We start from the raw sequence: 57,671 nt of genomic DNA, 5'->3' as shown, positions 1-57,671 counted from the left end.
CTTTATAGATAGCGGCTTTAACCCTAGTATTTCCTACATCAATTATAAGTTGCATATACAATAGTAAACGCCAAAAATACAAAAGGAAAGCACCCACATTGTTAAGGTAATGGTAAAAATCACCCTAATAACCTGTTACAAAACAAACTTCAAGCATTTTGTATAACTCCGGATGTTTACGTTTAAACAGATCTGGGCGCTCAAAAAAGTACTCTGCCGCCACCGCAAAAAACTCTATTTTACTTGTCCCACCATATTTTCTTATATCTGAGGCATCATTATTTATAGCCTCCATCTCCGTATGCATCATATCAAGCCAGGGTACAATATTTTCTTTACCTAGTAACTGTTCTGGTACGCCATCCACCTCACCATCCATCTTATCAAGTAAATGCACAAACTCGTGTATAGCTGTATTTCCTTTATCTGTCTTGTTATTAAACCCAAAATGAAGCGCCTTGCGAGAGAGTATCATATGGTTTTCAAACTGTCCTGTCCCTACCATACCTCCTATAATACGATCTTCACCCTCTGAGTGATACTCAAGATTTGCATTAAAGTAATCTGGATAAATAAGTACCGTATCTAAGTTATTGTAATGCCAGTCTCCAAAGTTAAAAATAGGGATCACCGCACTAGCTGCCACAAACACCTTATCCTTATCAGACAGGTCAAATCCTACAGCCTCTACATTTACTTCGGTGAGAAAGGCCATCATTCTTTTTTTAAAGAATTCCTTCTTTTTAGGAGTGAGCTCTTTGTAAAAAAGCACTTCATCACTTAATAACGACTCCCAAGTAGATGGGAAAGGATCTGGCGTACGCTTTCGCGAAAGCGTAAAAAGTCCGTAACCCATAAAAATAAATAAGGCTAATCCAGCCAAAAGGAACAGTATAATCATCTAGTGTCTTATTACTTTTATAATATATCTTACATCACCCGCAATGTACGACTGTGAAGCAATTGCAATAACGAAAGTTATACAAAACAAAAAACCCGATCAAAAGATCGGGTTTTAATGTGGTACCTCCAGGAATCGAACCAGGGACACACGGATTTTCAGTCCGTTGCTCTACCAACTGAGCTAAGGTACCTAAAGCTTTTAGGTGGCTTACGTTTGCAATGTGACTCACACTATTTGTTGAGTTGTATGCGATACTTCTCGTAAGCGGATGCAAATATAAAACCTTTCTGAGATCTGGCAACATCTTTTTGAGAAAAATTGCAATATTTTTTTCGAGACCGCATATTTCGCAAATTAGAAACCTTATTCTTTATTTCTACGTAAGTAATTGTAGTTAATTACGATTAAGCATATATTCGTATGCTAACACACTATATAACTATGGCAGATCAATATTACGACCCAAAAGATTTAAGAAAATTCGGAAAAATCACAGAGTGGAGTGAAGAGTTAGGAACTAAGTTTTTTGACTACTACGGTAAAGTTTTTGAAGAAGGAGCACTCACCGCGCGTGAGAAATCGCTCATTGCACTTGCCGTTGCTCACACTGAGCAGTGCCCATATTGCATAGATGCATATACTAAAGACGGCCTACAGAAAGGAATCACTAAGGAAGAGATGATGGAGGCTGTACACGTAGGTGCCGCTATAAAAAGTGGTGCGACGCTGGTACACGGCGTGATGATGATGAATAAAGTAAATAAACTAGACGGGTAGTTTTTACGCTTTCGCGAAAGCGTACTCATACAGATTTCCAACCAATAGAAATCAACACTACAAACGACAAACATTTTTAAATGTCAGCAACAAAATCACTGAAGAAAGAAGGTAGCGAACTCGCACAAGCAAACAAGCAGATAGAAATTTTATCTAATGGTATTTTTAAAGATGAACTACCTACGTTTGCTAAGAAAATAAAGGAGACCAACCAGCTACCGTTACGCCCTAACAAACTAGAAATACTCCAAATAAACGTGGGGTATATGTGTAATCAAGTGTGTGATCACTGCCACGTAGATGCTGGTCCAGATCGCAAGGAGATTATGACTTGGGAGACTATGGAGCAATGTCTAGAAGTGATACGCAATACTGGTGCTCACACGCTAGATCTTACTGGTGGCGCTCCAGAGATGAATCCGCATTTTAGACGTTTTGTAGAAGAAGCAAGCAAGGCAGGGATTAAAGACTTTATCGTGCGTTCTAACCTTACCATTATACGTGCAAATAAAAAGTACTACGATCTCCCAGATTTCTTTAAAAAACACAATGTACACGTCATCTCATCTATGCCACACTGGACACGTGGAAAGACAGATAAGCAACGTGGTGATGGTGTTTTTGACAAGTCTATAAAAGCTTTACAAGAGCTCAACGAGCGTGGCTACGGTATGCCAGGCAGCGACTTAAGACTAGACCTAGTTTACAATCCATCTGGAGCTTTCTTACCGGGAGACCAAGCAAGTATGGAGAAGGATTTTAAAAAGGCACTTATGGAGGATTTTAATATCCAGTTCCACAACCTTTTTGCAATCACAAACTTACCTATAGCACGATTTTTAGATTACCTCATCGCATCAGAAAACTATGAGGATTATATGTATCAACTCGTAGAGGCATATAACCCTGCCGCAGTAGAGAATGTAATGTGTAAAAACACAATTTCAATAAGCTGGGATGGTTATTTATTTGATTGTGATTTTAATCAAATGCTAGAATTACCAGTCGCTAGTTCAGTAAAGCACATTAAAGATTATAATGAAGATTTACTTAATGATCGTAACATTATGATCTCTCAGCACTGTTATGGTTGTACTGCAGGTGCAGGAAGTAGTTGTCAAGGAACCGTTGCTTAATACGTAGAAAATCACGACACCAAAAACCGCCATACTCATATTTGCTCAAACAGCAACTACCGAAGCTTCTCGCAAGAAGCTCGGTCAGTCTGTGGCTTTATTTAAAGAACTCAATAAGCAAACTATTGCTACGACACGCAAGACAGGAATTCCCTACGTTATTTTTTCTGAAAATGAGCAGGTAGGAAACACCTTTGGCGAGCGTTTTACAAATGCGCTTACAGCAGTTTTTGACAGTGGTTATAACCAAGTTATAACCATAGGTAATGACACTCCGCACCTTTCGGCGGGGCATATTCTTTTAGCACAAGAAAAGCTCAAGCAATCTGCGCTTGTTATTGGCCCAAGTACAGATGGCGGTTGTTATCTAATGGGGATTAAAAAGAAACATTTTAAGCCTGAGCAATTTAAAAACCTACCGTGGCAGTCTAGTAAACTAGGTGCTATTATTTCTGATACGCTTTCGCGAAAGCGTACAAACCTTTACCTCCTTGAGACCCTTTCAGATCTTGACACATTTGCAGATTTACAGCAGATGCTCAAAGAGGCTTCCACATTATCAAAAAGAGTATTACAACTTATACAAAACATAGTAAATCAAGGTCTTTCTCTTGATTACCATACTACAAACCGATTCTTTGAGTCGCTCACTAAAAGCCACTTTAACAAAGGATCACCATCATTAGTTCGTATTTAAATCTTGTAAGCTACAACAGCTTACAGTTATTCTTAGATTTTCTTAATTACCAACTAATACACTCAGATGAAATCATTTTATCTTAGTATGCTCTTGCTTTTTACAGCAAGTTTGTATGCTCAAACTACCGTTACCGGAACCGTCACAAGCGCAGAAGATAACACTACAATACCATTTGTAAATGTCCTTGTAGAAGGCACAAACCAAGGCACCATTACAGACGAAAATGGTGTTTACACCATAACCATACCTACGGATGCATCCGTTTTAAAATTCTCTTCGCTCGGTTATAGCTCACAATTAATTACTGTAGCTGGCAGAACGCAAATAGATATTACACTAAGCATCTCCCAGGAGGGACTTGACGAGGTGGTAGTTACCGCGCTGGGCGTAAAACGCAACACAAGAGAACTAGGATACACAGTACAAACCATAAATGCAAAAGATATAGACGAGGTAAAGTCTGTAAACTTTCTGGACAACCTTTCTGGTAAGCTTGCTGGTGTCACCATCACCCAAGGCGCAACAGGGGTAGGCTCTTCATCACGCATAAGCATACGTGGAGAAGCTTCGTTTTCTAATAACAATCCGTTGTTTGTAGTAAACGGTGTACCCATTAACAACAACACTGTTTTTAACTTCACAAATGAAGCAGCCGCAGGTTTTCAAGAAGTAGATTTTGGAAACGGCGCGATGGAAGTAAATCCAGATGACATTGCTTCTGTTTCTGTACTTAAAGGCCCAAGTGCTGCTGCATTATACGGTACGCGTGCATCAAACGGAGTCATTGTTATTGAGACTAAAGATGGTAGCAAGAAAAAAGGATTAGGCATAAGCATTAACTCTTCTATCTTTTTTGACAGTGCTTTCCAACTTCCAGATTTTCAAAACGAGTACGGACAAGGACAAGGCGGAGTTTTTGAATATGTAGATGGTCTTGGAGCAGGAATCTCAGATAACATTACGTATTCTTGGGGACCTAGACTAGATGCCGGAAATCTAATTTCGCAATTTGATAGTCCGGTGACGCTTGCAGATGGGACGATTGTACGTGGTGGAGATACGGCTTTATACAATGGACTTGCCATTACTCCTACTGAATTTAGGTCAAACCCAGATAACCTAAAAGACTTTTATGAAACTGGAGTGACCACCATAAATAATGTTTCTGTCTCTAGCGGATTTGACAAAGGTGATTTCCGTATATCGTTTACAGACCTACGTAGTGAGTCTATTATACCTGGTGTAAACTTAGATAGACAAACCATCGCGACTAAACTCAACTTTAAGCCAACAGACAAAACTAAAATCAAGGCGAGCATTAGTTACGTAAATTCTGGAAGCGACAACCGCCCATCAAACGGATACGGAAGTGAGAATGTAAATTACTCACTCGTTGCCTGGGGACCTCGCTCTCTTAATATAGACAGCCTTCGTGATTACTGGCAGCCAGGTCTAGAAGGCGTGCAGCAGTACTCCTTTAACTACACCTTCTTTGATAATCCGTTTTTTATCTTACAAGAAAACAGAAACTCTTTTAACCGTGATCGCGTTTTTGGAAACATTGCCCTTACACAAACACTCGCCAAAAATCTTGATCTTACCATACGCACAGGGATGGACTACAGTAGTGAGAAACGACAGTTTTTAAGGAACTTTAGTTCTAACCGTTTCCAGAATGGTGGCTATGCAGAGCACGATGTTTTTTATCGTGAGATCAATACAGACTTCTTACTTAACTATGACAATAAGTTTGGCGACTTCTCACTGGACGTAAGTCTTGGAGGAAACCGCCTATCACAGGTAGCTTCTACAAAACAGGTGCAAACTACAAACCTTGCACAACCAGGCATCTTTAACCTTAATAATGCCGCATCACCTATAGAAGCATTCCAATTTGAATCTAAAAAGCGTATCAACTCTTTTTACGGAGTGGCAAAACTGGGCTACAAGAACTTTTTATATCTAGATGTTACTGGACGTAATGACTGGTCAAGTGCACTTGCAACGCCTTTTAGCGCAGATAATACTTCGTTTTTCTATCCTTCGGCTAGTTTGAGTTTTATAGGATCTAATGTGTGGGAACTTCCAGAAGCGATAAGCTACTTACAACTAAGAGCAAGTGTTGCTCAAGTAGGTAATGATACTAATCCTTTCCAAACTTCTGGAGCGTTTATCGCACAAACTCCTTTTGAAGGGCAGCCTACTTTTAGCGCACAAAACTTTATCCCTAATGCAAACCTAAAACCAGAGCAAACTACATCGTACGAGATAGGTACAGACATACGCTTCTTTAAAGACAGGTTTAATGTAGACTTCACGTACTACAACGCGCTTACTAAAGACCAGATTATCTCCTTACCTATTGCTATTTCCTCAGGCTTTAATCAGCAGGTGGTAAATGGTGGTGAGGTACGCACCTCTGGTATCGAGGTGATTGCAGGCATCACTCCTATCGTAAATGAAAACTTTAGATGGAACACCACCTTTAACTTCAGCACCAATAAGTCTGTGGTTGAAAGTTTACCACAATCTGATGGTCGTCTTACGCTTGCCTTTAGCCGTATTTATGACAGCGCAAACCAAACCGTATTCTTTCAAGTAGAAGAGGGAGGGGAAGTTGGCGATATTTATGGAACAGGCTACCTACGTAATGACGATGGTGATTTTATCATTGATAATAACGGGCGCTTTATCGCAGATAACAACCTCAAGAAAATAGGAAACTACACCGCAGATTTTAACCTAGGGTGGAACAATGATTTCCGCTACAAGCAGTGGAGTGCTTCTTTCTTATTTGACTGGCGTCAAGGTGGAGATATTGTCTCAAGAACGCGAGCGCTAGGTAATGTAGGAGGCCAACTAGCAGAAACTGCTTTCCGCCCGGAAGAGGGAATTATTGCGCAAGGAGTTGTAAACACAGGTACTGCGGCAAATCCAAATTTTGTTCCAAACACCACAGCAGTTTCGGCAGAGAGTTACTACCGCCAGTTTTATGACCGTAACCACGAAGAAAACAACATTTATGACGCCTCATTCTTAAAACTTCGTCAGTTTTCTATAGGATATTCTTTCAAGCTTAAGGACGGATTTATCGGTCTTAAAGAAGGTGTAGACGTAGACCTTTCACTTATAGGACGCAATCTTTTTGCCATCACAGAAAACCCACATTTTGACCCTGAGCAACTCGCAGTACAGGGACAAGGATTTGTGAGCGGTGTAGAAGATTTGAGCTATGCTACAACAAGAAGCTTCGGGTTTAAGGCAGGATTTAACTTTTAACGCTTTCGCGAAAGCGTAACATAAAACATTACAAATGAAACATTTTTTATACATCACTTCCCTCCTGCTTTTACTTGGAATGAGCAGTTGCACAGAAGATTTTGAAGAAATAAACACCAACCCAAATGATCCCGTAAGCGTACAGCCTAGCTTGTTATTGCGACAAGTTATTTATGACTACGGAGAGCAAATGAGTTACGAAGGTTTTGTAGCTGGAGATTTATTATCGCAACACAGAACGGCTCTTGACTTTAATCTTTTTGATCGTCACGCCTTAAAATCACCTCAGCTAGGTGGAAATCCTTGGCCTATTTTTTATACGAATTTAAGAGACAACGAGATTATCTTACAGCAGGCGCAAACTAATGTGACTTTTGCCGTGTATGAAGGTCCTGCTCTTATCCTCAAGGCATATATGGCGGCTGGGCTTACAGATCTTTTTGGCGATGTTCCTTACTCAGAAGCGTTTAATGGAATAGATGGAACGGTAACACCAGCTTATGACACGCAGGAGGCTATATATACTGGAGCAGATGGTATTCTAGCAAATCTAGATGCGGGAATTGCTGCTATAGAAGCTTATGAAGATGTGATCCCGCTAGAAGGAGATATTCTTTATGGTGGAGATTTACAAGCTTGGGTACGCTTTGCAAACAGTCTTAAAATCAAACATCTTTTACGTATCTCAGATCGTGTAGATGTAAGTGCAGATTTACAAGCGCTGGTTAATGAGGATAACTTTATAACTAGTAATAGTGATAATGCTGTTTTTAACTTTAGCAATACGGAGCCTAACAGTTTTAGACTTGCACAGTTACGTGTGGGTGACTTTAACAACTTCGTACTTTCTGAAACAATGGAAACCATTCTTGTAGACCTTGAAGACACGAGGCTTAATACGTTTTTTAGACCAGCATCAAATACTGACGAATTTAAAGGACTTATAAATGGAATAGATGCAACCTCAACGGCTGCCGTGCTTGGAGATTTATCACTTGCAGGCACTGCTTTTAGAGAAGATACTTCAGTGCTAGACGCAAACTTTATGACGGCTTGGGAAACTTCGCTAGCTCTAGCCGAAGCTGCCCAGCGCGGACTTATCACCGCAGATGCGCAGGCACTTTATGAAAACGGCGTGACACTCGCTTTTGAATACTGGCAAACACCTTTACCAGCAGATTATCTAACTGGTAATGCTGCTTTTAATAACGCAGATAGTTCGCCGCTAGAGCAAATACTTACTCAAAAGTGGATAGCAAACATCATAAACGGCTATGAGGGTTGGATAGAATATAGACGTACCGGTTTTCCTGCATTTATGGATGTGCAAGCAAGTCTTAATGACGGTTTAATTCCCGTGCGTATGCCTTACCCATCTGAAGAAGAAGCGCTCAATGCAGATAATTACCAGACAGCATTTGATGCCACAGACGGCAATAGCCTTAATGTGCGCGTGTGGTGGGATGTAGATTAAGGAATTGTGGGCGGGTACTGCAGACATCTCCCCTAGCCCTCTTCAAAGAGGGGAACTTTTATGAAATACACTTTCCTGACGGAAAGTGATAAATATTAGAATAAGAAACCAATATATGAATGTAGAAATCTGGCAATGGGGATTAATTATAGCATCGAGTGTGTTGATGTTTGTGCTGTCTCCGCTTGCCAAAAGTCCTGATGAGTTTTTTAAGGCTATACATCGTAAGAAGTCTCCTAATGTGTGGATGCTTACGGGTAGTCTTATTATCTCGTGGATTTTTGCAAAGAGTATAACCAATGCTGCCAACTTAGGCCTGAGTTTTGGGATTGTGGGTGGTGTGGCTTATGCGGGTTATTACCTCTCCTTTGCGGTGGCCGGTGTGATTATCTACCAGATGCGTTTGCACGGTGGGTTTACAAGTATACATCAGTTTCTGACTTCTCGATTTGGAAAAGGAGCGATGCGCTTATTTTCTGTGCTCATTGCCATTAGGCTTTTTAATGAGGTGTGGAGTAACACGATGGTGATAGGCTCTTATTTTGGAGAAATGGGAAGCACTCCTTATTATTGGGCGATTCTTGTATTTACCATACTCACTCTGGCTTATGCGCTCAAGGGTGGATTGAGCAGTTCCATATTTACAGATGTGATACAGATGGGATTATTTTCCATACTGCTATGTGTGATTTTATGGAGTATATTTTCGGTAGATGATTTTAGTGTGAAGGAGGTTGCGACTTCTGGAACGTGGAGTTTTGATCTTGGTCTTAATTTACTTTTTGCAGCCTTGTTACAGTCATTTTCCTATCCCTTTCACGATCCTGTACTGACAGATAGAGCTTTTTTAAGTTCGCCAAAGGTTACTTTACGCAGCTTTCTAATCGCCTCGGTATTGGGAGCAGCTTGTATTATCTTATTTAGTGTAATAGGTGTGTATGCACAGTCACAAGGAATGGCAGGCCAAGCCGCGGTAGAAGTGGGCAAAGCTTTTGGTGTAGTCATATTGTTAGTCATCAACTTTATTATGATTACCTCGGCGGCATCTACGCTGGATAGTACATTCTCCTCATTTTCAAAATTACTTTCAGTCGATTTAAATTTGGGTAAAAATCTTTCGTTTGGGAGATTATCTATGGCTGTAATTGCCATATTGGGAACCATTCCCGTATTTCTTAATGCAGAGATTTTAAGCGCCACGACCATATCTGGGACGATGGTCATTGGACTAACGCCAGTATTTTTATTTTGGCGAAAGCCAGCCCCAAAAATTAGTTATTACTTGAGTGTAGTGACTGGTATCATTTTTGGCTTCATATTAGTTTTTGATGCCTTACCACTATCATTACAATTTACAACAGGATCTTATGCTGCGTTACTCTGGACAAACGTCTGGGGCATCACAGCCTGTACGATATTATACCTCATACCACGATGGATAAAAAGATAAAAAACATAGGTAAGCTCACTGGCAAAGTACTCCTTTATGGCGGTGTGTATAGCAATCTACAAGCGCTAGAGAAACTAAAATCTATTGCAGAGCAGCAAGGGATTGCTCCAGAAAATTGCATCTGCACAGGAGACATCGTGGGATATTGTGCACAGCCAGAAGAAACCCTACAACTCTATAAAATATGGGGAACGCACGGTATTGCAGGTAATGTAGAAAAACAACTGAGTGAGGGTGCAGAAGATTGCGGGTGTGACTTTAGAGAAGGATCGCGTTGTGATGGTTTTAGCCAGCTGTGGTATCCTTATGCACAAAGCAAACTCTCTAAGAATTCGCTAGACACCATCGAGGCGCTTCCAGACCATATTACATTTACCTACGCGGGTAAAAAGGTAACGGTTGTACACGGCTCATATAATCATATTTCTGAATTTATATTTAAATCTACGCCTTGGGATATAAAAGGTTCAAATTTTGATACAACACAAAGTGATGTGATTATTGCGGGACATTGCGGCTTGCCTTTTCATACGGAGCAAGAAGATAAACTCTGGCTTAACCCTGGCGTAATTGGGATGCCAGCAAATGATGGCTCTACCGAAGTCTGGTATGCTATTCTAGATGACACTTCTGGCAATCTTAGCTATGAACATCATACCTTTGCATATAATTACAAGCTCACGAGCCAGTTAATGCAAAACGGCTTACTGCCAGAAGAGTATGCGCGTACCATCGTAACTGGCATCTGGGACAATACAGAAATACTGCCACCTGTAGAGAGTGGCTTACAAGGATTTGGCATCAAATTATAAAGACCTATTATCAAAAAAATCACATACATACTCATCTTTCTCATAAGTGCTATAAGTGTTGGGCAATCAGATATGGACTTGTTATTAAAACAGTATAACACACGCTCTGTTCCTTATATTTCTGTGCAAGAACTCAAGATGGAAATGAGTGACTACTTAATTTTAGACACTCGTAAAAAGGAAGAATTTGAGGTAAGCCATATCCCTGGAGCGGTGTGGGTTTCTGAGAAGGTGAATGATAGTATGTACGCTTTCGCGAAAGCAAAAAAAGATCAACCCATCGTCGTTTATTGCTCTGTAGGGATACGCTCTGAAGACTTTGGCGAGCGACTGAAGAAGAAAGGATTTACAAACGTCAAAAATCTATACGGAAGCATATTTGCGTGGAAAGATGAAGGCTACGAAATTCAAAATAAGAACAAACAACCAACCGACTCTGTTCACGTATTTTCCAAAGTTTGGGGGAAGTATTTAAAAACAGGGCATAAAGTGTACTAGATGAATAAATATATACCACTCATTTTTATAGGACTCACCATAGGAGGATTTGCTTTACTGGCTTATCATCTTACTAACGAGACATCCACCTGGAAAGACTATCTCTCTAGTAGTCTCATTATTATTGCAAATATTGGGATGTTTATAGCCATTAAAAAAAGTGACCAGTGGACAAAAAAAGATGATGAGTAATGACTAGAAAGAAAATCATTCTCATATTTATCATACTCCTTATCCTATTACTCGTACTTACTGTAAGCAAGCTAAATTTTGAGAACCTAAGTTGGTCTATTAACGCGAGTATATACCAGCAGCTCATCACGATGGCGCTTATGTTTTTATACCTAGTATATAATTATAGAAAGCAATAATGAAAAAAAACATAGTACTCATATTCACCAGAAATCCAGAACTAGGTAAAGTAAAAAGCAGACTAGCCAAAGGTGTAGGTCAAGAAAATGCTCTTGAAATTTACAAGAAGCTCTTATCACATACTAAGGACGTAGTAAGCACTTTAAATTGCACTAAACGCGTGGGCTACTCTGTGAAGGTGCGCGATAATGATATGTGGGATAATGCTATTTTTGAAAAATTCCAGCAAGAAGGTGAAGATCTAGGAGTGCGTATGTATAATGCATTTAAAAAAGCCTTTACAGATGGGTATGACAATGTACTCATTGTAGGTAGTGACCTTTATGACTTGCGTGCTTCTCACATAAATGAGGCTTTTGACGCGCTGCATACTAATGACGCAGTAATAGGCCCAGCGCAAGACGGTGGTTATTATTTATTGGGTATGAACAAGCTTGTAAAAGAAGTATTTCACAATAAAGAATGGGGTGGCGATACGGTCTTTGCAAGTACTATGGATGATCTAGCAACAGCAAAAGTTCATCAACTTGAAACCCTTAACGACATTGACTTTGCAGAGGACTTAAAACCATATGCTGAGTTTGCTCAATATTTACAATAACAAAAAAAATTAATACGTTTAAAAACATATTATGGAAAAATATATCACAGAAACAGCAGATTACTTGAAAAGCAAAGGCTTTGAAAATCCTGAAGTAGGTATCATTTTAGGTACTGGTCTTGGGCAACTCATTGATCGTGTTGAGATAGAACACACCGCGAGCTATAATCATATTCCTAATTTTCCAACGGCAACGGTAGAGTTCCACACAGGTAAATTAATTTACGGTACGCTAGAAGGTAAAAAGGTTATTATTATGCAAGGCCGTTTTCACGTGTATGAAGGCTACTCACTTACAGATGTAACCTACCCAGTACGTGTGATGCACGCTTTAGGCATCAAGCACCTATTAGTATCTAATGCTTCTGGAGCGATTAACCTTGATTTCAAAAAAGGAGAATTAATGCTCATAGATGATCACATTAACCTTCAAGGAGGTTCACCGCTAGCTTTTAAAGGAGTAGAAAAAATGGGAGAGCGCTTTGTAGATATGAGCGAACCTTATGATGCTGCTATGAATAATACGCTACGCACTATTGCAAAAGACAATGGCATAAACTTACACGAGGGAGTATATGCATCTGTAGTAGGGCCACAGCTAGAAACCCGCGCAGAGTATCGCTACTTAAGAACTATAGGAGCAGATGCTGTAGGGATGAGTACCGTACCAGAAATTATTGTGGCAAATCACTTAAAACTTCCTGTGGTGGCAGTATCTGTTCTTACAGATGAGTGTGACCCAGACAACCTTAAGCCGGTAGATATTTCAGAAATAATTGCAATGGCTGGTAAGGCAGAGCCAGAGATGATCAAGCTCTTTACAGAATTAATTAAAACATTATAGTCAGATTAGAATGTGGTGTAAGTACGCTTTCGCGAAAGCGGAATCTAAATCTAAAAAATCACCTTAATACACTAACTACTACCTATTAAAAAAACGAATTATGAGTTACCTTAATGCTACAAATGATCTTTATAAAGAAGCAGCACTTACACCAGATGTAGGACTGTGCTGTACTACAAATCCTATATGGGAATTACCTGGATTAAAGATCCCAAAGATTATGCAGGAAATGAATTATGGTTGCGGAAGCACTGTAAATGCTCGTGATCTTACTAATGAGCCTAAAATGCTCTATGTAGGTGTAGGTGGTGGTATGGAGCTATTACAGTTTGCATACTTTAATCGTAATAAGGGTGGCGTAGTAGGTGTAGACGTGGTAGATGAAATGCTAGAGGCGTCTCGCAAAAACTTTATAGAAGCAGAGAAGTTAAACCCTTGGTTTAAAAGCGAATTTGTAGATCTTCAAAAAGGAGATGCCCTTAACCTTAATGTGGCAGATAACTCTATAGACGTAGCTGCACAAAACTGCCTCTTTAACATCTTTAAAGCCGAAGATTTAAAACGCGCCATCGCAGAGATGTATCGCGTGCTAAAACCTCAGGGTAAACTTGTAATGAGTGACCCTACTTGTGAGCAGGAAATGAATGAGGAGTTGCGCAATGATGATCGTTTACGTGCGCTTTGTCTTTCTGGAAGTCTACCCATAGCCGAATATGTAAAAGCACTTACAGATGCTGGTTTTGGGACTATTGAGATAAGAGCTCGTAAACCATATAGAATACTTAATCCTGGGGCGTATCCTACAGATGAGCTCATATATATTGAGTCTATTGAAGTAGCAGCAATCAAAGACCCTATGCCAGCAGACGGACCTTGTATTTTTACAGGTAAAGCTGCCATTTATTATGGAGAAGAAGACTTTTTTGATGACAAGCTAGGGCACATCCTTCTTAAAAATCAGCCGCTGGCTATTTGTGATAAAACAGCAGGAGCACTTGCTGCTTTAGGTCGTAATGACATCTTTATAAGCGAGTCTACTTATCACTATGATGGTGGTGGATGTTGCTAGGCTACTGTTAGTTTTTTATAATATATACGACTCTATACGTATGAGTCACACAAAAAGCGTTTCTTTATAAGAGGCGCTTTTTTATGAAACCAACATCTATGAAAACCTTTCTTTACATTGCTTTACTCGGTTTTGCTTGTGCTTGTAGCACAACTAAGGCTATAACTGCACCACCTGAAGTCACAACTGCAGAAACACCTGTTGTCATAAAGAAAGATAGTGTCCCTATAGAAATTGCTCCCATCATAACTGTTACTGAAGATACAACCACAGTAAATGCTCAAGCAGAGGAGATGATTACAGAATCAGAAGAAGTTGAAGTTGAAGTTGAAGTTGAAGTTGAAGTTGAAGTTTTTAATACTGCAATTACAGAAACTGTTAATCACGATAGTTTTAATGACTTACTTAAGGCATATGTATCTCCAGCTGGTAATGTAGATTACAATGGTTTTAAATCAAACTGGGGGAAACTACGCAACTACATTAAATTACTTGGAGAACAAACACCTACAGACGCGTGGTCTCAAGAAGAAAAGCTCGCCTACTGGATGAACGCATATAATGCAATGACTATAGATCTTATCTTACGTCACTATCCGCTAGAAAGCATAAAGGATATTAAAAACCCGTGGGATCAACGATTCTGGAAACTTGAAGATAGCTGGTATAACCTCAACCAGATAGAGCACGATATTTTAAGAAAAATGGGCGATGCAAGAATCCACTTTGGGATAAACTGCGCTTCATTTTCTTGCCCGCCATTGCTTAATGAGGCTTTTACAGCGGCAAGTGTAGACGACCAGCTTGACAAGCTAGCTCGTAAATTTATAAATGACAGCTCTCGTAACACGATTACAGCGGAAAGAGTTGAGGTGTCTAAAATTTTTAGCTGGTTTGCAAAAGATTTTAAAACAGAGGGTAGCCTCATAGATTATCTAAATACGTATGCTTCAACTCCTATTTCACCTTCGGCGAAAGTAAGATATAAAGCATATGACTGGACGCTCAATAAGTAGTAAAGTTTTCTTAATTACTCGCTTATCTATTTTGAAAAAGCGATATTATGTTTTCACGAAAGTGTAAAACAATAAAATAATAGTTATGAAAATATACACACGCATTTTATTAATAATATCCATAACCATCTCTTTACAAAGCTGCGCGTTGCTCTCTGCTGGAGGGATTACAAGTCAAGGGCAACCTACTAAGGAAGTTACACAACCACTTACATCTACTACGGCAAACTCTGCTGTAAATGTAGATCACTCGCAGTGGGACTCATTGCTCAAAAAGTATGTAAACGAAGAGGGGCTCGTAGACTATGATGGATTCCAAAAAGACAGACCGCTACTTAACGGCTACTTAAATCAACTAGCAAATCTTGACCCATCAAACAAGTGGAGTGCACAAGAGTTACTTGCTTATTATATTAATCTTTATAACGCAGTCACTGTAGAGCTCATACTTGATAACCCAGAGGTAAGTAGTATAAAAGACATAGACGCCCCGTGGACTAAAGGACGTGCAAGGGTAGATGGGCGCTTGCTCTCTCTAGGTGGCATTGAAAATGGCGTGCTACGCAAGATGAATGAGCCTAGAATACATTTTGCCATAAACTGTGCATCTATCTCTTGCCCACCACTACTGCGTGAGGCATACACTGCTGGTAAAATCAATGAGCAACTTGACAAAGCAACTAAGCAGTTTATTAATAGTTCAAAAAATGATATTAGTGCAAATACGGCAGCACTTTCTTCTATTTTTAAATTTTATACAGAAGACTTTTATAGAGGATCTAATAAAAGCTTACTACCCTATATAAATAAATATACAAATACTCAGGTTGCGCCTGGTACACCTGTAACATTTAAAGAATATGATTGGGGCTTAAATAAGCAATAAAGTAAAACTGATTGAGGTGTTTTTGCGTACATTTAGAATAAGATACATCTTTAATGAATTCTATATCTGTAGTCATCCCTGTTCTTAATGAGACTGAGACCATATGTGCATTGCTCACTCACCTAGAAAACAAGGCGTCTTCTCAAAATTATATACACGAAATCATCGTTGTAGATGGTGGCAGTATTGATGATACTATTACTCAAGTCACGCAATATGCAGCGCTTAGTAAAACGGTATCTATTATTACATCTCAAAAAGGTCGAGCACGACAGATGAATACGGGAGCCATACAAGCTACAGGCAACATACTTTACTTTTTACACGCAGACTCTTACCCACCTCAAAACTATGATGCCCTCATTGTAAAAGAGGTCACACAGGGTAATCCTGCAGGATGTTTTAAAATGAAATTTGATTCTAATCACTGGTGGCTGCGACTAGCTGGCTGGCTCACAAAGTTTAAGTGGCGAGCGTGCCGTGGTGGTGACCAAAGCCAGTTTATTACCAAAGCTCTTTTTGAAGAACTGGGCCGCTTTGATGAGCGATATATTATTTATGAGGATAATGACCTGATAAATAAGTTATATGCGCGACGTAAATTTGTCGTTATTCAAAAATGGCTCACAACCTCTGCACGTCGTTATGAGGAAAATGGTATCTGGAAATTACAGTTTCACTTCTGGAGTATTTATGTGCGCAAATGGCTAGGCGCTAGTGCAGAAGATTTGCACAAATATTATCTCAACAAGATATCATAACAGGTTTATACCTCATCTGCTTTGCGACCCCACTCTGCAATTGCGTTTATAAGTGGTATAAGTGACTTTCCTAAATCTGTAAGCATATACTCAACTTTAAGTGGTGGCTTTGTAGTATAAACCTTTCTATCTATTATACCATCACTCTCTAGTGTTTTGAGCTGTAGGCTAAGGGTGCGCTCTGTCACAGAAGGCATTTGCTTGCGTAACTCACTATATCGTAAGGGACCTTCTATAAGATGGTAAATGATTACGGTTTTCCACTTACCTCCTATCACTCCCATCGTAAGACTTGTACAGCAAGGGTATTCTTTTCCTTTAAAAGTGTGCATCTCGATGTGTTAAATTAAACCTATACTTTTTGACCGTTCTTGCAAAGGTATATAACTATACATACTTTTGCTACTATACTTAATATAGTAAAAAATAAATGTTATGAGTTTTATAAATGCAATGCAAGAGCGCTACACCACAAAGGTGTATGACGAGACAAAAAAGATAGATCCTAAGCACATAGAGGAGCTTAAAGAAAGTTTACGACTAAGTCCTTCTTCTATAAATAGCCAGCCTTGGAAATTTACTTTTGTTTCTGATCAAGACACAAAGGAGAAGCTCTCTAAAGTATCTTGGATAAATACTGAGAAAGTAACAAAGAGTGATACTGTAGTTGTTTTTAGTAGAGTAGATGATTTATCACTTTTTGAAGAGCAAATCAAGAGAGAATTACCACAAGGAATGGTAGATTATTATAATGAGAACTTAAAACCGCTACCTAAAGAACAGATTACTGCTTGGTTTGATAAGCAAGTATACCTCTCTGTAGGTGTATTACTAAGTGCTTGTGCGGTTATGGGCATAGATGCTACCCCTATGGAAGGAATAGAGCCTGCAAACTATGACAAGATTATAGGAAACGATGGCTATGCAACCCTAGTTGCCGTTGCTATAGGATATAGAGATGAAGAGGATTTTAACCAACCTAGTAAAAATCCAAAATCAAGAATCGCATTAGATAAAGTAGTAGAAACTATATAGTCTATACTACTTCGATTTTATTATAAAAAGCGCTCCATACTGGGGCGCTTTTTTTTCGCTTTAAGCGAAAGAATTATTCATCAATAATAACTTCACCCGTAAAGAAGCTTTCTACCTCAACAACTGGTGGTGTGTTTTTTAAAATCAAATTACCCGTACTACGCAACTCTCCCACGATAGATAATTGTGGTGCTAGTATCACATCATTAGTCCCCCTGTGGAAGATGGATACATTTTGAACATCAAGATCTTCTAAGGGTAATCTACTATCACCATCTAGCAAGTTTATGGTAAGATTTGTCACACTTCCGTTTATGAAGAAATTAGACAATCCGTTGCTTTGTAATAGCACATTTTCTGCATCTAGCGAGAGATTAAAGTCTCCATCTTTATGATAAAAGTCTTCTTCTATAAGGTCATCACTTACTAACCTGAGTGAGTTCCAGGTCAAGATACCCTCTGCCTCTACCGTTTGCCCACTACTATTGCGTATCTGTTTTAAATCGGGATGACTCACATACACCTTTGAAGTATCATAATCACGTATAATATTACAAGAAGCTGTGTTGCTGATTTTGAGTGTATTGTCCTCTATAAGAATTTCAAAATCTTCAAGTAAGTTTTCTCCAGTTTCTAACCTTACAGAGATATCTGGATCGTCTGTTACTATGAGTTGGGCACGCTCAAAGATGGTAATACTATCAAAATCTGCTAGATCATACTCTTGTGTTACAATCTCGCCTGTGGTTTTTAGACACGTAAGTGTATCTTCTGTATCACAAGAAATGATGCTTACAATGATTACTATTATACTAGCTATATAAATGGAGTGTCTCATCTTATTAAAATCTATATCCTATACCAAACTCTACTGCCTCTGCTTTTGCACCGTGTGCCTTTACGACCATACTCCCTGCAAGGTGTTTCCCGAAGGTTCTTTTTAAACCTAACCTATTGTAAAATCTTCCTTCAAAATCATACGGGTAGTACACATAATATCCCAATTGGGATACAAAAGAAAGCTCATTAAAGTGCAGCTCGTGACCTACAAAAATCCCAAAACGTTTCCAGTCTTCCTCACCCGTGACATCACCATCTGGATATGCAATAGACTCATAACGTATGAGCTCTTTTAAAAAATTTGCAAAAAATGCGTCAACTCCCGCCGTAAAACTAGATTTGTGATTAATACGCTTATCTACAAAGGCAGTAATAGTAACAAAACCATAGCGTGGTGAGTTGTTTATATCGCTCTGGTTTGCTCCACCGCGCAGTGTCAAGTTAAAATGTATAGGTTCTTTATAAGGTGTTTTTTCTCCCATAGGTATATACTCGGGAAACTCGGCCGCTTTTGGGAAGTAATTTAATCCTGCAGTAAACGCCCACGTATTTGTAGAATTATTTGGCGCCTTGAGATTTGCATTACTATAGTGTATAATAGTCACCCCTGCTTGAAAGCCTATATTTTTAAAAATATTATTTTTCTTATAACTTAACTTAAGCATCGTGCTGCTCAAGACTGTAGTACCGTATGCATTATTTATAAAATTAGTCTCCCTATCATAAGGTTTTGTAGCAATCGCGAGCCCCTGCCCTATTCTAAACTGCAAGCGCTTCTTCCAGTAATAAAAGTTATAATGCGCATACGCACTATATAACTCTCCCAGATACTCATTTTTCATATCTTGGAACACAAAGGTGTACCCCACATCTGGAAAGTTGTAACGACGCTCCCAGGGTTCAAAACCGTAAGTCTTTCGGTTATATGCCAGCATCACTCCCGTAGGATGTTCTGTAATAAGGTGAGAAATATCTGGATTATGTTCTAAAATCGTTCCGCCAAAAAGGTCTGCTTCTACATCAAAGGGTCTTACTTTATCTTCTTGTGCAGTAGCGCAAATGCCATAGAGTAATACAAATACAATAGTAATAATGCGCATAGATGAAGGTTATAATGATTTTTTAAACCTACGAAAAAATGTCTGCTCTAGTTTGTCTAAAATCTACTATTTTTAAAAGGTTTTTTTACGCTTTCGCGAAAGCGTACCTATATCTATTAAACTCCTACAAGTCTTTATAAAATAAAAAAGCCCGCTACTTATGTAGCGGGCTCTTGTAATATATGTGTTGCTCTTATTTATTGTTTACGTAAAAGGCGTGAATCACTCCGGGAAGCCAGCCTAATAGTGTAAGTAAGATGTTTATGAGAAGATCTTTTCCGGCTCCTTTTTCTAACGCAACTGCTAGTGGCGGAAATAGAATGCTGAGTATAATTGTAATTAATGACATTGGTTACTTTTTTTTGGTTATTGTTTGTACAAAGCTACAGATGAGACCATTTGTAAATTGCTAATTTTAAATTAATTGTATTGATTTTAACAAAAATCATAGCAATTTTTTAAAAATTTACAGTGTTTTAAAATTAACTAACCAATTAATCTTTTAGTACTATGAATATTTTTGAAGCAATTAGAAACGACCACGATATCCAGCGAGACTTATGCGATAGACTTACCTCAACCTCTGGTAATAGCAGTGACAGAAAACAGCTCTGGAAAGCACTAAAAGAAGAATTAGAAATACACGCAGACGCAGAGGAAAGACATTTTTACAGCCCGCTTATACATAATGATATGATGCAGGAGCACGCTAGACACGGTATAGCAGAGCATCACGAGATGGATGAACTTATAGAAAAAATAGATGATACGGATATGGATTCTCCTGCCTGGCTTACTTATGCAAAACAGTTGTGTGAAAAAGTCGAACATCATCTCGAAGACGAGGAGCATACCTTTTTTCAGCTAGCAGGTAAAGTACTCTCAGAAAATCAAAAGACAGATCTTGCTACTGCGTACCAAGATGCAATGAAAGAACGTAGATAATCAAAAATACTGGCCTATACCAAAGACAATTCCGCTGGTGGCATCTTGTGTTATACCATATCCATAGTCTACCCTAAAGGTTGCATTAAATATCTTTTTATGAATAAACCTAAGGCCTAGACCTGGATAAACTCGCAAATTTTGATCATCACCAAAATCGCCAAAATCTCCCCCGGGATTGCGCCAAGAGCCAGCATCTACAAAACCCACTCCTTGTATTGTAAACCAGTCTCGATCTGCTAGCGTTTGTCTATACTCTGCATTGAGTACTACCACACCGGTGCCTCTATCTATGGTATTACCTACACCCCGTATATTAAGATTATTATCTACAGAAAATGGGGCAAAGGGTGAATCTGCATTTGTAGCAAGGCCTAGACGCAATCGCGTTGCGATGTTTCCATCATAAACACCATCCTTATCTCGTATTCTAGCAAAATATCTAAAATCATTCCACCAGATGGTAAAATCTGGTAATGTCACCGCATTAGCCTGTACATATTGTACATTAAAAGTACTTTTAAAACCACTTACATACTGAAAGTCATACTTAAGAGCATCATACTCATAAATACCTTTAAGAAGAATTTTATCTACATTAAAGGCTTGTGGCACGCTCACATCTGTAGCTCCATTGAGGTATAAATAATCTTCATTAAAGAAGTTAACACCTAACTCAACACGATGCTTAAAGTTAAAAGCATATAGGCCTAAAATCTCTATGGAGGTATTGTTATACTTATAGTCTGCAGTACCATTATCTAAGAACACAGGTTCTTGAGTAGTAAGACTCTGAAAGTTTATCGCAAGTCCTACATTGTTATTAAATAAAAAAGGCGCTCTAAAATTTATACCATACGAGCTAAAAATATCTTTCTGATAAAACCCTCCAAAACCTATATTTCTTCCTAATAAATTATATTCATAAAGGCCTAGCCTGTATGCAAACTCATCATCATTAGTCGTGTAAAGATTTACTTGTGGATTTATGGTAATATTTTCTTCTACGTTATAAAAAACATTATAGAAGTTATCGTGTGACTTAAAAACCTGAAAATAAGCGTGAGCAACTGCTGGAAGTCTTTTAAGGCGTATTATATCTTGATTTATCACTGCAGAGTCTAATGTAACTCCTGGTTTTATATCACTTATGAGTTTTATAAAACTAGGTTTAAGCCTTTTTGAGCCTTGTACTTTGAGGTCTAGCACTTTACCCTCTTGTCCAGCAAGCTGTACAGCGGTAATGCAACATACCATTAAAATCAATACTCTCTGTAACACTTTACATCATTATAAAAGAATCTCTACCTATTAAAAATACTGTCCTATCCCAAAGACAAGACCACTGTTTTGTGACGCTCCTAGGCCTACGCCATAGTCTAGTCGTATAACTGCATTAAATATACGTTTATGTATAAAACGCACCCCTGCTCCAGAGTATACCTCAAGAGCATCACCACTTACAAGGTTATCTAGCGGTTGCCTTGCCTCTCTTAAGGTTCCCCCATCTACAAAGGCATTACCCTGTAGTACAAACCAGCCTCTCTCTAGCAGCGTGTGACGGTACTCTGTATTTATAAATATAAAACTCGTACCCCTCGCTATATCATTACCAGCCCCGCGTAAGTTAAATTGATTATCTACAGTAAATGGCGCAAAATCAGACTCATTAAAAGAAGCAAATCCTAATTGTAATCTACTTGCCCAGTTACCTTTACTTCCTATTCTTTTAAAATATTCGGTTGTATTAACTCCTATAAAAGAGTCGTCAAGTAAGCCCTCACCTCCATTAATATATCTTGCATCAAGTAAGTTTCTAAAACCAGAAACATACTGATAATCTATGTCTAAAAAATTTGTCTCATACTCTGCTCGCACAGCAATTTTTGAAGCCTCTAGATTGTTTGGAAAAGTAGCATCTATCTCAGTCTCGTTTGCAACATACTGCTCTTTAAAAATATTAATTCCTAGCTCTGCTTTATTATGAAAGTCAATTTCGTAAAGTCCGTAAATCTCAGCTCCAGCTCTATCTTTTTTATAATTGAGAGTAGTTGTATCAAAGTAAATGGGCTCAAAGGTGACATCTTTAATATAATTTACACCTAGCCCTAACTTGTTTGTAAATAAAAATGGGGCTTCCCAGTAAGCACCGTAAGAATTAAAAACATCACGCTGGTAAAAGCCACCCACAATCTGGCTCTGGCCTAAGAAGTTAAATTCAAATACACTTAGTCTAAAGGCAAAACTTCCATCATTTGCCTCAGAGATACGTATACCCGGTATAATTGTAAAATTTTCTACAATATCATAAGTGACTTCTATAGCACCATTATCTACCTCAGCTATACTAGCGGTAGCTTTTGCAATGGCAGGAAGTCTATTAAATCGCTCTACATCTGTAGCTACTTTAAGCGAGTCGTAAGGAGATGCTACTTCTGTTTTTATTAGTCTTCTCAACAGTGACTCATCTACTTTTTTTAACCCTTTAAAAGTGATTCTATCTACTTGCTGTTTTTGAGCATAAACAAGGCAAGGCAGCAAGAACAGACATAGATATATAATTTGTTTCATAGGCTTTTATACGATACTATGAGTCTGTCGGTTCTTAATCGTAAACATTGCAGTAGCTATCGTATTTAATTTCTACCGTAGTATTCTTTTACAATATCTTGAGCTGGTTTGTTTTGAGGTGTAAACTGGCTATTTTCTGGTCCTCCTACACGGTCGTGATGTATAAACCATTTCCATAAAAAGCCTCCTGCCATCCACTCTTCATCCCAGATGGCTTCATAAAGTGCTTTTGTAACATTTGCCTGTGCATCCAGATTTACTTGGGTCATACTTCGGTCAGAGCGCCAGGGTTCTTTACCTGTATAGTCTACAGAGCGATAACCATACTCTGTAAATAATACTTTGCGTTGTTGCGCTTTCGCGAAAGCGGAAATCTCCTCTTTCCATTTTATCCAGCCTTCTATAGCACACTCCACCGTAGGTGTTTGATCATCACATACTGGAAAGTAGGCATCTATCCCAATGTAATCCAGCTGTTGCCAGAAAGGGGTTCGTTTATACTCATCCCAGTTTGCAGCATACGTAAGCTTACCTTTGTATACTTTTTTGATATCTTTTATGAGCTGTTGCCAGAAAGCTGGTCTATTTACTACAAATTGCTCCAGCTCTGTACCTATGCAAAATATTGCTACATTTTCCTCTTGAGCAAGTGTCGCATAATCCATTATAAAATCGCGATACGATTGCTCAAGTGCCAGCCACTCCTCTTCTGTCTCCATCTTAAGGTAACCTGTAAACTCACCCCGACGTATCCATATCTGGGGTTTGAGCATTACATCTATACCTTTATCGTGAAGTTGTGCTACATAATTACGACCGCCTTCTCTAGTCTCACCATACCACTGTCTATCTGTATTGTATACAATTTGCGCTTTATCTAGTGCCGGCACAAACCCAAAGGGCATAACCGCAGCATAGTTTGCGTTTATATCAAGAACGGGTGCCACGTGACTGCTGTCTACTGGAGAGCGATTTGCTACAAAGCTTACTCCATTAATTTTTCCATCTGGTGGAAGCTGGGCACTACAACCTTCTAGAAGTAAAACAAGCACAAGGCATTGTAATAGTATTTTCATAACAAATGTGATTCTATAAAATAAAGATAGCTTTCTATATCACAAACCAAAAAAACCTGACCACTTTTATAAGTAGTCAGGTCTAGCGATCTCTAGATTATAAAGTATACATCAAATCTAGTAGATGCTTATATTAAAAAACAACTCGTAGTCCCAAGTTAAAAGTCTCACCTAGTCCCGTATTATTACCTCTTACAAAGTTGGTATACAAAGCCTCGAGGTTGAGCTCGTCTGTGAGTTGATATTTTGCGCCTCCACCTACTGCGGTAAAGTCTTGCTCAAAATCATTACCTAGATCTATGCGCTGTGAGTGCTGTACTAAGCCTAGAACGGTAAACTTAGCACTGGGGAAGTAACTTAAAAACACCCCTGGCGTAAGATTTAAACTATTATTTGCAAAGCTGCCGTTTACGGTGTCAAAGTTTTCATCTTGCTCTGCCTCTTTTCCAAAATTAAACTCAGAGTTAAGCTCTGCAAATACTTGCCAGTCACCACCTGCAAAGGTGTGATCAAAAAAGAAACGGTTTTGCCACGTAAATCCTTTTTGGTCAAGAAAAACCCCTTGCTCTGTCTCTTGATCTATAAGTGGTATAGATAGCGAACTTTGAATCGAAAAGTTATTTACAGATGCAAATGGAACAAACTTTACCACAGGAGCGATAGAAGTAAGACCACTACGAGCGGTGCCACGCTCTCCGTCAAAACTAAAGACATCTAGCGCATCTCTACCGCCTATTACATTAGATCGCACTTCTAAAATTACACCTACATTGAGTCTTCTATTTTCTGACACTCCAGTAAAAGCTTCTAGTGATGATGTCAAAAATGATTGCCTAGGCTCATCACCATCTGTAAATGTACTTTCTGTTTGCGTGTACAAATTATTAAACCACTTGATATCATATTGTCCTTTTGCAATAAGCTTAGATGGTGTAAGCGTCTGTATGACAGAGCCGCCGATCTCGTTATCATCATTATCTTGTGCGTAAATTGTAGTAGCGATTAGGCATAGTGCGCCTATTAAAAAATGTTTCATTTTTTTAAATATTAGGTTGGAAATTTATAATTGTACTTTCTTAATTCAGCTACCGTGGAGTGAGAAAAGAAGTTGTAAAAGTTTTATGCATTAATGAAAGAACTGAGCCTGGTAGGGGTAACTGCTTTATAAACCCTTTGTATTATGAAAACTTCACATAAAGCAGCGCAGGCTCAGTATATACTCATTATTTTATATCATTAAGTGTCCAGTCATATGGATAGTATGAAAGTTTTGCAGTCTCGTCTATTTTGCTATCTCTATATTTATTGATAAACTCTAGCACACTCCCACTTCTCGTAAAGTCACCGTTATACCACTCAAAAATTTGCGAGATCTGTACCTTTTTACCTTTTACTCGTATAAACGATGGATTATTGAGCGCTAGTTTAGTTTGTCGTTCTAACTGAGCTTCAAGCTTACTAGGTGTGTATGCTTCATTTATAATAGGAGGACAGCCCAACCCTGCACATACAAGTACAAAGTGAAAACGAGCCTCATCTGGAAAAACAGCACGTAGCTTCTTGTTTTCTATATCATTAAGGGTGATTGAGCTACCTCCTACAGCGTGTTTTTGTTTGTCAAAAAAGCCTTTTATACTGAGCGGTTGCTTTACGGGATACTTAGCCACAATCCCTTTTATTACAGAAAGATTGTAAGCATTGATCCAGAAAGCTTGATACGTTTTTGCATCTGTCTTGCTCACTTTAATGGTTTTTGCAGCCTCAAGAAGTTTATCTAAAGACTCCGGATTACTTTGTACAGCAGCATAATCTACTCTTCCATTTTTTATATATTCTTTAAAAAAAACATCTGCATCTGTAAAAAATGCATCTGTACTCTGTGCACTCATCGTGTTAATAACAAGTAGTGTAAAAAGGAAAGTAACGATTTTCATAATTGCTGTTTTATGTGCACTTGGGTCGGGTAAAAAACAATCGTCTTACACTTTTTCTTAAAATAAATTGATTTTAATCACCAGATAGCTTGCTGTCCTTAATGTATTTATAGCATTAATCTACAATTCATTTAGATATATTCTAAATAAGACTAGGTGCTGTTAAGTTTACTATCTTTAGTTCGACACAACCCTAGTAACTTGTGAAGAAAAAAGGTTTTACACACGCTTTCGCGAAAGCGTAATCACATACCACATTACTACAACCTCTTTTCAACTTACTTAAAAACACCAACCACTATGCAAGAACATATCGTCATTATAGGCAACGGGATCTCTGGCGTTACAACCGCCCGTCACATTCGCAAAGCTTCTGACAAAAAGATCACCATCATCTCTGCCGAAACAGATTACTTCTTTTCTCGCACAGCGCTTATGTATATCTATATGGGACATATGAAATATGAGCACACAAAACCGTATGAAGATTACTTCTGGAAAAAAAACCGTATTGATCTTAAACGTGCTTTTGTAGAGACGGTAGATCACGAGAATAAGCAATTATTACTCTCTGGTGGTGAAAAAATGAGTTATGATAAACTCGTGCTTGCGGTAGGGTCAAAACCTAATAAATTTGGCTGGCCAGGGCAAGATCTAGACGGTGTACAAGGGTTGTACTCAAAACAAGATCTAGATATGCTAGAGGCAAATGCTCCAGATAAAGAAACCTGTAAACGTGCTGTGGTAGTAGGTGGCGGTCTTATAGGTATTGAAATGGTAGAGATGCTGCTCACGCGTGATATACCGGTCACATTTTTAGTAAGAGAAAACAGTTTCTGGAATGGCGTTTTACCACAAGGAGAAAGCGAGATGATTAACAGACACATTAAATCTCACCACGTAGATTTACGTTTAGGCTATAATCTAGATAGTATTCTAGCAGATGATAATGGTAAAGTGCGCGCTGTAACTATAAAAGAGACAGGAGAAGAAATAGCCTGCAACGTAGTAGGACTTACCGCTGGTGTGTCTCCTAATGTGGCTTTCTTAAAAGAAAGTGGTATTGAGTTAGGCCGAGGTATCAAGGTGAACCCTATGCTGGAGACTAATATAAAAGATATTTATGCCATAGGTGATTGTGCAGAACAACACGAGGGTATAAACGGTCGTAGACCAATTGAAGCTGTCTGGTATACGGGCAGAATGATGGGAGAAGCACTCGCACAGACATTAACTGGAAATCCTACTGCCTATAACCCTGGTCACTGGTTTAACAGTGCAAAATTTATGGATATAGAGTACCAGACGTATGGATGGGTGTTCTCAAAGCCTAAAGACGGCAATACACACTTTCACTGGATGCATAAGGATGATAACAAGTGTATCACTATAGAGATGCAAGAGGATAGTCGCAAGTTTGTGGGTATAAATAACTTTGGTATCAGGCTACGTCACGAGCTATTTGACCGCTGGCTTACTGAGGGACGCACAACAGATTATGTGCTAGAGCATCTTAAAGATGCAAACTTTGATCCTGAGTTTTATAGCCATTATGAGAAGGATATTCTCGATGCTTATAATGCTGCATACGGGACATCACTTAGTCCTAAAAAGAAAAGCTGGAAAAGAATTTTTGCATAACCAACCTAATGACTTACACTTATGAAAATTATTAAAAACCTAGGCTTGGTGATCTTTATTACTGGGCTTGCCATCTGGACAGCTTCCATCTTTATGGGAGACTTCACCTTAAAACAAGAACAACTTGACTCCTTTATTTCTGAAAAAGGAATTAAAAGCGAACTCGTCGCTCAAAAAATCTCAGATAACGTAGTGGGTAAAAAACTAGGCACATTTGCTTTTACAGGTGCCGTAAGAGATGCCCTTGCTCAAAATAATGACTATTATGATGCACAAATTGCAAAATATGATGCGGCAAAGGAGTGGGATAAAAAAGGAGAACAATATCAGTACAGAATAAATGATAAAGACTTTCAAGCCTTTAGCTTCTCACTAGCCAAAAAAGCCGGAACAGGATTTATAGTAGAAAACAAAGGGCTTATGTGGTTCTTAACCTTTGGGCTAGGGATACTAGGAGCTCTTATGTTCATTTTTCCTAATCTCGTGTTGCTAGGCAAACCAGGCATCAAAAATGACCACGTATATCACGAGGCAGCAACCAATAGAGGATGGATTGCCTGGCTGGTACTTGTGTACCTCGTACTATTTTATCTCGTGCTTTATTTTAATGCAGACTATGTGGTAAACTGGACATTTATACTCGACCCTATAAGTAATGCGCTTAATGGTGGAGATGCCAGCCAGTGGTTTGTTTATGGCTTTTTATACTGTGTGATTATGGTAACGATGGCGGTGCGTATGTATATAAAATACCGTCACAATAAATACCAGATTGTACGTACTACCTCTGTACTATTCTTTCAGATTGTATTTGCCTTTCTTATCCCGGAGATTATGGCAAGTTTAGGAAAGCCTGGTTATGATTTTAAAAACGCATTCCCGCTAGATTATGATTTCTTCTTTGAGTGGAATCTCGACACACTTACTCAGAGTGGTGGTTTAGGTATCTTCATCCTCGTATGGGGTGTTGTGCTTACATTAGTGATTGTGCCAGTAATGGTTTACTTTTTTGGAAAAAGATGGTACTGTAGTTGGGTTTGTGGTTGTGGTGGCCTTGCCGAAACTCTTGGTGATCCCTACCGCCAGCATTCTAATAAATCTATGAAAGCCTGGAAACTTGAGCGCTGGCTCATACACTCGGTACTCGTATTTTCACTAGTGATGACACTCGTCACATTATACTGTTACTTTACCGGTGCAGAAGCTTTTTTAGGAATCAACTCGCAATGGATAAAAGACACCTATAGCTTCCTGATAGGAGCTTGGTTTGCAGGAGTAATTGGGACAGGTTTCTACCCTATTTTTGGTAACCGTGTATGGTGCCGTTTTGGATGCCCACTAGCAGCTTACTTAGGGTTTGTACAACGTTTTAAATCTCGTTTTAGAATCACTACAAACGGAGGGCAATGTATCTCTTGTGGTAACTGTTCTACCTACTGTGAGCAAGGAATTGATGTCCGTGCATATGCTCAGAAAGGAGAAAACATCGTGCGTTCTAGTTGTGTAGGTTGCGGTATATGTAGCGCTGTATGTCCTCGTGGCGTACTTAAGTTAGAAAACGGACCAGAAGCAGGTCGTATCAACCCTACGCAAGTATTACTAGGTAATGATGTAGACCTTATGGATTATGTAAATAACAAAGAGGCAAGCTAGAAGATTTTTTACGCTTTCGCGAAAGCGGAATACTAATTTATATAGCTCTTTGCATAGCATATCGCTAAAGCAAATTAAAAAACAACCACCTTAGTCATCTAGGGTGGTTTTTTAATACGCTAAGTAATCGTTAAGACACATAAATCTCCCCTGTTTCTGTATACTTTCTCATAACTTTGCGACACATATAAAGCCTCACAGATTATGAGGTGATACCATAAAAACACAGCGCAATGCTAGCATATATAAAAGAAGTATTACAAGAAATGCCCCAAGACTGGTTACGTCTTACCACACATAGACTAGATATTTATGATGAGTCTCAAGCCAAAAGCCAGTTTCTTGATGAGTTTGAAAAACTATATAACAATAATGTTTCAGATCAAGAATCACTGAGCCAGTTACCTACAGCTTACGATTATATTAGACTGGGACACCCACTATCAAGTATTTTAGAATGGGCAATAGCAAAAACATATGACCTAAAGACAGAAAGCGTTATAAGCTTTCAGTCTAAGACTGTACCTGTACTTGCCGTGCTTCGTAAAAATTTATTAGAAAATAAGAGCACACGCATTTTATATACTGGAGTGCTCTCTTCTCGTTTTGACACAACAGCCTTAAAAGAAGTGTACGGCTATAACTTTGAGCTTCAAAAGCTAGAAAGTGTTGATGATATCACACCTTTTAATGGAAGCACAGTACTGCTATCTGAACAGCAAAAAATCGCTACTACAGCCTTACATAAAGAAGTAGACTTTTATGTAAATACGTATGGAGATCTAGGTAGTATTCTCATTATTAATGGAGAAAATAACAACCACTACGTAGCAGATATACAACACGTGCGCAGAAGGGAGACGGTGGCAATGACACCAGAAAATACACTTGTAGCACTAGAGTCTCTCGTAAACACAACCGATTTTACCGCTAAAAAAAGTACCAAAGAAGCAGATAAAGTAAAGGTTCTAAGTACCATAAAAGAAATAACACAAGCAAACTCAAAAGCGCTTGTAGGTTCAAGTGGACTATCTATACAATATGCGATAATGATGGGTCTTGTGGCAGAAGCTCAAGAACAACACCCTGGCAAAGCAATCAAGTTTGTAGTACCACCTAACTGTTATGGAGGGACAAATGACCAAGCAAGACGCGTAGCTGCCTGTCTTGATAATGTAGAGGTTGTAGACCTACCGGTAGATGGTGATAATGATATGGTACAAAGTGTAGACCGTGTACTTACTACACTCGCAGAGCAAGATGCTATACCATACATCATTGCAGAGATCCCTACAAATCCAAGGGTAGAGGTGCCAGATCTTGTAAAACTTAAAGAAGTGTTGAGCACTACTCGTAAAACGCCTAGTGGAGACACAGCAATAGATCCAGTATTTATTCTAGATCAAACGTTTTGCCCTAATGTACACTTCTTAGGTGATAATGATTATCTATCTACTGTGAGAGCAATCTCATACGCCAGCGGATCAAAATTTCCGAGTGGTGGTAAAGTGACTGCTGGCTACTGTGTGGCAAACACAAAAGCAACTCCGCTCATCGCAAATATCGAGAAGCACTTAACCATATGCGATAATGAGGCTACAGCTTTGCAATATGAGTTACTTGCTCAACAACTGCCTTCTATGAACCAGCGCATTGCAGATGCTTATGTCAACACACGTAAGTTTGTAACTTTTATAAGCGAAGTGCTGCCAGATGCAAAAATCAATTTTGTATCAGAAGAGCTTGCTCAAGAAGGATTTACACCGTCTGTGTTTTCGCTAGACTTACCTACTAAAGGTGATACTCCAGCACAGCGTGAGACCTATAAAAGAGCACTCAACCACAAACTTATAAACTTAATGATTACAAAAATCCCTGAAGAGAGCAAGTACTGTGTGAGTTATGGGCAACTTAAGGGTGTGTACTGGACTATACCTGCAACCTCTACCCAAGGAACAACTAAGGAGGGTGATAAAGATTACATCGCTCGTGTGTCACTCTCACCAAATATGGATTTAGAACGTCACAAAGAGATTTTTAGAGAATTTGTAAGTGAGATGTAACCAGAATTTGTTGCAAAATTTAGAGACGCTTGTAGAATCTGTTTTAGGTTTTGCAAGCGTTTTTTAGTTATGAGCATTATGGATTTTATTACGCTTTCGCGAAAGCGTAACATCGCGTTTTAAAATTTATGTAGAAACATTATCTTGTAATTAAAATAACGTAATGACCACTTCTCAACATCTTGCAAAGCACCTCAGAGAGTTCATATCTGGACCTAACACGACGGGTTCTCATCTTAAAGAACATCTAGATGATATAACACTAGAAGAGGCAAATCAGGCTGTTTACGGCCTTAATAACATTGCAAAGCTTGTGTACCACATAAATTACTATATAGAAGCCGTAAGCGGCGTACTAGACGGTGAGCCACTTACTGCAAAAGATATATATAGCTACGATGCACCTATATTAAAGAGCCAAGAGGCTTGGAAGTTAAGACTCGACAGATTGTATACAAATCTAGATAGATGTGCATCTCAGGCATCTAGGCTTACAGACCAAGAGCTAAAGAGTAATTTTGTATTAGAAAAGTACGGTACTTATGAGCGTAATCTAATGGGACTGCTAGAGCACTCGCATTATCATTTTGGGCAAATTGTAGTTCTCAAAAAAATAATTAGACAACAGCCTGTACAGTAAGATTTACCTTAAAATAAAAAACTCCCGATATTGCTATCGGGAGTTTTTAGTTATTTAGTCTTCTAGAAGCTTCATCTCAAAGTCTTCCATAAACTTAGTGGTATAGTTACCAGCTATATAGTCTGGGTGGTCCATAAGTTGCCTGTGGAAAGGTATGGTAGTCTTTATACCTTCTATTACAAACTCATCAAGAGCACGTTTCATTTTGTTAATCGCCTCTTCTCTAGTCTGTGCTGTCGTAATTAACTTAGCAATCATAGAGTCATAGTTAGGCGGTATCATATACCCACTATATACGTGTGTATCTATACGTACACCGTGTCCTCCTGGAGCGTGTAAATTTGTAATACGTCCTGGTGATGGTCTAAAATCGTTAAAAGGATCCTCAGCATTGATACGACACTCTATAGAGTGTAGTTGTGGGTAGTAGTTTTTACCAGATACTGGTACACCTGCTGCCACGAGTATTTGCTCACGTATAAGATCATAGTCTACCACCTGCTCAGTAATAGGGTGCTCTACTTGTATACGTGTATTCATCTCCATAAAGTAGAAGTTGCGGTGCTTGTCTACAAGAAACTCAACCGTTCCTGCTCCTTCATAATTAATAAACTCTGCTGCTTTTACTGCTGCTTCACCCATACGCTCACGTAAGTCATCTGTCATAAATGGCGATGGTGTCTCTTCGGTAAGTTTTTGGTGCCGTCTTTGTACAGAACAATCTCTTTCAGACAGGTGACAGGCTTTACCTGTGCTATCTCCTACAATTTGGATTTCAATATGGCGTGGCTCTTCTATGAGCTTTTCCATATACATACCGTCGTTTCCAAAGGCTGCAGCACTTTCTTGACGTGCACCTTCCCAAGCTTTAAGTAGGTCTTCTTCTTTCCATACGGCACGCATACCTTTACCTCCACCACCAGCGGTAGCTTTAAGCATTACAGGGTAACCCGTCTCTATGGCAAGTTTTTGACACTCTTCAAAATCTTTTATGATACCGTCAGATCCTGGTACACAAGGTACGCCTGCGGCTTTCATAGTTTCTTTTGCAGTAGCTTTATCTCCCATTTTTGAAATCATCTCTGCAGATGCTCCAATAAATTTTATGTCGTGCTCCTCACATATTTTTGAAAACTTTGCGTTTTCAGAAAGGAATCCATATCCCGGGTGTATAGCGTCTGCATTTGTAATCTCTGCTGCTGCAATAACGTTAGACATCTTAAGGTAAGACTCGTTACTTGCTGCTGGGCCTATGCATACTGCCTCGTCTGCAAATTTTACGTGAAGACTCTCACGGTCTGCTGTAGAGTATACAGCTACCGTTTTAATCCCCATCTCTTTACACGTACGTATTACCCTAAGGGCAATCTCACCACGGTTTGCTATAAGTATCTTCTTAAACATACTGTTTATTTTTTATTGTGATTACTGCGTGTTTTTGTTTAGGTCTCGCTTTCGCGAAAGCGTAAAAAACCACAGTCTCCTCAATGATTAAAATACCCGCAAGGGATTATGATGGATCTACCAAGAATAATGGCTGATCAAACTCTACTGGAGAAGAATCGTCTACTAGTACTTTTACAATCGTACCTGATACTTCACTTTCGATCTCGTTAAAAAGTTTCATCGCTTCAATAACACAAAGCACGTCACCTTCACCTATCGTTTTTCCTACTTCTACAAACATAGGCTTGTCTGGAGCCGGTTTTCTATAGAAGGTTCCGATTATAGGAGACTTAATAGTTATGTATTTTGAATTATCTTCTGCTGGGGCCGCTGGTGCTGCAGGTGCTGCTACCTCTGCAACTGGTGCTGCCGGAGCCGCTGGTGCTGCAGGAGCCATTTGCATTGCTGGCATTTGCTGTAAGAAAGTAGTTGGTCCTTTCTCATCGTCTGCACCAGTTCTGATAGTGATTTTTACGTCATCCATCTCAAGTTTTACTTCGCTAGCGCCTGACTTTGCAACAAATTTAATCAGATTTTGAATTTCTTTTAAATCCATAAGTGTTTGAATTTAGTCTGTTTAGGTTTAATTAGAGTTATATGCCCATTTGAGGTAGATCGAACCCCAAGTGAATCCACCACCAAAAGCGGCAAATATGATATTATCTCCTTTTTTTAGTTTATTCTCATAGTCGCTCATCAACAGTGGTAAAGTGGCTGATGTGGTGTTACCATATTTATGGATATTAATGAGTACTTTATCCTCATCTAGCTCCATCCTTTTGGCAGTAGCGTCTATAATACGTTTGTTAGCTTGATGTGCGATTAAAAAGTTAACGTCGTCACCACTAAGGTTATTACGCTTCATAATTTTATCACTTACATCTGCCATATTTGAAACAGCAAATTTAAATACGGTTTTTCCGTCTTGAAAAACTGTGTGCTGTTTATTATCTAAAGTTTCTTGTGAAGTGGGTAGTATACTCCCTCCTGCATCTATCTTAAGGTATTCTCTTCCTATTCCGTCAGATCTAAGATACTCATCTTGGAGTCCCATTCCTTCTTCATTAGGTTCAAATAGTACTGCACCTCCACCATCTCCAAAGATGATGCACGTAGCTCTATCTGTATAGTCTATAATAGATGACATTTTATCTGCGCCTATAAGCAGTACTTTCTTATACCTACCAGACTCAATATAACTAGCTGCTGTAGACATCCCGTAAAGAAAGCTAGAGCAAGCTGCTGTGAGATCAAATGCAAATGCATTAGTCGCACCTATTTGAGAGGCTGTATAAACTGCGGTCGAGGCTACTGGCATATCTGGTGTAGCAGTGGCTACGATTACCATATCTAACTCTTTGGGATCGAGTTGCTTTTTTTCAAGAAGATCTTGTGCTGCTTTGATGGCAAGAAACGAGGTTCCTTTGCCTTCTTCTTTAAGAATTCTACGCTCTTTAATACCTGTGCGAGTGGTAATCCACTCATCATTGGTATCAACCATAGTTGCTAAAATATCGTTAGTCAACACATAGTCTGGAACATAAGCTCCTACAGCTGTAATTGCCGCTGAGATTTTACTCATTTGTTTCAGTTAGATTTTTCGTTTTTATTCAGTTAAGAACAAAACGATGAGAAAAATACTAAAAATTGATCAAAAATGGCCTACAATTAACTTTTTTTGACAATCCTACGCATAAAAAAACTCTCACAATGTGAGAGTTCTATGTCTAGAAAATAGAAGCTTATGCCTCTACTTCTTCAGTCTTATCAATAACTACCTGACCTCTATAGTATAATTTACCTTCAAACCAGTGTGCTCTGTGGTAAAGGTGCGCTTCTCCTGTTGTAGGGTCTACAGCTATTTGAGGTATAGCAGCTTTGTAATGCGTTCTTCTTTTATCTCTTCTTGTTTTTGAGATTTTTCTTTTAGGATGTGCCATTACGTACTCTTATTTATCTGTTAATAGTTTTTTTAACGAATCCCATCTAGGATCTGTCTCTTCTTTCTCTTCTTTTGCTCTTTGGTCTGGAATACTTAATTCTTCCAGCTTTTCTAAAATATCTGACTTTAATGTTCCATCTGCTATACCAGGGTGAACCCTTTTATTAGGCATAGACAGCACAATAAGTTCATAAATATACTGAGCGACATTTACTTCATACTCTCCAAATGGGAGTATAAGAACATCTTCAATATCATCATTAAACTCTTGACCAAACTTAACTACAAGCTCATAGCTCCCACTTATAGGTTGATCATAAGGCTCATTTGTCACATCACAATTTATATTGATTGTTCCTGAGATATTAAAATCAAACTCCATAAAGGTAGACTTCTTTGTTAAGAGAAGTGTAGCCTCAACGCTTGCATCGTTAAAGTCATCATAGTTAAAAAGATCAAAGAACGATTTTGTAATCGTGTACTCAAACGTATGCTCTCCTTCTTTTAAACCTACGTACTGTATAGTGTATAGTTTTAATTCTTTCATTACATCATCCGTTTGGAGCGTGCAAAGATACATAATTTTTTAAATCACAATAGCTAAGAATTAAAAAAAATAATCTAACAGCTATATGATTAATGCATTGCACAACTATATTACACTTACTTTCTTGCTGGGCCTCTACCTGCACGCTCTCTTCCTGCGCGTTTTGGCGACACCTTAAGCACATCTTTTGTTATTTCTTGGTATTCTTTTCTTTTATTATAAATATTGATAGCCGCATACACTGCTTCTCTAAAAGAACCAGGATCTGCCTCACCCTTACCAGCTATCTCATAAGCCGTACCGTGATCTGGAGATGTTCTCACCTTATCTAGCCCAGCTGTATAATTTACACCCTTACCAAAAGACAAGGTCTTAAATGGTATCAAACCTTGATCGTGATATGCAGCGAGAATAGCATCAAAATTTTTATAGTTACCAGAACCAAAAAAACTATCTGCCGCATAAGGACCATACACAAGCTGTCCTCCAGCTCTCATTTTTTCTAAGGTAGGGATAAGCACTTTATCATCATCATCACCTATCACTCCATTATCTCCCACGTGAGGGTTAATACCCAGCAGTGCTATTTTAGGCCTATCTACTCCAAAATCTTGCTGCAAGCATTTATAGAGTGTATTCACCTTCTTTTTTATTACATCTGGTGTGATATTACTTGCCACATCTTTTACAGCTACGTGATCAGTAAGAAGGCCCACTTTTAAAGTATCTGTTACCATAAGCATCATAGCATTACCCGTAAGCTCTTGAGCAAGATAATCTGTATGACCAGGAAAAGCAAAATCCTCTTTCTGGATATTTGCTTTGTTTATAGGTGCCGTTACTAGCACATCTATATCACCATCTTTAAGCGCCTTTGTTGCTGCTGTAAATGACTTGAGTGCATAATCACCCGCAATACCTGTAGCCTCTCCCCACGATATACTTACAGGCTCTTTCCACAGGTTAAAGACATTAATCTTATTATCTAACGCTTTCGCGAAAGCGTCTATCCCATAAAACTCTGCTTGAAGCCCCAGTTCTTTCTTTATATATGAAAGCGTCTTTGCCGAAGCAAAAATTACAGGCGTACAAAAATCTAACATCATTGCCTCAGAAAACGTCTTGATCACAATCTCTGCGCCTATACCATTTAAATCTCCTATAGAAATCCCTACACGTACTTTTTGCTGTTTATTCATTTGATGCCTTTCGGGTTTTGTATTTTTGTAACACAAAAGTAACCAAATAAAAACCATTTATGTTTACAGGTATTATTGAAGATCTAGCCTCTATTGTATCAATCACTAAGGATCAAGAAAATATACACTACAGAGTAAAAAGTGCGATCACAAATGAGCTCAAAATAGATCAAAGTGTAGCACACAACGGCGTATGCCTTACAGTTGTAAGTATAGATGGAGACACTTATACGGTTACAGCCATACAAGAAACGCTAGATAAAACTAACCTCAACGATCTCGCTGTAAACGATATTGTAAATCTAGAACGCGCGATGAAACTAGGCGCAAGACTAGACGGCCACATTGTACAAGGTCACGTAGACCAGGTAGGAACTTGCACAGCTATAAGCGAAGAAGATGGAAGCTGGAGATTCACCTTTGACTACGACACCTCACTAGGAAATGTTACCATAGAAAAAGGCTCTATTACTGTAAATGGCACTAGCCTCACTGTTGTAGACTCAAAAGAAGGAGCTTTTAGCGTAGCTATAATTCCTTACACTTATGAACACACAGGCTTTAAAAACTTTAAAGTAGGTACTCGTGTAAACCTTGAGTTTGATGTTATAGGCAAGTATGTAAAAAGACTTACTGAGGGCTACTAGCCTTTTTCATTTTAATTTTATACATATAATACGCACCTAGTAGTAGACCTCCTATAAGTAATAACGGGAGGTGATCATCTATGGGCGCAATAAGCCCAGGTAGTGGGGTTCTACCTGGCGGAGGCGGTGCTTCTTTACCAGCAAACGCACTTATCCCCATTAATAAAAGGGGGGCTGTTGTAATGAAATTTCTGAGTTTGGGGCTCATAGTAATTCAAATATAAAATGTTTTAAACTAGGTCAATAAGAGCTAATTTAAAGAGGGTTAAGTAGGTTAATTTTGTGTATTACATCGGCAATAATACGTATTTTATCGATAAAACGAGTAATTACGTTAAAAAAAGTATAAATATTTAGAATTTTTTACCTCCTACAATATCAAAACCAACATAAATTTTAGTTAAAAAATTTTACAAAACACTGCAAATCAGTTAAATAAACCATAATATCTTAAATACTTAAGACAGATAATACATTTTAAGGTGTTAGGATAAAAAATGAGAATTTGTGCTTTTCATCGGGTATACACATACTTTAATCTAGATAAATTACCCAAAAATACGTTTTACAGAGATTAGAACATCTCTCATTATAAAGCATAAAAAAACCTCGCAAACTTATGTTTGCGAGGTTTACTAAGTGGTCCCACTTGGGCTCGAACCAAGGACCCTCTGATTATGAGTCAGATGCTCTAACCAACTGAGCTATGGGACCGTTGTTTTCTATGTTTTCTATGTTTTCTAATCTAATAGAAGTTGAAAACGGGTGCAAATTTATAATAAATCTTTACCCTAACAAAGCTTTTCTTTGCTAATTATTAATTTCTTGACATAACTCAATAAGAACACCACCTGCTGTTTTGGGATGTATAAACGCAACTAGCTTATTATCTGCACCTTTCTTAGGTTTTTCATTAAGAATAATAAACCCTTCTTTTTTTAATCTTTCCATCTCCTCTACAATATTTTCTACCGCAAAGGCTATGTGATGTATCCCTTCTCCCTTTTTTTCTATAAACTTAGCGATTGCACTATCATCGTTTGTCGCCTCTAGAAGCTCTATTTTATTAGGACCTGTTTTAAAGAAAGATGTACGCACCCCTTCAGAGGCAACTTCCTCAATCTTATAATGTGATACGCCTAGTAACTTTTCATAAAGCGAGTTGCCCGCCTCAAGATTTTTAACAGCTATACCTATGTGTTCTATCTTATTCATATCTTATTTTCTGTATTATAAATGTTTGAATTACGCTTTCGCGAAAGCGTAAAAACCATAATACAACGTTAAATACCGCATATCAAGGCTTGACAAAAGTAATACATATCAAAAAAACGTATTTTTGCAGTCTATGGAATCAAACAGACAGAAAAAAGTAGCAGGTGTTCTTCAAAAAGATCTTGCAGAAGTGCTTCAAAACGCACTTAGAGACAGCGGTCAAGGAGGCATTATTGTGTCTGTAACTAAGGTTAAGGTACCTACAGACTTATCTATTGCAAAAGTATACTTGAGCATTTTCCCTAATGATAAGGCTACTGAGATACTCAAAGAGGTTAACCAAGTAAAACCTATCATACGTCATAACATATCACAGCGCACACGTCACCAACTGCGACGTATGCCAGAACTTCAATTCTATATAGATGACACGCTAGAGTACCTAGATGGTATAGAGCGCTCTCTTAAAGGTGGTGACAACCCACTAGAAGATCCAAGTTTACTCGCTCGTAGAAAGAAAATATAAATGCAGTTTGCTCGCTATATAGCGCAACGTTACCTTGTATCAAAAAGTGGTACAAATGCTGTAAACATAATTACCTACATATCTATAGGGAGTATCATTTTAGGCACGATGGTTCTTTTTATAGTGCTCTCTGCTTTTTCTGGACTTAAGGAGTTTAATCTCTCTATTACGTCTATTATAGACCCAGACATTAAAGTACTACCCGCTACTGGCAAAACAATCACCCTCACTCCTACTCAAGAAAAGGAGCTCGCCTCATTTACAGAGATACAAGCATACTCAAAAGTAATAGAAGAACGTGCATACCTCGAGCACGAGGGTAAAACCTCACTGGGCTTTATAAAAGGAGTAGATGAAAATTACCTCAACGTTACTCAAATAGATAGTACCATCTTTGCCGGAAACTGGCCTACTCTAGGTGAGCCAGCAGTGGCTATGGGTTATCTTGTAAGAAGAAGACTCTCTATTAACCTCACAGACTATAGCAGCCTACTCTCTGTAATGACACCAAAACCTGGTACGGGACAAATCACAGATCCTACACAAGCTTTTAACTCATCAAAGGCAGTGGTGAGTGGAGTTTTTCAAGCCGGCGAGACACTTGACAATGATCATATTTTTGCAAATATTGACTTTGTAGGCGCACTATTGGGTTACCCAGAAGATAAGATAAGTACACTTGAGATTAAATTATCTCCAGAAGCAGACGAAGACCGCTTACGCGAAAAAATAAGCTCGCTACTCAATAACCACGTGATCATAAAAAACAGAATAGAGCTTAATGACGCCCTCTACAAGATGCTCAATACTGAAAACCTCGCACTCTACTTTATATGTACGCTCGTACTTATAATAGCTCTTTTTAGCTTTATAGGGAGTCTTATTATGATTATAGTAGATAAGCGCAAGCACATTAAAACACTAAGCGATCTAGGCGCATCTCTAGCATCTATACGTATGATTATATTTACGCAAGGCGCCTTAATGATTCTTCTAGGTGGCGCTGTAGGGATTATACTAGGTGCAATTCTTATTGTAATACAACAGCAGTTTGGCTTTATACCAATTACAGAGAGTTTACCCTACCCCGTAAAATTTGAGCTAGTAAATATCGTAATCGTATATGCAACAATAGTGATACTAGGCTTTTTAAGCGCTAGACTTGCGGCCTCAAGGATAAATAAGAAATTTATAAGCTCAGACTAGACAAACTCGTAACCTGCAAATTTCTCTTCAATAAGGTTTAATGCAGCAAAGACATCTTCACTTTTATCTGAAGTTACTAGCTTCATACGGTATTCCTTAAAATGCGGAATCCCTCTAAAGTAGTTTGTATAATGCCTTCTTGTTTCAAACACGCCAAGTATCTCTCCTTTCCAGGCTATAGACATCTCTAGGTGACGTCGTGCAGCTTCTACGCGCTCTACTAGGGTAGGTGGCTTTTTATGCTCTCCTGTTTTCATAAAGTGCTTTACTTCATTAAAAAACCACGGGTAGCCTATACTTGCACGACCTATCATCGCTCCATCAAGGCCATACTCATCACGCATCTCCACAGCGCGCTCTGGAGAGTTTACATCTCCGTTGCCAAACACTGGGATGTGCATTCTTTGATTATTCTTTACTGCAGCAATAGGCTTCCAGTCTGCATCACCTTTATACATTTGTGCACGTGTACGACCGTGTATAGATATTGCAGCACAACCTACGTCTTGTAAACGCTCTGCAACCTCAACAATCTTAATACTATCGTGATCCCAACCTAAGCGGGTTTTTACAGTAACAGGCAGCTTAGTATGCTCTACCATAGACTTGGTTAACTTAACCATAAGGTCTATATCTTTTAAGATACCGGCACCAGCTCCTTTTGACACTACTTTCTTGACTGGACACCCAAAGTTAATATCAATAATATCTGGCCCACTTGCCTCTACAATCTCCACACTACGCAACATAGACTCCTCTACTGCTCCAAAAATCTGAATACCTACAGGACGTTCTTTTTCATAAATATCCAGTTTCATCACACTCTTTGCAGCGTCACGTATCAACCCTTCACTAGATATAAACTCTGTATATACAACATCTGCCCCCTGTTCTTTACATAACGCTCTAAATGGCGGATCACTTACATCCTCCATAGGTGCTAGTAATAGCGGAAAATCTCCTACATCTATATCTCCTATTTTTGCCATACTTAATTTCCTTGCCTTATTCTCTTGATACGTATCACGCACAAAAGAACTCAAATAATTTAATCTGGCACAAAGGTAACTTCTTTTTAGTGTTTATACCTACTCGTTATAAAATGCTTGTCGCGTAGGTCTGTCATAGGTTTTTCATAAAGACGATACCACAACCCTGCTATTAGAAATAAAAGTATAAAGTATATGGCTGCATAACCCACTCTCTCATTAAAACTTAACAACTCTATAGGCCACAACCATCGCATACCCTGCAACAATAACCCATAATGCAAGAGGTAAACCGCATATGAGGTTATACTTACATAACGTATGGGCACAGCTATAAATCGAGGCGCTTGACGCCAAGAAGAAAGAACTGGCAAGGTAAGAGCGATGGCAATCGAAGTAAGTGGCAAATAGATTACATCCCAAATAAATGATGCAGCCACAGGATCTAAACTGTATTTTCCTAAAACAAACTGAAACCCAAAAAACAATATTACTCCTAAAGCAAATAATAACTGTTTGTGTTTAAGCCAGTGATTTGGATATTTATGAGATAGATATGCTGCTAGTACACCATAATAAATTGCATCTATTCTATAGATGACTACTGCCTTTAGATTTATGTTCCACTGCTGCGCATTAAGTGTTGGTGTGGTAAAATGGTAGAGTAATTTAGTTATAAGAAATACGATTATGACTGCTATTGTGCTGCCCAGGAATAAGGTTTCTTTTTTTGCTTTCGCGAAAGCGTAAACCACAACATATAATAACAATGGCCCTATAATATATGCCACCTCCTCTACTGGCAAGCTCCACGACTCTGTAAAAAACACCTCCATCCCCGAAGAGAAATTCTGAAGGAAAAGAAAGTAGTATGGTATATTTTTTGGAAGCTGTCTACCTATCGCAATAACTAGCAAAATATTGAGAACTAAAGCGAGGTAATAGCTAGGCAACGTACGGAACCACCTGCGTACTAAAAAATACTTAACATCGCGCATCCCAAAATCTTCTTTTACAAATAGCCTAAGCAATATAGACCCTATTAAATAGCCGCTCAGGACAAAAAAGATCTCTACACCCATCACTCCCCCTAGTTGTAGTAGCGGGATGACACCTCCATATTGCTCGGGGAAAATATATAAAATGTGCGATCCTAAAACAGCAAGAATCGCGATTGCTCGCATTAAGTCAAGCCCAAAAACACGCTGCCTAGATGAAGAGCTGCTAGTCAAAAGATGATTATTCTTTAAGTCGTTCTAACTCATCAATCTCAAGAGCTCTATTATTATCTTGTAATTTAAAATTACCAAACTTATAGGTAAAGCCTACTTGCAAGTTTTGTGTCTCCGGAACAGCGAAATAAGCATTGTCTTGGTTAAGATATTGAGAGGTAAGCAAAGCATTTGCCTCCCCTAGTATGTCATTTACAGTTACTTTAAGTATAGCTCTGTTTTTCCAAAACTTCTTTTGTACACCGGCATTTAATGTAATCACCCGGTCTTGAATATAGCTTGCAGCTAGAAATTTAGAAATATACTCTGCGCTCACCTCTGCTGTCCAACTTCTATCTTTACTAAGTGTGAGGTAATTACCAATGTATGCATACACTCCATCTACCTTATTATCTTGAGCAACATTGCCACTCTCTTGCGCAAGGAAAGTAACCTCCTCGTGAAAGGCACTTAGGTAAGTGTATAAATAATACCAGTTTGAAACACTTCTACCGTGTGTGAAGTCGAGACCCCAAGATTTACTACCTAATGCATTTTGATTTGAGGTGCGTAATACTTGTGCATCGTTATTTTGGAAAGGAAGCCTTAATATCTCATTTCCATTATCACGATAATAGAGATCAAAAGAGTAAGCACTTTTTAAAGTATAATTAAAATTAAATCGATGACTAAAAGCTGGAATTAACTGTGCATTACCTTGATCAAAATTATTTTCATTTAAGAAGTAGGCAAATGGGTTTAAATCTTGATACCTAGGCCTATCTACTCTTCTTGAGTAGTCCAAGCTAAAACTATGATTCTCAACAGGAGCATACTGCACATATGCAGTTGGAAAAAATTCTAGATAATCCAAATCGTTAATCTCGTTAAGCGCAAGCGAAGTTCCCTTTGAGTTAGTTTGCTCTGCGCGCAACCCAGCTTTTAAACTCCATTTATCCCAATCTTTTGCCACAGAAACATAACCCGCAACAATATCTTCATCATATAGAAAATCATCATCTTGCGCTTCTTGCAAACCTGACACACCACTATCTACAATAGTTGGAAATTTAATCACAGATCTAGAATCTATAATAGACGTTCTTGCACCCAGTTCTAAAGCAACAGTCCCTAAGGTCGTTGCATAGTCTATTTGCCCTGTATAAATCTCAATGTCTTGAAAAGAGTCACTCGTAAAACGCACATTTCTAAACTGCTCCCCAGTAGCATCTATATATCGAGAATTTAAAGATTGATCACGCTTTCGCGAAAAATTAGTATGATGCACATTCATACTCAATGATCCATTGTTAAGCGTCTTGGTATACTTTGCATCTAGCGCAATATTAGTGCGCTCTCCATTTAATCCGCTAGAGGTTCTAATCGTGTACGGGTCTTCTATAGATGAAATAACATCTGTTATAGATCTTGAGTAATCATAAATACCTGGTGAATATAAACCCACAGCAGAAAAACTTAACTGCGAAGTCTCATTAAGCTTATAATCCATAATAAGATTTGCGTTATGAGCATTTGACCAGTTTTTACGTTCAAAATCTTGAAGCCAGTTTATATGTTCATCTGCAGTTCTATAGTTTATAAAATTGTCACTCATAAAAGAGGACTTCTGCGGGTTGAAACTATAATTAAAAAATAGATTCAATTTTTCATTTTTATAATACTGTGACGTCCCAAAAGAATGTTTTGGAAAAATGCCGTAAGTTCCTCTTGCAAAAACAGTTCCTTTATAGCCTAAAGACACCACCTTTGAAGTAATAATATTAAGTACGGGACCTCCCTCTGCCTCATATCTAGCTGGTGGATTTGCAATCACCTCTACAGATTGTATAGCATCACCAGAGAGACTACTTAAAAGATCTTGAATTTCTTCTGCGCTCAATTGCACTCTCTTATCATTGAGATACACAGTAACTCCTTCATTTCTAATTGTAATCTCTTCTTGATTTACAACTACTCCCGGAGTTCTTTTTAAAATATCCATCGTATTACCCGATGATAGTATGGTATTTTCTACATTAAAAACAAGTCTATCTGCTTTGCGTACAACAGTTGGTTTTTTTGAAGTAAGCACGACTTCATCTAGACTTTCTTGACTTGCGTTAAGCACTATGGGTCTTAAAGTTGTGTCTTTTTCTAGTAGAATACTTTCAATTTTTTGGTCGTCATAACCTACAAAACTAACTGTAAGGTGGTATGTGCCTGTTTTGAGATTTTCTAGACTAAAGGAACCGTCCTCTTCTGTGATAGTACCTTTTACCAGCTTTTGCTCCTCGTCAAGTAGTACAACGTTTGCAAAGGCAATGGGACTGTTTTGAGAAGTGTTTACAACTCCTTGAATACGTATGTTTTGGGCGATGATTGATGAGATGCTAAAAAACATCAACAGTATGATAACAGGTCGGATAATGCTAATTTTTAGAGCTTTAAAAGTAACACCTCTTTCAAAAACATTTCACATAATTTTAAGAATTTTCGACCAAATACACAAAATCTATTTTACTGAGAAATAAATAGCTCTTAATAGCCGTATATTTGCACCCTATTTGCTATGACTATGAAGAATATTAGAAATTTTTGCATTATTGCGCACATTGACCACGGTAAGAGTACACTAGCAGACCGTCTCCTTGATGAGACCGCTACAGTTACAAAACGTGAAGCTCAGGCGCAATTACTAGATAGTATGGATTTGGAACGTGAGCGCGGTATTACCATTAAGTCCCACGCTATCCAGATGGAGTATAAATACAAAGGCGAAGATTACATTCTAAATCTCATAGATACACCCGGTCACGTAGATTTCTCATATGAAGTATCGCGTAGTATAGCCGCTTGTGAAGGAGCGCTTCTAGTAGTAGATGCAGCACAAAGTATACAGGCACAAACTATCTCAAACCTTTATCTAGCACTAGAGAATGATCTAGAGATCATACCGGTACTTAATAAAGTTGATTTACCTAGTGCAAATCCAGAAGAGGTAACAGATGATATTGTAGACCTACTAGGTTGTGATGCAGAAGAAGTAATTCCAGCATCTGCAAAAACAGGTATAGGTATTGAAGAAATTCTTGCCGCAGTAATAGAGCGCATACCTGCTCCAAAGGGTAATTCAGATGAACCACTACAAGCGCTTATTTTTGATAGTGTTTACAACCCTTTTAGAGGAGTAGAAACGTACTTTAGAGTAATAAATGGCTCTATTAGAAAAAACCAACAAATAAAATTTGTAGCTACTGGAAACACGTATGGTGCAGATGAGGTAGGAACATTAAAACTTACACAAGCACCTAAGCAAGAAATAAAAGCGGGTGACGTAGGATACCTTATTACAGGTATAAAAGATGCCCGTGAGGTAAAAGTAGGTGATACTATTACAGACGCTAAGAACCCTACACAAAACGCCATTGCAGGTTTTGAAGACGTAAAGCCTATGGTATTTGCAGGTATTTATCCTGTAGACACGGAGGACTATGAGGAGCTACGCAACTCGATGGAAAAACTACAGCTTAATGATGCGTCTCTAGTATTTGAGCCAGAAAGTTCGGCGGCATTAGGTTTTGGATTTAGATGTGGGTTCTTAGGAATGTTACACCTCGAGATTATACAAGAAAGATTAGAACGTGAGTTTGATATGACTGTTATCACAACAGTACCTAACGTATCTTATCACGCGTTTACAAATAAACATCCAGATGATATTATTTTAGTAAATAATCCATCAGATCTTCCAGATCCATCTAGTATGAATCGTGTGGAAGAACCCTTTATTAAAGCAACCATTATTACAAAGTCTGACTTTGTAGGACCTGTAATGTCATTATGTATAGAAAAGAGAGGTCAAATAGCTAGCCAGACATACTTAACAACAGAGCGTGTTGAACTTACTTTTGATATGCCACTTGCAGAGATTGTTTTTGATTTTTATGATCGTCTTAAAACAGTTTCAAAGGGGTATGCGAGTTTTGACTACTCTCCTATAGGTATGAGAGCTTCAAAACTGGTTAAGGTAGATGTACTTCTCAACGGGCAACCAGTAGATGCACTATCTGCGCTCTTACACCAAGACAATGCTTATGATATAGGTAAGCGTATGTGTGAGAAATTAAGAGAACTTATCCCACGCCAGCAGTTTGATATTCCTATACAGGCTGCAATAGGTGCAAAGATCATCTCTCGTGAGACGGTAAAAGCACTACGTAAGGATGTAACGGCTAAGTGTTACGGTGGTGATATTTCGCGAAAGCGTAAACTTCTAGAAAAGCAGAAAAAAGGTAAGAAACGTATGCGTGCTGTGGGTAATGTAGAGATACCACAAGAAGCGTTTATGGCGGTTCTTAAACTTAACGATTAAGCATATATAAAGTATAAACAAGCTGCAAATATAATATTTGCAGCTTTTTTACTTTTACAGCAACTCGTTTGTAAAAATGGTATTGGCATCTATGGGTTTTGTCTCAAGACCTTTGTTATATAACCACTCTAAAAAAGTGGTTATAACTCCCTGATCCATTCTCCCCCAAGAATCTCCTGTACCAAATGCTTTTAAAGACATCTGTAATGCCTTTTTAAGATCTATCTCTTTATCCTTTTCGGGTACAAGTGATGCGAGTATAGCAATAGCCTCCTCAGGTCGCTCTTTACAATATAGATAGCCTCGAGCAGTAGCTTTAAGGAAAGCCTGGTAAGCTTCCTTACGTGCCACTATTTTATTTTCATCTACAACTATTACTGGTGAGTATGAGTATGGCACCTTGTAATCTGCCATTTTAAAATAGGTGAAGTCATCACCCCTCTCTTGCACCTGCACGCCTTCCCAATTTAAAAACACCCAGGTAGCATCATAAGTTCCTGCAATGAGCGCATCCCAAATACCCAGCTTATATGGATACTCAAGTTCTAGTACTCCCTCACCACCATCATTACGTATCATTTGTTTTACGATTTCATCTTCATATCGTGCTTTGTAAGATGCATAAGTTTTATGATCTAAAGAACTAGGAGATGCGATACCACTATCACGTTTAACCACAATAGCACTAACATCTTCTTGCAAGATAGCAGCAACCGCCTTAAGCGGGAAAGGGCTTGACTTTGTGCGGTAACTAAGCAAGCTCTCCGTAGGGCACAATGCCATATCTACTAGACCGAGCTCTACCTTCTTTGCTGGGGTGAGTTCATAATTATCTGAGGCGGGATTTCCTATAGCTACTTCTAGCCCTTCTTCTTTGTAAAAGCCCTGTGCTTGAGCCACAAAAAAACCTATATGATTTATATTAGGCGTCCAGTCTAGTGCTAGTTTAATGTGATTTGATTTCATTTTTTGATGAGTTTGATGAGTTGTTTTATAGTTTGTTGACTTGTATGTGTTTCTTTCTTTATGCGTTTTTGAGGTGAAGAGTTTTCTATTACGCTTTCGCGAAAGCTGCCGTGCACTTCTTTAAAACCAGCATCTAAAAATTTTTCAACATTTGTAATTGAAACTCCGCCTCCTGGCAGAATAACAATGCGCTCCTTAGCTTGCTCGCGTAGTGATTTCAAAACATCAAACCCCTCAATAACATCTGGTTTTTGACCAGAAGTAAGAACGCGATCTACGCCTAGCTCTATAAGCTCCTCTAGACCTTGTACAGGATCAAGCACTTGATCAAACGCACGATGAAAAGTAAAAGACATTCCCTCACTAGCCTTTACAAGCTGTGATGTTCTTTTAATGTCTATTATATGATCACTGAGCAGTACGCCAGACACTATACCTTGCACACCCATAGACTTTGCAAAAGCAATATCACGCAACATCGTTTTAAACTCACTATTTGAGTATATAAAATCACCAGCGCGTGGTCGTATAAGCACAAAAGATGTTATTGATAGATCTTGCATCACCTTCTTAATAAGTGCGTGACTAGGTGTTACACCTCCTACGTCAAGCTGCTCGCATAACTCAATACGATGTGCACCTCCATTTTGCGCTGCTAGGGCACTCTCAAATGAATTTGCACAGACCTCAATTTTCATATACTAAAGGTACTAAACCTAAAACCACTGTCAAATTTTGCGAGAGCTATCTCGTATAGCTTTAGGGCTTTTATTATCTTAGACACAAACCAATCCTTGCAAATGCGTCACCTACTTACCTTATTAATTGCAGCAATATTTATTACCTCGTGTAAACACGTTACTGAGACCACTCCTGCACAAAAGGACCAAGCGCTTATAAATTATGTAAATCCATTTATAGGCACCGGCGGTCACGGCCATACTTACCCCGGTGCGACAATGCCCTTTGGGATGATGCAGTTAAGTCCAGATACAAGACTAGATGGCTGGGATGGCTGCTCCGGTTATCACTATGATGATGAGTACATCTATGGTTTTAGCCATACACACTTAAGTGGGACTGGCGTTTCAGACTATGGTGATATTTTACTTATGCCGTCTAACACCATACTTTTTAATAACGGCGCAAATGGTAAAAAAGGATATCGTGATCACTTCTCTCACGATAATGAAATTGCCCAACCGGGATATTATAAAGTACACCTAGATAGTACAAATATAGACGTAGAGCTTACGGTTTCTCAACGTAGTGGTGTTCATAAATACGCTTTCGCGAAAGCGGACTCCCTCAACAACTACCTCATCATAGATCTTGATCACAGAGACGAAGTGCTAAGCGCCTCTTGGGAAGTCATTAAAGAAGATGACGACCAGAAACTATTTACCGAAATGCAAGGCCATCGTCACAGTAAAGCTTGGGCATCAAAACAATTACTTTATTACTATCTCAAAACCTCACACCCTTTTAAATACATTAAAGACCCACAGTCTAAAAGCAACAAGGTGGCTCTTAAGTTTGAGAATCCCAGCAATGAGCCTGTGATCATAAAAATAGGAATCTCTGCAGTAGATGAGAAGGGTGCAAAACAAAACTTAGAAACAGAGATAGGCGACAAAACCTTTGAGCAAGTAAAAGCAACTGTTCAAAGTACCTGGGAGAAACAACTAGAAAAAATTATCGTTGAGTCAGACAACACAACATATAAAACTAACTTTTACACCTCGCTCTATCACACGATGCTTGCGCCTAATATTTATCAAGATATAGACGGTCGCTACCGAGGTATGGATCTAGAAATTCATCAAACTACAGATTTTGATTACTATAGTGTTTTCTCACTTTGGGATACATATCGCGCGGCACACCCGCTATACACCATTATAGAAGAGCAGCGCACAAATGATTTTATAAACACCTTTATTGCAAAATATGACGAGGGTGGCATAATGCCTATATGGGATCTTTCTGGTAATTACACAGGCTGTATGATAGGCTATCACGCCGTTCCAGTTATAGCAGATGCGTATATTAAAGGCATAAGAGACTACGATACAGATCGTGCCTTTGAGGCGATGCTACATAGCGCATCACAAGATAAACTAGGTCTAGACTCCTATAAAAAATATGGATTTATACCCACAGAAATGGAAGCAGAGTCTGTTTCAAAAACATTAGAATATGCCTATGATGACTGGACTATAGCCATAATGGCTCAAGAAAGAGGTGACGAAGAAAGCTATAAATCGTTTATCCAAAGAGCACAAAACTATAAAAATGTATATGACCCAAAATCAGGGTTTATGCGAGGTAGAATGCGTAATAGCTGGTTCTCGCCATTTGACCCCTACGAAGTAAACTTTAATTACACAGAGGCAAACTCTTGGCAATACAGCTTTTATGTGCCTCAAGACGTGAGTGGGTTTATAGATCTTGTGGGTGACAAAAAAGCGATGGATAAAAAGCTAGATGCACTTTTTACAGCCCAGCAAGAAACTTCTGGAAGGCACCAGCAAGACATCACAGGTTTAATAGGACAGTATGCACACGGTAATGAGCCTAGTCATCATATGGCGTATCTATATAACTTTATTCATAAACCGTGGAAAACTCAAAAGCGTGTGCACGAGATTCTTACGACTATGTACAAAGACACTCCAGACGGTATCTCTGGTAATGAAGATTGTGGCCAGATGAGTGCTTGGTATGTACTCAGCTCGCTTGGGTTTTACCCTGTGACACCAGGAAGCAACACCTATGCTATAGGGACACCTCTTTTTGACAAAGCCACGATTTACCTAGAAAATGGCAATAATTTTACCATAGAAGCCAGCAATGTATCTGACAGTAATATCCATATAAAAAATGCTTCTATTAATGGTAAGGCACACCCCTACTCTTACATAAACCATAAAGATATTATGGCTGGTGGTCTCTTGCAATTTGATATGTCTAGCACTCCTGGTAGATGGGGTAAACATCCAGCGCACAGCCCAAAAACTGCCATAACAGAGCATCTCATTGTAGCTGCACCGTTTATCGCAAGTGGCGATATTACTTTTACAGAAAATACAACCGTCGCGTTACAGTCTACAGATAAAGATGCAGAGATATACTTTGCGCTAAAAGAAGACGGCGAGACCTTTAAGCGATATAGAAAACCCATTACCATAACATCAGATACAGAGTTACGTACTTATGCCATTTCAAGACATGGCAAAAGTGCTACAATCTCCACCCCTTTTCATAAAATAAATGATGCTTATAAAGTGACTCTCGAGACTACTTATGCAAATGAATACAGTGCAGGTGGAGAGAATGCCTTAATAGATGGCATAAGAGGTTCAAAAGAATACAGATCTGGCACCTGGCAAGGATATAATAATAAAGATGTAGTTGCTACACTAGATCTAGGAGAAGTAAAAAAAATAAACGCAATTGCCACCTCATTTTTACAAGACCAACGCAGCTGGATTTTTTACCCTACTGAGGTTAGCTTTTTTACCTCTATAGATGGCACCACTTTTACACCCTACTATAGCCAAGATATAGATGCAACTATAGAAAGTGAAGAGACTTTAATTAAAACGGTAGCAGCATCTCAAGATGAGCAAGCAGCGAGATACATAAAAGTTATAGCAAAGACGGTAGGAGATTTACCTAGCTGGCATTTAGGTCACACGTATGACGGCAAAAGCTGGATATTTATAGATGAACTTATAGTTAAGTAGTAATGACAACACCCTTAGTAACCATACATTGGCTCAAAGAGCATAGAGAAGACAAAAACCTTATACTACTAGACGCAAGTCAAGAGTATGATGAGAACAACACCATAAAAGGAGCAGTTCATTTTGATATCAAAAATACCTTTAGCAATACTAAAAGTCCATATCCCAACACATTCCCTAGTGAAAAGCAGTTTGAAGAGGAGTGTAGAAAACTTGGTATTACCAGAGATTCACAAATCGTTGTTTTTGACAGCAAAGGAATATTCACTAGCACAAGAGTGTGGTGGATGTTTACCGTAATGGATCATAAGACTGTAGCCGTACTTGATGGCGGTCTACCAGCCTGGAATGGAGCAGGATTTGAATCCTTAGAAATTCATAAACCTAAAGACACGTCTACTTCCTTTAAAGCACATAAAAATGAAGCAGTCATATACCATTATGATCAAATAGTAGATAATTGTAATACACAAGAGTACCAGCTTATAGATGCAAGATCACAAGGGCGTTTTAATGGTACAGCTCCAGAGCCACGAGCTCACTTACAAAGCGGTCATATAAAAAACGCACTTAACCTCCCCTACACTCAAGTGTTATCTAATGGTTATTACAAGCCAAAAGAAGAACTAGAAAAACTATTTAAGGATCTACATATAGACAAACGTCCTATCATTTTTAGTTGTGGCTCTGGCATAACGGCTTGCATTATTCTACTCGCCTTTACCCTAGTTTCAGATCAAGAGTCTTACGTTTATGATGGTTCTTGGACAGAGTGGGCAGAGCGCAATAAACTCTATACACAAGTATAACAACACTACTTTTTAAGATGTAAGATGCACCTATTATGAATAGAAGAAAATTTATAAATCGTTCGGCGGTAGCTGGGGCGGGTATTGCTACTGGAGCAAGTATACTAAGCTGTGATGATAATGTCAAAAACAGCAAGGATAATAATTCCGCTTTCGCGAAAGCGCAACAAAAACCAGCACCCATCGCTATCTGTACTTGGGGGTTTTCTGGCGCTACAGAAAAAGCTGGGGAATTACTCACAACTGGTTCTTCTGCTCTAGATGCAATCATTGCCGGTGTTGCCGTAGAAGAAGAAAACATAGAAAACACCACTGTAGGTATAGGTGCAACTCCAGACAGAGAGGGCAATGTGACTCTAGATGCCTGTGTTATGAATCCTCAAGGTGACTGTGGCGCCGTGCTCGCCGTAGAAAATATTGTAAACGTAGCCGCCCTCGCCCGCAAAGTGATGGAAGACACGCCACACGTAATACTTGCAGGTAAAGGCGCAGAGGAGTTTGCATACCAGCAGGGATTCAAAAAAGAAAATCTACTCACAGAAGAGCGTAAAAATGCCTGGCAAGAATGGCTCAAAACTAGTGACTATAAACCAGAAATTAATATAGAAAACCACGATACTATAGGAATGCTCGCTATAGACAAAGACGGTGATATTGCTGGTGTATGTACAACCTCAGGCTTAGGCTATAAGATGAAAGGTCGCGTGGGAGATTCTCCTATTATAGGCTCTGGATTATTTATAGATAACGAGGTGGGCGGTGCCGTGGCTACAGGTATGGGTGAAGAGGTTTTAAAAACGGTAGGAAGCTTCTTGATAGTTGAGTTGATGCGCGGTGGGATGAGCCCCCAAAAAGCCTGCGAAGAAGCCATTACAAGAATTACAAAAAAGGGACCTAGATATAAAGATTTTCAAATAGCCTACATCGCCATAAATAAATCTGGTGAGGTAGGAAGCCACTGTATACATAAAGGTTTTACAATGATGAAATATCAAAATGGTGAGAATAAAAATATAACTTCTAGCTACTACAATAGTGACAAAAGCTGAATCTACAACCAAAATTATCTTAATAAATAGACGTGAAGCGTATTTTTGACGACCAACTACTCAATTAAAGGTTTATGGATTTTTAACAATGTAGCCACTATAAAAATCTACTATCTTTAACCCTTGAAATTCAACTATATAATTAACATTCTTGTTAATCCTTTTAAAAAGTAACAATAAACAAATCAAAGAATTGTTATATATTTGTATAAGCCTTAGGGCGAAAAATATTTAAGACTGTTGTAATTGACTTTTAATAATCAATTATGATTTGGGGTGAAAGCCAAGCATTTTTGCTTGGCTTTCTTTATTCCCAAATGTTAGGTTTTTTCTACTTCGTTTTAATGGCCCTAGTTCATTTTATTTTAAAAATGATTTTTTTCTTACCCTCGTATAATTTATTAACAGTGCCCGCTATTCCGAATGCATCTTCTTACATTTGAGTTTATCGCACTACGCTTTCGCGAAAGCGTTATAAAACCCATCTCAAGTGACTAATACTGCCGAAAATACTCAGAAACGACTTTTTTTACTAGATGCATACGCATTGATTTTTAGAGGATATTATGCTCTTATTAAAAACCCGCGTATCACAAGTTCTGGTATGGATGTAAGTGCTATAATGGGGTTTACAAATAGCCTTTTTGATGTTATAAAACGAGAGCGACCAGACCACCTAGCTGTTGCTTTTGACAAGGGCGGAAGCTCTGCTCGTGTTGAAGCTTATGCAGATTATAAAGCAAATCGTGACGAAACTCCAGAAGCGATACGCATAGCGGTACCTCATATACAAGAAATACTTAAGGCTATGCACATTCCCATTATTGAACGTGAAGGTGTAGAGGCAGATGATCTTATAGGTACCCTTGCAAAACAAGCCGAAAAGGAAGACTTTAAAGTCTTTATGGTTACACCAGATAAGGATTATGCACAACTAGTCTCAGAAAACATATTTATGTATAAGCCTGCTCGTATGGGTAATGGTATAGAGATATGGGGAATCCCAGAAGTGCAAAAGCGTTTTGAAGTAGAGCGTCCAGAGCAAGTTATAGATTATCTAGGGATGATGGGTGATGCGTCAGACAACATACCGGGACTTCCAGGTGTAGGTGATAAAACGGCAAAGAAATTTATCGCAGCATACGGCTCTATGGAAGGGCTTCTTGAAAATACAGATAAGCTCAAGGGCAAGATGAAAGAAAAGGTTATTGCAAATGCAGAGCTGGGGCTTCTTTCTAAACAACTCGCAACTATAATGCTAGATTGTGACGTGCAGTTTGACGCAAAAGATTATGAACTCTCAGAACCAAATGCAGAGGCGGTTACAAAGAAGTTTGACGAGCTGGAGTTTAGACGTATGAAAGACCAGTTTGTAAAAATCTTTTCTGGTGAGGCAGAGCAAGGCACGCAGGTATCTTCTACCCCATCTGCAAAGAAGCAAGCAGCTACTGCAGCAGGTGCTGGACAGTTTTCACTTTTTGGTGGAGATGGTGGCGCTACTGCAGCAACCGTAGCAGATGCCTCTACACGTAAAACTATAAAAGATACACAGCACTTTTACCAGACAATAGATAGCCCGCTTGCGCGAAAACTATTTATACAAAATCTACTCAAACAAACTTCTGTATGCTTTGACACAGAAACTACAGGGCTCGACCCGCTTGTGGCAGAGCTTGTAGGAGTCGCTTTTTCTTGGGAAGCTGGTAAGGGATATTACATACCGTTTCCAGAAAGTAAAGATGAAGCACAAGCACTTATAGAAGAATTAAGGCCATTTTTTGAGCATACTGGGATTGAAAAAATAGGTCAAAACCTCAAATACGACATTAAGGTCCTTGCAAAGTATGATGTAAAAGTTAAGGGTAAACTTTTTGACACAATGCTTGCACACTATCTCATTAACCCAGATATGCGTCATAATATGGACGTACTGGCAGAGACCTACCTTAACTACACGCCTGTATCTATAACAGAGCTGATAGGTAAAAAAGGGAAAAACCAAAAGTCAATGCGCGACGTGCCACTAGACCAGCAAACAGAGTATGCCGTAGAAGATGCAGATATTACCCTCCAACTCAAACAGCACTTTGAGAAGGAGCTTGATGAAGCGGGCACGCGTAAATTATTCAATGACATTGAGATTCCACTACTTAGAGTGCTTGCAGCAATGGAAGTAGAAGGAATCAACCTAGACGTAAACTTCTTAGAAAGCTTATCTGGTGATCTTAATGCAGATATAGAACGTCTTACTTCTGAGATTTATGAAGAAGCTGGAGAAGAGTTTAAAATATCTTCACCTAAGCAACTAGGCGAAATTCTTTTTGACAAAATGAAGCTTGTAGACAAGCCTAAAAAGACAAAAACAGGACAATACTCAACTGCAGAAGATGTACTATCATACCTTGCAAAAGATCACGATATCATCCAGAAAGTACTAGACTACCGCGGGCTATCTAAGTTAAAGTCTACATATGTAGATGCATTGCCAGAGCAAGTTGCTCAAGATGGTCGTGTACATACAGACTATATGCAAACCGTAGCAGCGACGGGAAGGTTAAGTTCTAACAATCCTAACCTACAAAACATCCCTATACGTACAGAGCGCGGCCGCCAGGTGCGTAAAGCATTTGTCCCTAGAGATGAAAACCACACACTGCTCGCAGCAGATTATTCTCAAATTGAGCTACGTATTATAGCAGCTCTAAGCGAGGAAGAAAATATGATACAAGCCTTTACAAATGGTGAAGACATTCACGCTAGTACAGCGGCAAAAGTTTTTAATGTACCACTGGAAGAGGTAACAAGAGAGCAACGTAGTAATGCAAAGACAGTAAACTTTGGTATTATATACGGTGTCTCTGCCTTTGGACTTTCTAACCAGACAGACCTATCCCGAGGAGAAGCAAAAGAACTTATAGACAACTATTATAAATCATACCCTAAGCTACGCAACTATATGAGTGAGCTTGTAGATTTTGCTAGAGAAAATGGGTATGTAAAAACAGTTCTAGATAGGCGTCGCTACCTTAATGGTATTAACTCAAGCAACGGTGTTGTGCGTGGTGCTGCAGAGCGTAATGCTGTAAACGCACCTATACAAGGAAGCGCAGCAGATATTATTAAGATTGCAATGATTAATATTTTTGAAAAGCTAGAAAATAGTGATTACAAAACAAAGATGCTTCTTCAGGTACACGATGAACTTGTTTTTGATGTGCCAAACACTGAGCTTGATGATATTAAAAAACTTATCAAAACCGAAATGGAAAGTGCTTTTAAAATGGCAGTACCTCTAGATGTAGAAGTAGGCTTAGGTCAAAACTGGCTAGAAGCACACTAAAAAAACACAATCATCTCATTACAATAAAAGCCAAATAAGAATAACTTCTCATTTGGCTTTTATAGTTTTATTTATATAATCCCTACACTACTCTCTCACATATGTTGAGACTGCTGCAAGATTATTAAAATCTCCGTGAGGATAATTATTGAGATGATCTCTATTAAGAAACTCTTGAAACCTTAAGGTGTCAAGATCTTGTGACAATTCTCCTATTAGACCCGTTTCTATAACAACCGTATTACCATTAATTGTGTAACTGGGTGCTTGTATATAATTTTCAACCACTATGCATACAAATTCCATAAGGTGATCACCGTTCTCGGTCACGCAAGTTGTAATTGCATAAGGCGGTATGACAGTGTTTTTTGCTGTAAAGGT

Annotated in this window: 55 protein-coding genes and 2 tRNA genes (2 of these 57 cut by a window edge); 30 read left to right on the top strand and 27 right to left on the bottom strand. The window is 38.7% G+C overall.

Going from position 1 to position 57,671, the window contains the following annotated elements; translation table 11 throughout:
- The 3 genes from ACFO5T_RS12030 to ACFO5T_RS12020 all read right to left on the bottom strand — a co-directional run.
- A protein-coding gene (locus ACFO5T_RS12030; protein ID WP_380034674.1) for a type III pantothenate kinase crosses the window boundary here: on the bottom strand, window positions 1-55 show its 5' portion. 671 nt of this gene lie to the left of the window's left edge; the window shows 55 of its 726 coding nt (coding positions 1-55); its start codon is at window positions 53-55; its stop codon lies beyond the left edge, outside the window.
- A gap of 69 nt (window positions 56-124) precedes the next feature.
- Window positions 125-901 carry a M90 family metallopeptidase gene (locus tag ACFO5T_RS12025; protein ID WP_380034671.1) on the bottom strand — a complete coding sequence of 259 codons (777 nt, stop codon included), beginning with the start codon at window positions 899-901 and terminating at the stop codon, window positions 125-127.
- 120 nt (window positions 902-1,021) lie between these two features.
- Window positions 1,022-1,094: transfer RNA gene (locus ACFO5T_RS12020), tRNA-Phe, on the bottom strand.
- A 251-nt stretch (window positions 1,095-1,345) separates the two neighbouring features.
- On the opposite strand from ACFO5T_RS12020, the gene ACFO5T_RS12015 reads away from it, so the two are divergent.
- From ACFO5T_RS12015 to ACFO5T_RS11940, 16 genes are all read left to right on the top strand, one after another.
- Window positions 1,346-1,681, top strand: a complete 336-nt coding sequence (locus ACFO5T_RS12015; protein ID WP_013750118.1) for an arsenosugar biosynthesis-associated peroxidase-like protein — start codon at window positions 1,346-1,348, stop codon at window positions 1,679-1,681.
- A gap of 80 nt (window positions 1,682-1,761) precedes the next feature.
- Window positions 1,762-2,817 carry an arsenosugar biosynthesis radical SAM (seleno)protein ArsS gene (arsS, locus tag ACFO5T_RS12010; RefSeq protein ID WP_013750119.1) on the top strand — a complete coding sequence of 352 codons (1,056 nt, stop codon included), beginning with the start codon at window positions 1,762-1,764 and terminating at the stop codon, window positions 2,815-2,817.
- Between the two features lie 91 nt (window positions 2,818-2,908).
- Window positions 2,909-3,514: a TIGR04282 family arsenosugar biosynthesis glycosyltransferase gene (locus tag ACFO5T_RS12005; protein WP_380034669.1), complete on the top strand. Its 606-nt coding sequence runs from the start codon at window positions 2,909-2,911 to the stop codon at window positions 3,512-3,514.
- A gap of 66 nt (window positions 3,515-3,580) precedes the next feature.
- Window positions 3,581-6,796: a SusC/RagA family TonB-linked outer membrane protein gene (locus ACFO5T_RS12000; protein WP_380034667.1), complete on the top strand. Its 3,216-nt coding sequence runs from the start codon at window positions 3,581-3,583 to the stop codon at window positions 6,794-6,796.
- Between the two features lie 34 nt (window positions 6,797-6,830).
- Window positions 6,831-8,270: a SusD/RagB family nutrient-binding outer membrane lipoprotein gene (locus ACFO5T_RS11995; protein ID WP_380034665.1), complete on the top strand. Its 1,440-nt coding sequence runs from the start codon at window positions 6,831-6,833 to the stop codon at window positions 8,268-8,270.
- 115 nt (window positions 8,271-8,385) lie between these two features.
- Window positions 8,386-9,720, top strand: coding sequence for a sodium:solute symporter family transporter (locus ACFO5T_RS11990; protein ID WP_380034663.1), 1,335 nt, complete (start codon window positions 8,386-8,388; stop codon window positions 9,718-9,720).
- A complete protein-coding gene (locus ACFO5T_RS11985; RefSeq protein ID WP_380034662.1) occupies window positions 9,705-10,532 on the top strand; it encodes a metallophosphoesterase family protein in 828 nt (275 codons plus the stop codon). The genes ACFO5T_RS11990 and ACFO5T_RS11985 overlap by 16 nt, the downstream gene beginning before the upstream one ends.
- Window positions 10,533-10,604: 72 nt before the next feature.
- A complete protein-coding gene (locus ACFO5T_RS11980; RefSeq protein WP_298353510.1) occupies window positions 10,605-11,030 on the top strand; it encodes a rhodanese-like domain-containing protein in 426 nt (141 codons plus the stop codon).
- Window positions 11,031-11,222 carry a hypothetical protein gene (locus ACFO5T_RS11975; RefSeq protein WP_021778162.1) on the top strand — a complete coding sequence of 64 codons (192 nt, stop codon included), beginning with the start codon at window positions 11,031-11,033 and terminating at the stop codon, window positions 11,220-11,222.
- The gene (locus ACFO5T_RS11970) at window positions 11,222-11,401 is read left to right on the top strand and encodes a hypothetical protein (RefSeq protein WP_035325526.1); all 180 of its coding nucleotides are present in this window, start codon (window positions 11,222-11,224) and stop codon (window positions 11,399-11,401) included. The genes ACFO5T_RS11975 and ACFO5T_RS11970 overlap by 1 nt, the downstream gene beginning before the upstream one ends.
- Window positions 11,401-12,003 (top strand): TIGR04282 family arsenosugar biosynthesis glycosyltransferase, encoded by a 603-nt coding sequence (locus tag ACFO5T_RS11965; RefSeq protein WP_380034659.1) that lies wholly within the window; start codon window positions 11,401-11,403, stop codon window positions 12,001-12,003. The genes ACFO5T_RS11970 and ACFO5T_RS11965 overlap by 1 nt, the downstream gene beginning before the upstream one ends.
- Window positions 12,004-12,034: 31 nt before the next feature.
- A complete protein-coding gene (locus ACFO5T_RS11960; protein ID WP_380034657.1) occupies window positions 12,035-12,847 on the top strand; it encodes a purine-nucleoside phosphorylase in 813 nt (270 codons plus the stop codon).
- A gap of 100 nt (window positions 12,848-12,947) precedes the next feature.
- The gene (gene arsM / locus ACFO5T_RS11955; protein WP_380034655.1) at window positions 12,948-13,916 is read left to right on the top strand and encodes an arsenosugar biosynthesis arsenite methyltransferase ArsM; all 969 of its coding nucleotides are present in this window, start codon (window positions 12,948-12,950) and stop codon (window positions 13,914-13,916) included.
- 98 nt (window positions 13,917-14,014) lie between these two features.
- Window positions 14,015-14,932, top strand: a complete 918-nt coding sequence (locus tag ACFO5T_RS11950) for a DUF547 domain-containing protein (RefSeq protein ID WP_380034653.1) — start codon at window positions 14,015-14,017, stop codon at window positions 14,930-14,932.
- An 85-nt stretch (window positions 14,933-15,017) separates the two neighbouring features.
- On the top strand, window positions 15,018-15,818 hold the full coding sequence (locus ACFO5T_RS11945; RefSeq protein WP_380034651.1) for a DUF547 domain-containing protein: 801 nt from the start codon (window positions 15,018-15,020) through the stop codon (window positions 15,816-15,818).
- A 53-nt stretch (window positions 15,819-15,871) separates the two neighbouring features.
- Window positions 15,872-16,579 carry a TIGR04283 family arsenosugar biosynthesis glycosyltransferase gene (locus tag ACFO5T_RS11940; protein WP_380034649.1) on the top strand — a complete coding sequence of 236 codons (708 nt, stop codon included), beginning with the start codon at window positions 15,872-15,874 and terminating at the stop codon, window positions 16,577-16,579.
- A 5-nt stretch (window positions 16,580-16,584) separates the two neighbouring features.
- Here the strand turns inward: ACFO5T_RS11940 and ACFO5T_RS11935 are convergent, their stop codons facing one another.
- Window positions 16,585-16,911 (bottom strand): winged helix-turn-helix transcriptional regulator, encoded by a 327-nt coding sequence (locus ACFO5T_RS11935; RefSeq protein ID WP_375252999.1) that lies wholly within the window; start codon window positions 16,909-16,911, stop codon window positions 16,585-16,587.
- Window positions 16,912-17,014: 103 nt separating this feature from the next.
- Here ACFO5T_RS11935 and ACFO5T_RS11930 point away from each other — a divergent pair, with 103 nt between their 5' ends.
- Window positions 17,015-17,614 (top strand): nitroreductase family protein, encoded by a 600-nt coding sequence (locus ACFO5T_RS11930; RefSeq protein ID WP_380034647.1) that lies wholly within the window; start codon window positions 17,015-17,017, stop codon window positions 17,612-17,614.
- A gap of 73 nt (window positions 17,615-17,687) precedes the next feature.
- On the opposite strand, the gene ACFO5T_RS11925 is transcribed toward ACFO5T_RS11930, so the two are convergent.
- From ACFO5T_RS11925 to ACFO5T_RS11915, 3 genes are all read right to left on the bottom strand, one after another.
- Window positions 17,688-18,452, bottom strand: a complete 765-nt coding sequence (locus ACFO5T_RS11925) for a head GIN domain-containing protein (RefSeq protein WP_380034645.1) — start codon at window positions 18,450-18,452, stop codon at window positions 17,688-17,690.
- A gap of 4 nt (window positions 18,453-18,456) precedes the next feature.
- Window positions 18,457-19,554: an acyloxyacyl hydrolase gene (locus ACFO5T_RS11920; protein WP_380034643.1), complete on the bottom strand. Its 1,098-nt coding sequence runs from the start codon at window positions 19,552-19,554 to the stop codon at window positions 18,457-18,459.
- A gap of 193 nt (window positions 19,555-19,747) precedes the next feature.
- On the bottom strand, window positions 19,748-19,903 hold the full coding sequence (locus tag ACFO5T_RS11915) for a YqaE/Pmp3 family membrane protein (RefSeq protein ID WP_380034641.1): 156 nt from the start codon (window positions 19,901-19,903) through the stop codon (window positions 19,748-19,750).
- 161 nt (window positions 19,904-20,064) lie between these two features.
- Between ACFO5T_RS11915 and ACFO5T_RS11910 the strand changes: the two genes are divergently transcribed.
- A complete protein-coding gene (locus tag ACFO5T_RS11910) occupies window positions 20,065-20,499 on the top strand; it encodes a hemerythrin domain-containing protein (RefSeq protein ID WP_375252995.1) in 435 nt (144 codons plus the stop codon).
- Here ACFO5T_RS11910 and ACFO5T_RS11905 read toward each other — a convergent pair whose 3' ends face one another.
- The 5 genes from ACFO5T_RS11905 to ACFO5T_RS11885 form a co-directional block, all read right to left on the bottom strand.
- Window positions 20,500-21,780, bottom strand: a complete 1,281-nt coding sequence (locus ACFO5T_RS11905) for a BamA/TamA family outer membrane protein (protein ID WP_380034639.1) — start codon at window positions 21,778-21,780, stop codon at window positions 20,500-20,502.
- 30 nt (window positions 21,781-21,810) lie between these two features.
- Window positions 21,811-23,070, bottom strand: a complete 1,260-nt coding sequence (locus ACFO5T_RS11900) for a POTRA domain-containing protein (RefSeq protein WP_380034637.1) — start codon at window positions 23,068-23,070, stop codon at window positions 21,811-21,813.
- A 65-nt stretch (window positions 23,071-23,135) separates the two neighbouring features.
- Window positions 23,136-24,146, bottom strand: a complete 1,011-nt coding sequence (locus tag ACFO5T_RS11895; protein WP_380034635.1) for a glycoside hydrolase family 113 — start codon at window positions 24,144-24,146, stop codon at window positions 23,136-23,138.
- A gap of 133 nt (window positions 24,147-24,279) precedes the next feature.
- Complete coding sequence (locus ACFO5T_RS11890; RefSeq protein WP_380034633.1) at window positions 24,280-25,182, bottom strand: hypothetical protein; 903 nt, start codon at window positions 25,180-25,182, stop codon at window positions 24,280-24,282.
- A gap of 187 nt (window positions 25,183-25,369) precedes the next feature.
- Complete coding sequence (locus ACFO5T_RS11885) at window positions 25,370-26,080, bottom strand: DUF547 domain-containing protein (protein WP_380034631.1); 711 nt, start codon at window positions 26,078-26,080, stop codon at window positions 25,370-25,372.
- 300 nt (window positions 26,081-26,380) lie between these two features.
- Between ACFO5T_RS11885 and ACFO5T_RS11880 the strand changes: the two genes are divergently transcribed.
- The 4 genes from ACFO5T_RS11880 (at window position 26,381) to ACFO5T_RS11865 (ending at window position 32,077) form a co-directional block, all read left to right on the top strand.
- Complete coding sequence (locus ACFO5T_RS11880) at window positions 26,381-27,721, top strand: NAD(P)/FAD-dependent oxidoreductase (protein WP_380034629.1); 1,341 nt, start codon at window positions 26,381-26,383, stop codon at window positions 27,719-27,721.
- 21 nt (window positions 27,722-27,742) lie between these two features.
- Window positions 27,743-29,374, top strand: a complete 1,632-nt coding sequence (locus tag ACFO5T_RS11875) for a 4Fe-4S binding protein (RefSeq protein WP_380034627.1) — start codon at window positions 27,743-27,745, stop codon at window positions 29,372-29,374.
- A gap of 233 nt (window positions 29,375-29,607) precedes the next feature.
- The gene (locus ACFO5T_RS11870) at window positions 29,608-31,437 is read left to right on the top strand and encodes a PLP-dependent aminotransferase family protein (RefSeq protein WP_380034625.1); all 1,830 of its coding nucleotides are present in this window, start codon (window positions 29,608-29,610) and stop codon (window positions 31,435-31,437) included.
- Window positions 31,438-31,600: 163 nt separating this feature from the next.
- Complete coding sequence (locus ACFO5T_RS11865; RefSeq protein ID WP_380034623.1) at window positions 31,601-32,077, top strand: DinB family protein; 477 nt, start codon at window positions 31,601-31,603, stop codon at window positions 32,075-32,077.
- A gap of 54 nt (window positions 32,078-32,131) precedes the next feature.
- On the opposite strand, the gene accC is transcribed toward ACFO5T_RS11865, so the two are convergent.
- From accC to pdxA, 6 genes are all read right to left on the bottom strand, one after another.
- Window positions 32,132-33,481, bottom strand: a complete 1,350-nt coding sequence (gene accC / locus ACFO5T_RS11860; RefSeq protein WP_380034621.1) for an acetyl-CoA carboxylase biotin carboxylase subunit — start codon at window positions 33,479-33,481, stop codon at window positions 32,132-32,134.
- 106 nt (window positions 33,482-33,587) lie between these two features.
- Entirely contained in the window at window positions 33,588-34,079 is a 492-nt protein-coding gene (gene accB, locus ACFO5T_RS11855; protein ID WP_375253072.1) for an acetyl-CoA carboxylase biotin carboxyl carrier protein, read from the bottom strand.
- A 27-nt stretch (window positions 34,080-34,106) separates the two neighbouring features.
- Entirely contained in the window at window positions 34,107-35,105 is a 999-nt protein-coding gene (locus ACFO5T_RS11850; RefSeq protein ID WP_380034618.1) for a beta-ketoacyl-ACP synthase III, read from the bottom strand.
- A gap of 160 nt (window positions 35,106-35,265) precedes the next feature.
- On the bottom strand, window positions 35,266-35,463 hold the full coding sequence (rpmF, locus tag ACFO5T_RS11845) for a 50S ribosomal protein L32 (RefSeq protein ID WP_013750156.1): 198 nt from the start codon (window positions 35,461-35,463) through the stop codon (window positions 35,266-35,268).
- 9 nt (window positions 35,464-35,472) lie between these two features.
- A complete protein-coding gene (locus ACFO5T_RS11840; RefSeq protein ID WP_380034616.1) occupies window positions 35,473-36,012 on the bottom strand; it encodes a YceD family protein in 540 nt (179 codons plus the stop codon).
- Window positions 36,013-36,128: 116 nt separating this feature from the next.
- Entirely contained in the window at window positions 36,129-37,211 is a 1,083-nt protein-coding gene (gene pdxA, locus ACFO5T_RS11835) for a 4-hydroxythreonine-4-phosphate dehydrogenase PdxA (protein WP_380034614.1), read from the bottom strand.
- 59 nt (window positions 37,212-37,270) lie between these two features.
- On the opposite strand from pdxA, the gene ACFO5T_RS11830 reads away from it, so the two are divergent.
- Window positions 37,271-37,858 carry a riboflavin synthase gene (locus ACFO5T_RS11830; RefSeq protein ID WP_035325575.1) on the top strand — a complete coding sequence of 196 codons (588 nt, stop codon included), beginning with the start codon at window positions 37,271-37,273 and terminating at the stop codon, window positions 37,856-37,858.
- Here ACFO5T_RS11830 and ACFO5T_RS11825 read toward each other — a convergent pair.
- The 3 genes from ACFO5T_RS11825 to mce form a co-directional block, all read right to left on the bottom strand.
- Window positions 37,842-38,066 (bottom strand): hypothetical protein, encoded by a 225-nt coding sequence (locus ACFO5T_RS11825; protein ID WP_152594948.1) that lies wholly within the window; start codon window positions 38,064-38,066, stop codon window positions 37,842-37,844. The genes ACFO5T_RS11830 and ACFO5T_RS11825 overlap by 17 nt on opposite strands.
- Before the next feature lie 432 nt (window positions 38,067-38,498).
- Window positions 38,499-38,572, bottom strand: a tRNA-Ile gene (locus ACFO5T_RS11820).
- 96 nt (window positions 38,573-38,668) lie between these two features.
- Complete coding sequence (gene mce / locus ACFO5T_RS11815; RefSeq protein WP_380034612.1) at window positions 38,669-39,073, bottom strand: methylmalonyl-CoA epimerase; 405 nt, start codon at window positions 39,071-39,073, stop codon at window positions 38,669-38,671.
- Between the two features lie 133 nt (window positions 39,074-39,206).
- On the opposite strand from mce, the gene rbfA reads away from it, so the two are divergent.
- A complete protein-coding gene (gene rbfA / locus ACFO5T_RS11810; protein ID WP_021778132.1) occupies window positions 39,207-39,599 on the top strand; it encodes a 30S ribosome-binding factor RbfA in 393 nt (130 codons plus the stop codon).
- Window positions 39,600-40,805, top strand: a complete 1,206-nt coding sequence (locus tag ACFO5T_RS11805) for an FtsX-like permease family protein (RefSeq protein WP_375252846.1) — start codon at window positions 39,600-39,602, stop codon at window positions 40,803-40,805.
- On the opposite strand, the gene dusB is transcribed toward ACFO5T_RS11805, so the two are convergent.
- The 3 genes from dusB to ACFO5T_RS11790 form a co-directional block, all read right to left on the bottom strand.
- Window positions 40,802-41,794: a tRNA dihydrouridine synthase DusB gene (dusB, locus tag ACFO5T_RS11800; RefSeq protein WP_035328796.1), complete on the bottom strand. Its 993-nt coding sequence runs from the start codon at window positions 41,792-41,794 to the stop codon at window positions 40,802-40,804. The two genes, ACFO5T_RS11805 and dusB, sit on opposite strands and share 4 nt — an antisense overlap.
- Before the next feature lie 86 nt (window positions 41,795-41,880).
- A complete protein-coding gene (locus tag ACFO5T_RS11795) occupies window positions 41,881-43,026 on the bottom strand; it encodes an acyltransferase family protein (RefSeq protein WP_380034609.1) in 1,146 nt (381 codons plus the stop codon).
- 7 nt (window positions 43,027-43,033) lie between these two features.
- Complete coding sequence (locus ACFO5T_RS11790) at window positions 43,034-45,406, bottom strand: TonB-dependent receptor (protein ID WP_380034607.1); 2,373 nt, start codon at window positions 45,404-45,406, stop codon at window positions 43,034-43,036.
- Between the two features lie 174 nt (window positions 45,407-45,580).
- Here ACFO5T_RS11790 and lepA point away from each other — a divergent pair, with 174 nt between their 5' ends.
- Window positions 45,581-47,377 (top strand): translation elongation factor 4, encoded by a 1,797-nt coding sequence (lepA, locus tag ACFO5T_RS11785; RefSeq protein ID WP_380034605.1) that lies wholly within the window; start codon window positions 45,581-45,583, stop codon window positions 47,375-47,377.
- 54 nt (window positions 47,378-47,431) lie between these two features.
- Here lepA and ACFO5T_RS11780 read toward each other — a convergent pair whose 3' ends face one another.
- A complete protein-coding gene (locus ACFO5T_RS11780) occupies window positions 47,432-48,343 on the bottom strand; it encodes an ABC transporter substrate-binding protein (protein WP_380034603.1) in 912 nt (303 codons plus the stop codon).
- Window positions 48,340-49,041: a copper homeostasis protein CutC gene (locus ACFO5T_RS11775; RefSeq protein WP_380034601.1), complete on the bottom strand. Its 702-nt coding sequence runs from the start codon at window positions 49,039-49,041 to the stop codon at window positions 48,340-48,342. The genes ACFO5T_RS11780 and ACFO5T_RS11775 overlap by 4 nt, the downstream gene beginning before the upstream one ends.
- Before the next feature lie 102 nt (window positions 49,042-49,143).
- Here ACFO5T_RS11775 and ACFO5T_RS11770 point away from each other — a divergent pair, with 102 nt between their 5' ends.
- The 4 genes from ACFO5T_RS11770 (at window position 49,144) to polA (ending at window position 57,290) form a co-directional block, all read left to right on the top strand.
- Window positions 49,144-52,092 carry a GH92 family glycosyl hydrolase gene (locus ACFO5T_RS11770; protein WP_380034599.1) on the top strand — a complete coding sequence of 983 codons (2,949 nt, stop codon included), beginning with the start codon at window positions 49,144-49,146 and terminating at the stop codon, window positions 52,090-52,092.
- Window positions 52,093-52,094: 2 nt separating this feature from the next.
- Window positions 52,095-52,901, top strand: a complete 807-nt coding sequence (locus ACFO5T_RS11765; protein WP_380034597.1) for a sulfurtransferase — start codon at window positions 52,095-52,097, stop codon at window positions 52,899-52,901.
- 35 nt (window positions 52,902-52,936) lie between these two features.
- A complete protein-coding gene (locus ACFO5T_RS11760) occupies window positions 52,937-53,950 on the top strand; it encodes an isoaspartyl peptidase/L-asparaginase family protein (protein ID WP_380034595.1) in 1,014 nt (337 codons plus the stop codon).
- 490 nt (window positions 53,951-54,440) lie between these two features.
- On the top strand, window positions 54,441-57,290 hold the full coding sequence (gene polA, locus ACFO5T_RS11755) for a DNA polymerase I (RefSeq protein WP_380034593.1): 2,850 nt from the start codon (window positions 54,441-54,443) through the stop codon (window positions 57,288-57,290).
- A gap of 87 nt (window positions 57,291-57,377) precedes the next feature.
- Here the strand turns inward: polA and ACFO5T_RS11750 are convergent, their stop codons facing one another.
- Window positions 57,378-57,671: the 3' portion of a hypothetical protein gene (locus tag ACFO5T_RS11750; RefSeq protein WP_380034591.1), read on the bottom strand. The gene runs 207 nt beyond the window's last position; only the last 294 of its 501 coding nucleotides appear in the window; its start codon lies off the right edge, out of view — the gene reads right to left on this strand; its stop codon occupies window positions 57,378-57,380.

This window comes from Dokdonia genika, from assembly GCF_042652845.1.
GTDB classification, from domain to species: Bacteria; Bacteroidota; Bacteroidia; order Flavobacteriales; family Flavobacteriaceae; genus Dokdonia; species Dokdonia donghaensis.
Note: the sequence above shows the minus strand (reverse complement) of the source record. Positions and strands in the feature narration are given on the sequence as shown.

What these genes read in the sequence shown, in the direction of transcription:
- rpmF (WP_013750156.1), bottom strand. Translation starts at nt 35,463, where the DNA reads ATGGCACATCCTAAAAGAAAAATCTCAAAAACAAGAAGAGATAAAAGA.
- ACFO5T_RS11915 (WP_380034641.1), bottom strand. Translation starts at nt 19,903, where the DNA reads ATGTCATTAATTACAATTATACTCAGCATTCTATTTCCGCCACTAGCA.
- ACFO5T_RS11960 (WP_380034657.1), top strand. Translation starts at nt 12,035, where the DNA reads ATGGAAAAATATATCACAGAAACAGCAGATTACTTGAAAAGCAAAGGC.
- ACFO5T_RS11870 (WP_380034625.1), top strand. Translation starts at nt 29,608, where the DNA reads ATGCTAGCATATATAAAAGAAGTATTACAAGAAATGCCCCAAGACTGG.
- ACFO5T_RS11895 (WP_380034635.1), bottom strand. Translation starts at nt 24,146, where the DNA reads ATGAAAATACTATTACAATGCCTTGTGCTTGTTTTACTTCTAGAAGGT.
- ACFO5T_RS11995 (WP_380034665.1), top strand. Translation starts at nt 6,831, where the DNA reads ATGAAACATTTTTTATACATCACTTCCCTCCTGCTTTTACTTGGAATG.
- ACFO5T_RS11965 (WP_380034659.1), top strand. Translation starts at nt 11,401, where the DNA reads ATGAAAAAAAACATAGTACTCATATTCACCAGAAATCCAGAACTAGGT.
- ACFO5T_RS11900 (WP_380034637.1), bottom strand. Translation starts at nt 23,070, where the DNA reads ATGAAACAAATTATATATCTATGTCTGTTCTTGCTGCCTTGCCTTGTT.
- ACFO5T_RS11865 (WP_380034623.1), top strand. Translation starts at nt 31,601, where the DNA reads ATGACCACTTCTCAACATCTTGCAAAGCACCTCAGAGAGTTCATATCT.
- rbfA (WP_021778132.1), top strand. Translation starts at nt 39,207, where the DNA reads ATGGAATCAAACAGACAGAAAAAAGTAGCAGGTGTTCTTCAAAAAGAT.
- ACFO5T_RS11950 (WP_380034653.1), top strand. Translation starts at nt 14,015, where the DNA reads ATGAAAACCTTTCTTTACATTGCTTTACTCGGTTTTGCTTGTGCTTGT.
- ACFO5T_RS11780 (WP_380034603.1), bottom strand. Translation starts at nt 48,343, where the DNA reads ATGAAATCAAATCACATTAAACTAGCACTAGACTGGACGCCTAATATA.
- ACFO5T_RS11770 (WP_380034599.1), top strand. Translation starts at nt 49,144, where the DNA reads ATGCGTCACCTACTTACCTTATTAATTGCAGCAATATTTATTACCTCG.
- ACFO5T_RS11765 (WP_380034597.1), top strand. Translation starts at nt 52,095, where the DNA reads ATGACAACACCCTTAGTAACCATACATTGGCTCAAAGAGCATAGAGAA.
- accC (WP_380034621.1), bottom strand. Translation starts at nt 33,481, where the DNA reads ATGTTTAAGAAGATACTTATAGCAAACCGTGGTGAGATTGCCCTTAGG.
- ACFO5T_RS12000 (WP_380034667.1), top strand. Translation starts at nt 3,581, where the DNA reads ATGAAATCATTTTATCTTAGTATGCTCTTGCTTTTTACAGCAAGTTTG.
- ACFO5T_RS11975 (WP_021778162.1), top strand. Translation starts at nt 11,031, where the DNA reads ATGAATAAATATATACCACTCATTTTTATAGGACTCACCATAGGAGGA.
- ACFO5T_RS11830 (WP_035325575.1), top strand. Translation starts at nt 37,271, where the DNA reads ATGTTTACAGGTATTATTGAAGATCTAGCCTCTATTGTATCAATCACT.
- ACFO5T_RS11925 (WP_380034645.1), bottom strand. Translation starts at nt 18,452, where the DNA reads ATGAGACACTCCATTTATATAGCTAGTATAATAGTAATCATTGTAAGC.
- ACFO5T_RS12025 (WP_380034671.1), bottom strand. Translation starts at nt 901, where the DNA reads ATGATTATACTGTTCCTTTTGGCTGGATTAGCCTTATTTATTTTTATG.
- ACFO5T_RS11990 (WP_380034663.1), top strand. Translation starts at nt 8,386, where the DNA reads ATGAATGTAGAAATCTGGCAATGGGGATTAATTATAGCATCGAGTGTG.
- ACFO5T_RS11935 (WP_375252999.1), bottom strand. Translation starts at nt 16,911, where the DNA reads ATGCACACTTTTAAAGGAAAAGAATACCCTTGCTGTACAAGTCTTACG.
- mce (WP_380034612.1), bottom strand. Translation starts at nt 39,073, where the DNA reads ATGAATAAGATAGAACACATAGGTATAGCTGTTAAAAATCTTGAGGCG.
- ACFO5T_RS11890 (WP_380034633.1), bottom strand. Translation starts at nt 25,182, where the DNA reads ATGAAACATTTTTTAATAGGCGCACTATGCCTAATCGCTACTACAATT.
- ACFO5T_RS11760 (WP_380034595.1), top strand. Translation starts at nt 52,937, where the DNA reads ATGAATAGAAGAAAATTTATAAATCGTTCGGCGGTAGCTGGGGCGGGT.
- arsS (WP_013750119.1), top strand. Translation starts at nt 1,762, where the DNA reads ATGTCAGCAACAAAATCACTGAAGAAAGAAGGTAGCGAACTCGCACAA.
- ACFO5T_RS11840 (WP_380034616.1), bottom strand. Translation starts at nt 36,012, where the DNA reads ATGAAAGAATTAAAACTATACACTATACAGTACGTAGGTTTAAAAGAA.
- pdxA (WP_380034614.1), bottom strand. Translation starts at nt 37,211, where the DNA reads ATGAATAAACAGCAAAAAGTACGTGTAGGGATTTCTATAGGAGATTTA.
- ACFO5T_RS12015 (WP_013750118.1), top strand. Translation starts at nt 1,346, where the DNA reads ATGGCAGATCAATATTACGACCCAAAAGATTTAAGAAAATTCGGAAAA.
- lepA (WP_380034605.1), top strand. Translation starts at nt 45,581, where the DNA reads ATGAAGAATATTAGAAATTTTTGCATTATTGCGCACATTGACCACGGT.
- ACFO5T_RS11825 (WP_152594948.1), bottom strand. Translation starts at nt 38,066, where the DNA reads ATGAGCCCCAAACTCAGAAATTTCATTACAACAGCCCCCCTTTTATTA.
- ACFO5T_RS11930 (WP_380034647.1), top strand. Translation starts at nt 17,015, where the DNA reads ATGAGTTTTATAAATGCAATGCAAGAGCGCTACACCACAAAGGTGTAT.
- ACFO5T_RS11920 (WP_380034643.1), bottom strand. Translation starts at nt 19,554, where the DNA reads ATGCGCATTATTACTATTGTATTTGTATTACTCTATGGCATTTGCGCT.
- ACFO5T_RS11775 (WP_380034601.1), bottom strand. Translation starts at nt 49,041, where the DNA reads ATGAAAATTGAGGTCTGTGCAAATTCATTTGAGAGTGCCCTAGCAGCG.
- dusB (WP_035328796.1), bottom strand. Translation starts at nt 41,794, where the DNA reads ATGGCAAAAATAGGAGATATAGATGTAGGAGATTTTCCGCTATTACTA.
- accB (WP_375253072.1), bottom strand. Translation starts at nt 34,079, where the DNA reads ATGGATTTAAAAGAAATTCAAAATCTGATTAAATTTGTTGCAAAGTCA.
- ACFO5T_RS11970 (WP_035325526.1), top strand. Translation starts at nt 11,222, where the DNA reads ATGACTAGAAAGAAAATCATTCTCATATTTATCATACTCCTTATCCTA.
- ACFO5T_RS11910 (WP_375252995.1), top strand. Translation starts at nt 20,065, where the DNA reads ATGAATATTTTTGAAGCAATTAGAAACGACCACGATATCCAGCGAGAC.
- ACFO5T_RS11940 (WP_380034649.1), top strand. Translation starts at nt 15,872, where the DNA reads ATGAATTCTATATCTGTAGTCATCCCTGTTCTTAATGAGACTGAGACC.
- ACFO5T_RS11885 (WP_380034631.1), bottom strand. Translation starts at nt 26,080, where the DNA reads ATGAAAATCGTTACTTTCCTTTTTACACTACTTGTTATTAACACGATG.
- ACFO5T_RS11945 (WP_380034651.1), top strand. Translation starts at nt 15,018, where the DNA reads ATGAAAATATACACACGCATTTTATTAATAATATCCATAACCATCTCT.
- ACFO5T_RS11980 (WP_298353510.1), top strand. Translation starts at nt 10,605, where the DNA reads ATGGACTTGTTATTAAAACAGTATAACACACGCTCTGTTCCTTATATT.
- ACFO5T_RS11850 (WP_380034618.1), bottom strand. Translation starts at nt 35,105, where the DNA reads ATGAGTAAAATCTCAGCGGCAATTACAGCTGTAGGAGCTTATGTTCCA.
- arsM (WP_380034655.1), top strand. Translation starts at nt 12,948, where the DNA reads ATGAGTTACCTTAATGCTACAAATGATCTTTATAAAGAAGCAGCACTT.
- ACFO5T_RS11875 (WP_380034627.1), top strand. Translation starts at nt 27,743, where the DNA reads ATGAAAATTATTAAAAACCTAGGCTTGGTGATCTTTATTACTGGGCTT.
- ACFO5T_RS11985 (WP_380034662.1), top strand. Translation starts at nt 9,705, where the DNA reads ATGGATAAAAAGATAAAAAACATAGGTAAGCTCACTGGCAAAGTACTC.
- ACFO5T_RS11790 (WP_380034607.1), bottom strand. Translation starts at nt 45,406, where the DNA reads ATGTTTTTTAGCATCTCATCAATCATCGCCCAAAACATACGTATTCAA.
- ACFO5T_RS11880 (WP_380034629.1), top strand. Translation starts at nt 26,381, where the DNA reads ATGCAAGAACATATCGTCATTATAGGCAACGGGATCTCTGGCGTTACA.
- ACFO5T_RS11805 (WP_375252846.1), top strand. Translation starts at nt 39,600, where the DNA reads ATGCAGTTTGCTCGCTATATAGCGCAACGTTACCTTGTATCAAAAAGT.